At 66.2% G+C, this 57,671-nt stretch carries 40 protein-coding genes, 1 tRNA gene and 1 pseudogene (2 of these 42 cut by a window edge); 26 read left to right on the top strand and 16 right to left on the bottom strand.

Features of this window, described 5'->3' with window-relative positions; genetic code table 11:
• The 16 genes from PSm6_RS09355 to PSm6_RS09280 form a co-directional block, all read left to right on the top strand.
• Window positions 1-8,227: the 3' portion of an Ig-like domain-containing protein gene (locus PSm6_RS09355; protein ID WP_265170106.1), read on the top strand. Its footprint begins 34,664 nt before the window's first position; only the last 8,227 of its 42,891 coding nucleotides appear in the window; its start codon lies off the left edge, out of view; its stop codon occupies window positions 8,225-8,227.
• An 89-nt stretch (window positions 8,228-8,316) separates the two neighbouring features.
• On the top strand, window positions 8,317-9,195 hold the full coding sequence (locus PSm6_RS09350) for a peptidylprolyl isomerase (protein WP_081711565.1): 879 nt from the start codon (window positions 8,317-8,319) through the stop codon (window positions 9,193-9,195).
• Entirely contained in the window at window positions 9,182-10,051 is an 870-nt protein-coding gene (locus PSm6_RS09345) for a peptidyl-prolyl cis-trans isomerase (protein WP_043244646.1), read from the top strand. The genes PSm6_RS09350 and PSm6_RS09345 overlap by 14 nt, the downstream gene beginning before the upstream one ends.
• A gap of 147 nt (window positions 10,052-10,198) precedes the next feature.
• Window positions 10,199-17,581, top strand: a complete 7,383-nt coding sequence (locus PSm6_RS09340) for a hypothetical protein (RefSeq protein WP_265170103.1) — start codon at window positions 10,199-10,201, stop codon at window positions 17,579-17,581.
• A gap of 24 nt (window positions 17,582-17,605) precedes the next feature.
• On the top strand, window positions 17,606-23,806 hold the full coding sequence (locus PSm6_RS09335; protein WP_265170102.1) for a hypothetical protein: 6,201 nt from the start codon (window positions 17,606-17,608) through the stop codon (window positions 23,804-23,806).
• Window positions 23,796-25,148, top strand: coding sequence for a hypothetical protein (locus PSm6_RS09330; protein WP_265170101.1), 1,353 nt, complete (start codon window positions 23,796-23,798; stop codon window positions 25,146-25,148). The genes PSm6_RS09335 and PSm6_RS09330 overlap by 11 nt, the downstream gene beginning before the upstream one ends.
• A gap of 260 nt (window positions 25,149-25,408) precedes the next feature.
• Window positions 25,409-26,926, top strand: a complete 1,518-nt coding sequence (gene gspE, locus PSm6_RS09325) for a type II secretion system ATPase GspE (protein WP_265170100.1) — start codon at window positions 25,409-25,411, stop codon at window positions 26,924-26,926.
• On the top strand, window positions 26,927-28,141 hold the full coding sequence (xcpS, locus tag PSm6_RS09320) for a GspF family T2SS innner membrane protein variant XcpS (RefSeq protein ID WP_265170099.1): 1,215 nt from the start codon (window positions 26,927-26,929) through the stop codon (window positions 28,139-28,141).
• Between the two features lie 49 nt (window positions 28,142-28,190).
• Window positions 28,191-28,577 carry a type II secretion system major pseudopilin GspG gene (gene gspG / locus PSm6_RS09315; protein ID WP_021220442.1) on the top strand — a complete coding sequence of 129 codons (387 nt, stop codon included), beginning with the start codon at window positions 28,191-28,193 and terminating at the stop codon, window positions 28,575-28,577.
• The gene (gene gspH, locus PSm6_RS09310; RefSeq protein ID WP_286672681.1) at window positions 28,574-29,140 is read left to right on the top strand and encodes a type II secretion system minor pseudopilin GspH; all 567 of its coding nucleotides are present in this window, start codon (window positions 28,574-28,576) and stop codon (window positions 29,138-29,140) included. The genes gspG and gspH overlap by 4 nt, the downstream gene beginning before the upstream one ends.
• A 2-nt stretch (window positions 29,141-29,142) precedes the next feature.
• Window positions 29,143-29,532: a type II secretion system minor pseudopilin GspI gene (gspI, locus tag PSm6_RS09305; protein ID WP_169708432.1), complete on the top strand. Its 390-nt coding sequence runs from the start codon at window positions 29,143-29,145 to the stop codon at window positions 29,530-29,532.
• Window positions 29,529-30,257, top strand: a complete 729-nt coding sequence (gspJ, locus tag PSm6_RS09300) for a type II secretion system minor pseudopilin GspJ (RefSeq protein WP_265170097.1) — start codon at window positions 29,529-29,531, stop codon at window positions 30,255-30,257. The genes gspI and gspJ overlap by 4 nt, the downstream gene beginning before the upstream one ends.
• The gene (gene gspK, locus PSm6_RS09295) at window positions 30,254-31,231 is read left to right on the top strand and encodes a type II secretion system minor pseudopilin GspK (protein ID WP_265170096.1); all 978 of its coding nucleotides are present in this window, start codon (window positions 30,254-30,256) and stop codon (window positions 31,229-31,231) included. Before gspJ ends, gspK begins: the two co-directional genes overlap by 4 nt.
• A gap of 2 nt (window positions 31,232-31,233) precedes the next feature.
• A complete protein-coding gene (gene gspL, locus PSm6_RS09290) occupies window positions 31,234-32,340 on the top strand; it encodes a type II secretion system protein GspL (RefSeq protein ID WP_265170095.1) in 1,107 nt (368 codons plus the stop codon).
• Window positions 32,337-32,870, top strand: a complete 534-nt coding sequence (locus tag PSm6_RS09285; protein ID WP_021220448.1) for a type II secretion system protein M — start codon at window positions 32,337-32,339, stop codon at window positions 32,868-32,870. Before gspL ends, PSm6_RS09285 begins: the two co-directional genes overlap by 4 nt.
• Before the next feature lie 384 nt (window positions 32,871-33,254).
• Window positions 33,255-33,725 carry an ATP-binding protein gene (locus tag PSm6_RS09280; protein ID WP_265170516.1) on the top strand — a complete coding sequence of 157 codons (471 nt, stop codon included), beginning with the start codon at window positions 33,255-33,257 and terminating at the stop codon, window positions 33,723-33,725.
• Window positions 33,726-33,899: 174 nt separating this feature from the next.
• Here the strand turns inward: PSm6_RS09280 and PSm6_RS09275 are convergent, their stop codons facing one another.
• Together PSm6_RS09275 and PSm6_RS09270 are read right to left on the bottom strand one after the other, a co-directional pair.
• A complete protein-coding gene (locus PSm6_RS09275; RefSeq protein ID WP_265170093.1) occupies window positions 33,900-34,655 on the bottom strand; it encodes an SDR family NAD(P)-dependent oxidoreductase in 756 nt (251 codons plus the stop codon).
• A gap of 21 nt (window positions 34,656-34,676) precedes the next feature.
• Window positions 34,677-35,453 carry an SDR family NAD(P)-dependent oxidoreductase gene (locus tag PSm6_RS09270; RefSeq protein ID WP_265170092.1) on the bottom strand — a complete coding sequence of 259 codons (777 nt, stop codon included), beginning with the start codon at window positions 35,451-35,453 and terminating at the stop codon, window positions 34,677-34,679.
• 91 nt (window positions 35,454-35,544) lie between these two features.
• Between PSm6_RS09270 and PSm6_RS09265 the strand changes: the two genes are divergently transcribed.
• Window positions 35,545-36,435, top strand: a complete 891-nt coding sequence (locus PSm6_RS09265) for a LysR family transcriptional regulator (RefSeq protein WP_265170091.1) — start codon at window positions 35,545-35,547, stop codon at window positions 36,433-36,435.
• 100 nt (window positions 36,436-36,535) lie between these two features.
• On the opposite strand, the gene PSm6_RS09260 is transcribed toward PSm6_RS09265, so the two are convergent.
• Window positions 36,536-36,612: transfer RNA gene (locus tag PSm6_RS09260), tRNA-Arg, on the bottom strand.
• 320 nt (window positions 36,613-36,932) lie between these two features.
• Between PSm6_RS09260 and gabD the strand changes: the two genes are divergently transcribed.
• The 3 genes from gabD (at window position 36,933) to PSm6_RS09245 (ending at window position 41,267) form a co-directional block, all read left to right on the top strand.
• A complete protein-coding gene (gabD, locus tag PSm6_RS09255) occupies window positions 36,933-38,384 on the top strand; it encodes an NADP-dependent succinate-semialdehyde dehydrogenase (RefSeq protein WP_021220453.1) in 1,452 nt (483 codons plus the stop codon).
• A 177-nt stretch (window positions 38,385-38,561) separates the two neighbouring features.
• Window positions 38,562-39,842, top strand: a complete 1,281-nt coding sequence (gene gabT / locus PSm6_RS09250; RefSeq protein ID WP_263402489.1) for a 4-aminobutyrate--2-oxoglutarate transaminase — start codon at window positions 38,562-38,564, stop codon at window positions 39,840-39,842.
• 213 nt (window positions 39,843-40,055) lie between these two features.
• Window positions 40,056-41,267, top strand: a complete 1,212-nt coding sequence (locus tag PSm6_RS09245) for an HDOD domain-containing protein (protein WP_265170089.1) — start codon at window positions 40,056-40,058, stop codon at window positions 41,265-41,267.
• 3 nt (window positions 41,268-41,270) lie between these two features.
• On the opposite strand, the gene PSm6_RS09240 is transcribed toward PSm6_RS09245, so the two are convergent.
• Complete coding sequence (locus PSm6_RS09240; protein WP_263402487.1) at window positions 41,271-41,861, bottom strand: 2-hydroxychromene-2-carboxylate isomerase; 591 nt, start codon at window positions 41,859-41,861, stop codon at window positions 41,271-41,273.
• Between the two features lie 159 nt (window positions 41,862-42,020).
• Window positions 42,021-42,761: an SDR family oxidoreductase gene (locus tag PSm6_RS09235; protein WP_263402486.1), complete on the bottom strand. Its 741-nt coding sequence runs from the start codon at window positions 42,759-42,761 to the stop codon at window positions 42,021-42,023.
• A 90-nt stretch (window positions 42,762-42,851) separates the two neighbouring features.
• Between PSm6_RS09235 and PSm6_RS09230 the strand changes: the two genes are divergently transcribed.
• Both PSm6_RS09230 and PSm6_RS09225 read left to right on the top strand, forming a co-directional pair.
• A complete protein-coding gene (locus PSm6_RS09230) occupies window positions 42,852-43,418 on the top strand; it encodes a TetR/AcrR family transcriptional regulator (RefSeq protein ID WP_021220458.1) in 567 nt (188 codons plus the stop codon).
• Window positions 43,419-43,451: 33 nt separating this feature from the next.
• On the top strand, window positions 43,452-44,360 hold the full coding sequence (locus tag PSm6_RS09225) for an autotransporter outer membrane beta-barrel domain-containing protein (RefSeq protein ID WP_265170087.1): 909 nt from the start codon (window positions 43,452-43,454) through the stop codon (window positions 44,358-44,360).
• A gap of 9 nt (window positions 44,361-44,369) precedes the next feature.
• On the opposite strand, the gene PSm6_RS09220 is transcribed toward PSm6_RS09225, so the two are convergent.
• Entirely contained in the window at window positions 44,370-44,534 is a 165-nt protein-coding gene (locus PSm6_RS09220; RefSeq protein WP_021220460.1) for a rubredoxin, read from the bottom strand.
• Window positions 44,535-44,710: 176 nt separating this feature from the next.
• The gene (locus tag PSm6_RS09215) at window positions 44,711-45,778 is read right to left on the bottom strand and encodes a fatty acid desaturase (RefSeq protein WP_265170086.1); all 1,068 of its coding nucleotides are present in this window, start codon (window positions 45,776-45,778) and stop codon (window positions 44,711-44,713) included.
• 99 nt (window positions 45,779-45,877) lie between these two features.
• Between PSm6_RS09215 and PSm6_RS09210 the strand changes: the two genes are divergently transcribed.
• Entirely contained in the window at window positions 45,878-46,888 is a 1,011-nt protein-coding gene (locus PSm6_RS09210) for an AraC family transcriptional regulator (RefSeq protein WP_265170085.1), read from the top strand.
• A gap of 601 nt (window positions 46,889-47,489) precedes the next feature.
• Window positions 47,490-47,684: pseudogene (locus tag PSm6_RS30720) on the top strand (methyl-accepting chemotaxis protein); the annotation flags it as partial.
• Window positions 47,685-47,943: 259 nt separating this feature from the next.
• Here the strand turns inward: PSm6_RS30720 and PSm6_RS09200 are convergent.
• A complete protein-coding gene (locus PSm6_RS09200) occupies window positions 47,944-48,633 on the bottom strand; it encodes a Crp/Fnr family transcriptional regulator (protein WP_263402482.1) in 690 nt (229 codons plus the stop codon).
• Window positions 48,634-48,724: 91 nt separating this feature from the next.
• Between PSm6_RS09200 and PSm6_RS09195 the strand changes: the two genes are divergently transcribed.
• Window positions 48,725-49,249 (top strand): Mpo1 family 2-hydroxy fatty acid dioxygenase, encoded by a 525-nt coding sequence (locus tag PSm6_RS09195; protein ID WP_265170083.1) that lies wholly within the window; start codon window positions 48,725-48,727, stop codon window positions 49,247-49,249.
• A gap of 298 nt (window positions 49,250-49,547) precedes the next feature.
• Here the strand turns inward: PSm6_RS09195 and PSm6_RS09190 are convergent, their stop codons facing one another.
• Window positions 49,548-50,288, bottom strand: coding sequence for a hypothetical protein (locus PSm6_RS09190; protein WP_031287290.1), 741 nt, complete (start codon window positions 50,286-50,288; stop codon window positions 49,548-49,550).
• Window positions 50,289-50,429: 141 nt separating this feature from the next.
• Window positions 50,430-51,218: an MmyB family transcriptional regulator gene (locus tag PSm6_RS09185; protein ID WP_021218180.1), complete on the bottom strand. Its 789-nt coding sequence runs from the start codon at window positions 51,216-51,218 to the stop codon at window positions 50,430-50,432.
• 131 nt (window positions 51,219-51,349) lie between these two features.
• Here PSm6_RS09185 and PSm6_RS09180 point away from each other — a divergent pair, with 131 nt between their 5' ends.
• Entirely contained in the window at window positions 51,350-51,754 is a 405-nt protein-coding gene (locus PSm6_RS09180) for a hypothetical protein (RefSeq protein WP_265170082.1), read from the top strand.
• Between the two features lie 182 nt (window positions 51,755-51,936).
• On the opposite strand, the gene PSm6_RS09175 is transcribed toward PSm6_RS09180, so the two are convergent.
• The 6 genes from PSm6_RS09175 to dibA all read right to left on the bottom strand — a co-directional run.
• The gene (locus tag PSm6_RS09175; RefSeq protein ID WP_043245278.1) at window positions 51,937-52,926 is read right to left on the bottom strand and encodes a sulfate/molybdate ABC transporter ATP-binding protein; all 990 of its coding nucleotides are present in this window, start codon (window positions 52,924-52,926) and stop codon (window positions 51,937-51,939) included.
• 3 nt (window positions 52,927-52,929) lie between these two features.
• Complete coding sequence (cysW, locus tag PSm6_RS09170; RefSeq protein ID WP_021217927.1) at window positions 52,930-53,802, bottom strand: sulfate ABC transporter permease subunit CysW; 873 nt, start codon at window positions 53,800-53,802, stop codon at window positions 52,930-52,932.
• A 13-nt stretch (window positions 53,803-53,815) separates the two neighbouring features.
• The gene (gene cysT / locus PSm6_RS09165) at window positions 53,816-54,634 is read right to left on the bottom strand and encodes a sulfate ABC transporter permease subunit CysT (RefSeq protein ID WP_021217926.1); all 819 of its coding nucleotides are present in this window, start codon (window positions 54,632-54,634) and stop codon (window positions 53,816-53,818) included.
• A 157-nt stretch (window positions 54,635-54,791) separates the two neighbouring features.
• Complete coding sequence (locus tag PSm6_RS09160; protein ID WP_021217925.1) at window positions 54,792-55,802, bottom strand: sulfate ABC transporter substrate-binding protein; 1,011 nt, start codon at window positions 55,800-55,802, stop codon at window positions 54,792-54,794.
• A gap of 141 nt (window positions 55,803-55,943) precedes the next feature.
• The gene (oscA, locus tag PSm6_RS09155; protein WP_021217924.1) at window positions 55,944-56,126 is read right to left on the bottom strand and encodes a sulfur starvation response protein OscA; all 183 of its coding nucleotides are present in this window, start codon (window positions 56,124-56,126) and stop codon (window positions 55,944-55,946) included.
• A gap of 223 nt (window positions 56,127-56,349) precedes the next feature.
• Window positions 56,350-57,671 carry the 3' portion of a phosphodiesterase DibA gene (gene dibA, locus PSm6_RS09150; protein WP_265170081.1) on the bottom strand. Its footprint extends 619 nt past the window's final position, so only the last 1,322 of its 1,941 coding nucleotides appear in the window; its start codon lies off the right edge, out of view; it ends in the stop codon at window positions 56,350-56,352.

The following is a 57,671-nucleotide window of genomic DNA, read 5'->3' as shown; positions in this document are numbered from 1 at the left end:
CAGCGTGACCTTCTATGTCAACGGCGTGGCCGTGGCCACCTATGACCGCGCGCCCTACCAGCATGTGATCCGCGTGCCGGCCGTTGGCGCGCAGCTGGATATCGAAGCCAGCGCCCGCGACACCAACGGCAACGAAAGCCGCAGCGGCGTGCGCCGCCTGAGCCTGGTGGACGACGCCGGCACCCAGGTCACCGGCCGCGTGCTGGATGGCAACGGCCGCGCCGTGGAAGGCGCCCAGGTGACCCTGGTCGACGGCTACGAAGCCGCCCGCATCAAGCCGGTCTCCTACACCCTGGACCAGGGTACGGACTGCTGGCACTACTGCTACGGCGACGACTACGGTCGCCAACTGATCGACGGCCAACTGGGCGTGGCCGGCTATGCCGCTGACCTGGGCGCAGGCGGTGCCTACGAGTGGCTGGGCTGGAGCGACCGCACCCTGAACGTCGACTTCGACTTCGGCCGTGTGGTCAGCCTGACCAGCCTCAAGGTCGGCTCGACCCAGAACACCCTGTCGGACTACGTGCTGCCGTCCTTCGACGTGCTGCAGAAAGTGGGCAACGACTGGGTGCCGGTCGGCACCCTGAACACCGCCCCGAGCAATGCCAACAACCGCGATCGGATGTCCCTCGACGCCCATGCCCAACTGACTCTGTCCGGGCTGAACATCAACAGCCGCTACGTTCGTGTCAGCTTCCGCGCCAATGGTCCCTGGACCCTGGTGGACGAAGTGGCCTTCAGCAATGGCACCGGCCCGATGCCGTCCTCGGCCACCGTCACCAGCGATAGCCAGGGCCGCTTCACCCTGTCTGCCTCCACCCTGGCGCTGGAACCACGGGTCAAGGCCGAGGCACGCTTCGGCAACCAGCTGGTCTCCGCCACCAGCGAGGTGTTCGAGCTGGCCCGTGGCAGCAGTTCCGATATCGGTGACCTGGTGCTGGCCGCTCACGGCCGTACCGCGTTCGAGCCGATCGAAGAGCGCCATGTGGCTGCCGCCGAGGAAAGCACCTATTTCAATCGTGAGGTGAACAACAGCGTCCGTTGGGACTTCAACACCTATGGCGGTATCAACAACGGCACCTACGCCTCCAACTGGACCTTCAGCGGTGCCCAGTACCTCGTCGTCAATGGCAACAACTACAACAGCAACACCTATCGCACCCGCCTGGATGGCCGCGAGCTGATCTATCCGGCCAAGCAGCTCGGCAATGTCATGGTCAGCCGCAAGGTTTATGTGCCGGCGAACCAGAACTACGCCCGCTTCATCAACGTGCTGGAGAACCCCAGCGACCAGCCGGTGACCGTGCCCTTCTATGTGTACGGCAACTTCTACGCGACCCGCCCCGTGGTACAGACCTCGTCCGGTGACGCCGGCTTCGACCCGGAAGACAGCTACCTGCTGACCGACGACGTGGCCCCAGACAGTGGCCTGTACGCTGCCGGCGTGGTCATCGGAGGCACGGATGCGCCCCTGCGCCCGGTTTCCACCTGGCTCAGCGGCAACCAGTACCGTGCCAACTACCAGGTCACCCTGGCGCCGCGCAGCCGTCAGGTGCTGGTGCAGTACCTGGTGCAGGATGCCAGCCGCGAACGTGCGCGCAGCACCCTGGAGCAACTGGCCAATAGCGATGTCCAGGAACCGAACCTGACCCTTGAAGAGCAGCGCGGCATCGTCAACTGGACCACCCAGGCGGACAGCGATGGCGACGGCCTGGCCGATGCCCTCGAATACCTGCTGGGCCTCGACCCGCTCAAGGCCGACAGCGACGGTGACGGCCTGCGTGACGGCTTCGAGCAGCGCTATGGTTTCGCGGCCAAGCTCGCCAACGGCGAAGCGGTCGAAGACACCGACGGCGACGGCCTGAACAACCTGCAGGAGCAGGATGCCGGCAGCCACCCGCGCGTGGCCGATACCGATGGCGACGGGCTCACCGACGGTGCCGAGGTGCTGGTGCATCATTCCAGCCCGCTGACCCGCGACACCGACCTGGATCGCGTCCTCGATGCCGATGAAGTCGCGCGTGGCACCCGTCCGGACCTGGCCGACACCGATGGCGATGGCCTCAGCGACTACGCCGAGCTCTTCAACCACGGTACCGATCCGCTCAAGGCGGACAGCGACGACGACGGCCTGCCCGACAAGTACGAGGTGGACAACAACCTGCTCAACGTCGGCGCCCAGGACGACACCGACGGCGACGGCCTGAGCAACCTGGCCGAATTCCAGGCCGGCACCTCGCCGCGCAACGTCGACACCGATGGCGACGAGCTGCTGGACGGCTGGGAAGTGCTGGGCACGCCGCCGAGCGACCCGCTCAAGGCCGACGGCGACAACGGTGGCCGCCGCGACATCAACGAACGCTTCGTCGATGGCACCGATCCCAAGGTGGCCGCCGACGACCGCGCGAACATCAATGGCTATCGCACCGCCAAGGACGAGAACAACCGCGACTGGAACTTCTATTACAGTGGCGATCTGCGCTCCACCACCGGCGGCGCGGTGGACCCGAACTACTGGGCCAACCAGCTGTTCGTCAACGGCAACCAGTACGGCTACTCCTACAACCATGCCACCAGCAGCGCCAACGGCCGCGAGTACCACTACGAAGGGCGCCGCCTGGGCAACCTAGTGGTCAGCCGCCGCGTGCTGGTGCCCAGCGTGGGTGGTGCCTATGCCCGCTACCTGGAGATCCTCGACAACCCGAGCGGTACCGAGCAGGTGGTCACCCTGCGCCTGCAGTCCTACTACGGTGCCAACGACGCCCAGACCGCCATCGTCACCAGCAGTGGCGACGACCAGCTGACCATCGCCGACGACTACCTGGCGCTGCGCGACTCCGCCACGCCGACCCGTCCGGTGCTGCTGCAGGTGCTGGGCGGCAACGCCAACCGTCGCCAGGGCACCAGCCTGGTCAGCCGCAACGGCCGTCAATGGCTGGCGGAGTACCAGGTGCGCATCCCGGCGGGCGAACGCCGCGTGGTCATGCACTTCTCCACCCTGGAAGGCTCGGCCGATGCCGCCATGCAGACCGGCGCTCGCCTGCGCAGCCTCAAGGGCCTGGGCCTGGACAACCTCGACCCGACCCTGGCCGGCAAGGTGGTGAACTTCTTCGCCTTCTACGACCAGGACGAAGACGGTCTGAGCGACGCCGACGAAGCGCGCCTGGGCACCGACCCGGCCAACCCGGACAGCGACCACGACGGCATCCCGGACGGCAAGGACAGCGAGCCGCTGGTGCCTGACGCCACCGCGCCCAACGTCACCTTCCAGCCCCTGGAGCCGGCCCGTCGCTACGGCGGCCAGCCGCTGGACGTGACCGCGCTGATCAGCGACAACGGCCTGGTGGCCAAGGTCGAGCTGCTGCAGGACGGCCTGCTGCGCGAAACCCGCACCAGCGGCGGCACCCAGACCTTCACCGTGATCCTGCCGAACCAGGACAGCACCCTGCTGCAGGTCCGTGCCACCGACAGCAACGGCAACGTGCGCACTGCGGACCTGACCGTGGCCGTCGCCACCGTGCCCGAGCTGCAGGTTTCCGGTCGCGTGCAGGACGTGCTGGGCAAAGGCATCGCCGGCGCCCTGGTACGGGTGAAAGGCATCGAGACCACCACCGACGCCCAGGGCCATTACCAGCTCCAGGTGCTGACCACCGACACGGCGCTGAAGGTCCAGGCCACCGCGCTGTTCGGCAAGCAACCCATGTTTGCCCAGGTGCTGGCACAGGTGCCGGTGGACTCGGAAGACGTTCGCGTCGAACCGCTGGTGCTCAAGGCCCTGCCTCGCCAGGTCCGTGACCCCATCACCGACGCGGAGCTGAGCTACGAGGGCAACGTCGGGTTCGCCTACAACCTCAACAACGGCTACCGCTGGGATATCCAGGGCAACGGGACGATCAACGACGGCACCAGCGACGCCTATGACGGCGGCCAGTACCTGACGGTGAACGAGCAGGGCTTCCCCTCCATCAGCACGGGCCTGCTGCGCCTGGCCGGCCGCGAAGTGACGCTGCCTGCGCAGGCCATGGGCAACGGCGTACTCAAGGTCAGCCGCAGCATCTACGTACCGGAGAGCGGCAGCTACGCGCGCTTCATCGAGCGCATCGAGAACACCGGCGACCAGGAACTGACCATCCCGGTGCGGATCAACGGCAACCTCGGCTCCGATGGCTCCACCTACACCATCGCTACGTCCAGCGGCGACCAGGCCTTCACCACGGCCGACAACTGGCTGCTGACCGACGACGGCAGCAATGGCGGTGGCGACCCGGCCGTGGGCCTGCTGTTCAGCAGCGCCAGTGCCAAGGTGCGCCCGACCTTCGTGATGCGCAGTGGCGACGATTACTCGGTGACGTACAACCTGACGCTCAAGCCCCATAGCCGCCAGGTGCTGATGCACTACGCCGTGCAGAACTACAGCCGTACCGAAGCCGAGCGTGTGCTGCGTGAACTGGCGTCGGCCACCTTCGAAGACGTCGGCGTGACCCAGGAAGAGGTCCAGGACCTGGTCAACCTCAGCGACCTGGTGGACTCCGACAACGACGGCCTGCCGGACGCCGACGAGATTCCGCTGGGCCTCGACCCGGAAAACCCGGACGTCGATGGCGACGGCATCCCCGATGGCCGCGACCCCGAGCCGAGCGTGCCCGACACCCAGGCGCCCAGCGTGAGCATCGCCCACAGCGAAGGCCCGTTCTACCCGGGCGACCCGATCACCCTGACCTTCGACGTGCAGGACGCCGGCATCGTCGGCGAGGTCGAACTGCTCATGGACGGCGAGCAGCAGGCCGTGTTCAACGGCGTCGGCCAGCACCAGCAGCAGCTGACCCTGCCGGGCGAGGGCACCGTGCGCTTCGAGGTCCGCGCCACCGACAGCAACCACAACGTTGGTCGCCAGACCCTGGAGCTTGACGTGGTGGCAGTGCCGCCGAGCAGCATCGCCGGTCGCGTGGTCAACGAACTGGGCGTGCCCCTGGCGGATGTCCAGGTCAGCCTCAGTCGCAACCAGGATCAGGGCGGCGAAGTCCCGGCGTTCATGGCGCGCCTGCTGGGCGACTCCAGCACCGTGACCACGGGTGCCGATGGTCGCTTCCTCTTCGAGGACCTGAACCGCCGCGAGAATGCGCAGTGGCTGATCAAGCTCGACAAGGACGTGCTGGGTTACCCGGTGCACGCCGAACAGGCCGTGCAGCTGAACATCGACGGGTCCTACGACGCCGGTGATGTGATGCTGGGTGGCGAGGACAACTATGTCGAGCCCCTGAGCGGCGACCTCGGCCAGCGTTACGACGACCCCAACACCCAGCTCGACCTGCAGTTGCCCGCTGACTTCGCCTTCGCCGACAAGGCGCTGACGATCCGTGTGCATGACCAGCAGGTGGAGATCGGCGGCAGCAACGGCATCCAGGACATTCCGCTGCAGCGCCTGGTGGAGAACGACCAGGGCAGCCAGGCCTTCCACCTGGCCACGCTGCCGGACCGCCTGGTCCTCACCTGGACCGACTGGGGTCGCGAGGGCGTGAGCAGCGACGAACTGGTAGACGTGCAGACCGTGATCCACCGTGACGGCCGCATCGAAAACCGTTACTACAAGCTGCCGCTCAACGGCTGGCATTGCGGCCTGCAGACCCGTACCCGCTTCGCCCATGGCGAGTGGTACGGCGCCGTGGATTCGCAGAACCTGCCGAGTGTGAATGGCCGTCTGGTCTACCCGGACTACGCCATCCAGCAGAGCGGCTACTGCAACTTCGACCTGCATGGCTACACCGTCACCTACGTGCCCACGGCCGAAGGCAACTACCGGATGGACGTCGACCGCCTGCCGGGCCACGCGGACACCGACGGCGATGGCCTCTCGGACATCCGCGAGACCCTGCTCGGCACTCGCCTGGACGTGATCGACAGCGACAGCGACGGCTTGGACGATTACTTCGAGCTGAACTACGGCCCGGCGCCGCTGGAAGCCAACCCGGAAGCGGCCGGCGAAGACTGGGACGATGATGGCCTGAGCAACCTGGAAGAGCAGGAGCACGGTACCAACCCCTACAGCTCCGACACCGACGGTGAGGGCCTGTCGGATGCCGACGAGGTGCGCCTGCACCACACCGACCCGACCCGCCAGGATACCGACGGTGACTGGCTGAACGACCGCGAAGAAGTGGAGAACAACGCCGACCCGCTGAAGGCGGACACCGACGGCGATGGACTCAACGACTACCAGGAAGTGCGCCAGTACGGCACCCGCCCGGACAAGCGCGACAGCGACGATGACGGCATGGAGGACCCCTTCGAGGTCGAGTACGGCATGGACGGCACCAGCCCGGATGGCGACGAGGACGGCGACGGCCTGAGCAATATCGAGGAATTCCGCCAGGGCACTCACCCGCGCCTGCTGGACGGCGACGGTGACGGCCTGCCCGACAAGCTGGAGCTGGAGCTGGGCCTGTCGCCGAACAAATTCGACAGCGATGGCGGCGGCCGTGGCGACGGTGACGAGCTGTTCGCGGACGGCACCGACCCCGAGAACCGTGCCGACGACCGCCTCCCGCTGGGCCAAGGCGATTCCCCCTCCATGCAGATGGAGGCCGGCCTGAGCCTGTTCGTCGAGCAGAATGGCCGCGTGCGCATCCAGCGTACTGATGGGTCCGGCAACCTCGGCGTGGAATATGCCCTGGAGCTCGAAGGCCTCGGCAACTCGCAGGCAGGGGTGGCGGCGCGTGTGCAGGCCGCACCGCTGCAGCCCCAGCTCTATAGCCGCATGGGCGACGAGCCGATCTGGCGCTCGCCGCTGAAGGCGGTGGACGCAGGCCTGCTGGTCAGCCGCGAGTACTACGCGCCGGCTACCGGCCGCAGCTTCCTGCGGGTGCTGGACCGCTACTACAACGTCAGCGGCCAGGCCCGGACCATCGCTCCGATCCTCAGTTCTCGCCCGCACTACTGGGGGCCGGGCAACCTGCAGCAGACTTCCAGCGGCGACGACCAGCTCACCGCCGATGACAGCTGGCTGAGCCTGCGCAAGCGGACTTATGGAGAGCAGGGCAACATGCCGGGCCCGATTTCCACCGTGCATGTCTTCGCGGACCCGGCAGGGCGCGCCTCGCTCAACAGCGACGAGCTGTACAGCGATGCCTACTACAGCTGGCGCATCGGTTATCGCTTCGAGATACCTGCCAACGAGCACCGCGTGGTGATGTCGTTCCTGGCCGTTGAAAACGCCGAAGCCGGCGCCCAGGACATGGCCAGTGTGCTTCAGGGATTGAGCGAGAACGCGCTCAAGGGCATCTCTGCCGCCGATCGTGAGCGTCTCGTCAACTTCACACCGTGCCGCGACGACGACCTGGACCTGCTGTGCAACGCCGCCGAAGCCCAGCACGGCTCCAGCGACAGCAACCCGGACAGCGATGGCGACGGTTTCAACGATGCCCTGGAAGTGCAGGTGGGCAGCGACCCGAGCGACCCCGCGTCCCTGCCGGAATTCGAGGTCTTCGGGCTGGAAGATGCCGACGGCATGGAAACCAGCCGCGTGCTGAAACAGTCCGGCTTCACCGGGCCGATGACGACGGCCGGTGATCTCAATGGCTGGTATGTCAGCCTGGACGTGGATAACAACGGCGACCTCTGGACGGCGACCTCAGGCTCTTCGGAAGGCTTCGGCTACGAGGCGTATGAGCTGCCTTCCCTGGGGCGGCTCGACGACAGCGCCTGGGCCAGTCCCAGCGGGCAGCTGCTGGACGATGCCCGGGGCAACCTGGCCTATATGCTCATGTCCGAGAACATCGATGACCAGGATTTCCTCACGCTGAGCCAGCTCCGTCGCACCTCCTGGGGCCAGAACGAGGTGCAGGTCCTCTCCCAGCACGAGGCGGACCTCCGTTGCGGCGCCGGCCTAGCTCAATGGCAGGGCGAGCCCCTGTTGCTGAACGGCTGCTCACTGAGCCGCCTGAGTGCGAACAATGGTTGGGTGACCCTGGCCGAGCTTACCTTCGGCGATGGCTTCGGCAGCGCCCCGAAAGTGCTCTCCATGGACGACATGCCCCAGGCCGGTGGCGCCATGCTGCTGGTGGAGGATGAAGTGGACGGTAATGTGCGTCGCAGCCTCGGCTTCGTCGACCTGAAGACCGGGCAGGTGAAACGCCTGGGCGAGGTACCGATCGGCGTGAAGGCGATCTCGGTGAAGTTCCGAGGCTTCCAGAACCAGCCGAAATGGCCAATTGATATCGTTCCTAGCTGATTTGTGAGTCGAGTCACACCCCTGTTTGTGGCCGACCTGTATATCGCACCCGCGATAAAAGGAATTTGACCTTATTAAGGTGGTGATCCATGAAGCAGTTCCCACGCCTCGCCTTGGCGTCCTCGATCCTGGCCCTGCTCCTGGCGGGCTGTGATTCCTCCAGCGATTCCATCGCCGAGGTGAACGGCAAGCCGGTCACCCAGGCGCAGTTCGACGCCTTCCTCAAGTTCAAGCGGGTTCCGGCGCAGAACGCCGAATGGGTCAGCCGCGAGCTGGACGAGTACCTGGAGCGCGAAGGCCTGGCCGGCCAGATCGAAGCCCAGGGCCTGCTCCCCGCCGAGCAGGTGGAGACCGAGGTGGCCGAGTTCCGCAAGCAGATGCTGATCAGCCGCTACTTCGAGGAGTTCCTGCGCGAGCGGGTGACCGACGAAGCGGTGCGCAACTTCTACGCCACCAACCCCGACCAGTTCCAGGCGCGCAAGGTGCACGTCGCCCATATCCTCCTGCGCACCAACCCCGGCATGAGCGAGAACGAGCGCCAGGCCCTGCTGAGCAAGGCCCAGGAAGTGCAGTCGCGGATCAACGCCGGCGAGGACTTCACCGCGCTGGCCGCCACCTTCTCCGAGGACCAGCTGTCCGCCAAGCAGGGCGGTGACCTTGGCTGGCTGCAGGAAGGCGCCATCGACCCGGCGTTCAGCGGCAAGGTATTCGCCATGAAGCCGGGCGAGCTGTCCGAGCCCGTGGTCACTCCCTTCGGCTTCCACGTGATCAAGGTGATCGAAGGGCCGCAGGTGGTGAAGCAGCCGTTCGAAGCGGTCAGTGGCGACATCCGCTATCGACTGCGCCAGGAGGCCAAGCAGGCCGAACTGGAGCGCCTGGCCAAGGCGGCGAAGATCGACCGCAAGACGCCCCCGGCCCCTGCCGAGGGCACTGCCGCCAAGGAAGGCGAAGACCGTGCCGCGGGTTGAGTGGACGCTGGGTTGCCTGCTGGCGGCGCTGCTGCTGGCCGGCTGCCGTGACGACGACGGTGCCGAGGCCCTGGCGCAGGTACCGATCGAGCCGTCGGCGACCCTGGTCACGGTGGACGAAAGCCCCATCACCCGGGCCCAGCTGGAGCTGACCGTCGAGCGCACCCTGGGCGAGTCGGCACCGCTGTTCGCCAACGACGAAGTGGAACGCAAGATCCTCGACAGCCTGGTGGCCAGCCGCGCCATGGCCCTGCTCGCCGAGCGCGAACTGGATGCCGGCGAGCGCGCCCAGCTGGACCTCAAGGCCCAGGCCTACCGCGAAGAACTGCTGGTGCGCCACTACCTGGAGCAGCACGCCACGCCGGAGCCGGTGACCAGCGAGCAGGTGGCCGACTACTACCAGCGCCACCCCGAGGAATTCGGCGGCGGCGTGGAAAAGAGCTTCGAAATCATCACCAGCGACCAGGAGCTGGATGAAACCCAGCGCGCCGAACTCATCGCACTGCTCAGCGGTGCCGAGGTGCAGGGCAACGACTGGCAGAAGCGGGTGGCCGCCTGGCGCGCCGCCGGCAAGCCGCTGGAATACCGCAGCAACCGCATCAAGCCCGAACTGCTGGAGCAGCCCCTGCGCAGCCTGGTGGAACCCACCCAGGCGGGCAGCATCGCGCCGCTCTACGTGGACGGCCAGATGCTGCTGGTGCGGGTGACCGCCGAGGAGCGCCTGCCGGCCAGGCCGCTGTCGGAAGTGAGTGGCGAGATACGCGAGAAACTGGCGCCGCAGGCCCTCAAACAGGCGGTGAAAAGCCTGAGTGAAGAGGCGACGCGCCAGGTGAAGGTGCAATACAGCTCGCGCTAGATGAGCCGATTGCGAAGAGCCGGCCGATAGGTGCCGGCATAGGGAAACGGCAGGGCAGCCTGTACAACAGTGGACGGACGAACTATGGGGATGCTGGGGGGGCAGGGCAAGCGGTGCCAGCTGCTGGCGGGGCTGGCATGGCTCCTTTTGACCAGTGGCGGCCTGGCGCAGGCGGCCGAGTCCTGTCGCGCCCTGTTCACCGGTGGCCTGCAGACCCATGGCGCCGGCGGCGTCGTCTTCCAGTGGGGCGGCACGCTGCAAGGCAACCCTAGCCAACTGATCGACACCCCCCGCGTACAGAACCCCTGGGGCGCCCCCAGCTGCGGCAGCCGCGACTGCCAGGCCAGCGGCCTGGAGGCCGCCGGCTTCGCCGGCCTGACCCTGCCCGCCATCAAGGGCGAGCATGACCTCAACCTGGGCTATCTCGGCGTGGGCGAAGCGGGCGGCGGCGAACTCAACCGCTACCGCACCGTCAACGTCGACGCCGGCGGCACCCTGACCTTCAACGCCCGCCACCAGGCCTACTACATCCAGCGCCTGAGCATCGGCTATGGCGCCAAGGTCACCCTGGCCCCCGGGCGCTACTGGATCGGCCAGCTGGACATGGCCTCCAACAGCCAGCTGCTGGTCACCGGCGGCAACGCCCGGGTCATGCTCGGCTCATCGCTGAACCTGCCCTACCAGGCCAGCGTCAACGGCGAGGGCAGCGCCGAAGCGTTGCAGCTCTTCGTTCGCGGCAACCTGAGCCTGGAGTCGTCCGCCACCGTCGGCGCCCTGGCCTATGTGGAAGGGGATTACCGCGGGGCCTTCGCCTCGCGCCTGCGCGGCGGACTCAACGCCCGCAACGCCGTGGTGGACACCGCCGCGCGCATCGAAACGCGCATGGACGCCATCGCCACCCTGGGCTGGAACACCCAATGCAGCGAGCGCCGCGACCTGGATGGCGACGGTGTGCTCGACCTGTTCGATGAGGATACCGACGGCGACGGCTACGACGACGAAGCCGAGCGCCTGGCGGGCAGCGACCCGCGCAATGGCCAGAGCGTGCCCCAGGTGACGCCGCCCACCACGCAGCCGAGCCAGTGCACCGCGGCCTTCGCCAAGGGCCTGCAAAGCCATACCGCTGGCGGCCGCATCAGCTTCGGGCTCAACGCCCAGCTGCGTGATGGCGTTTCCGCCTACCTGCCGGCGAGCCGGGTCGACAGCAGCTTCGCCTCCCTGGCCCGCAGCTGCGGCACCCAGGATTGCCAGCCCAGCTACACGCCTGCCCCCGTGCCGCAACTGCCGGCCTTCCTCAAGACCGGCTCCAGCTTCAACCAGGACCTGGGCTACGGCGCCACGCAGGTGATGGACGGCAGCCGCACCGAGTGGCGCCGGCTGAATGTCGCCGGCATGGCCACGGCACGCTTCACCAAGCCGGGCGCGTATCGCCTGCGGGAGCTGGAAGTGGGCTACCGCGGCACCCTGGAACTGTCCGCCGGTGACTACTGGATCGAGAAACTCACCCTGGCCAGCGAGGCACGCATCGTTCCGCGCGGTGCCGGCACGGTGCGGCTGCACGTGGCACAGAACCTCGAACTGCCCTGGCAGGCCCGTCTCAACGCCGAGGCCTCCGGCCAGGCCCGTGACCCCTCGCAACTGGTGGTGCTGGCCGAAGGCAACGTCGCGCTGGGCTCCAATACCACGGTGGCCGGCTTCGTCTACGCCCGTGGCAACCTGACCCAGCAGTACGCCTCCCAGCTCACCGGTGGCGCCGTGGCAGCGAACCTGAGTCTGGAAACCCAGGCCCAGGCGCGCCAGGACCTGGCCGCGCTGGGCAAGGTCGACTTCGGCCTGCTCTGCGACCTGGATGGCGACGGCATTGGTGACAACCTCGACCCGGACCGCGACGGCGACGGCATCTCCAACGATTACGAGATCCAGCTCGGCTACAACCCGGACGACAAGAACAGCACCCCGCCGGACATGGACAAGGACGGCATCCCGGACGCCCTGGACGACGACCGCGATGGCGACGGCGTGCCCAATGCCCAGGACGCCTTCCCGGACGATCCCAAGGAAAGCAGCGACCTCGACGGCGACCAGATCGGCGACAACGCCGACACCGACCGCGATGGCGATGGTGTGTCCAACGACATCGAAATCCAGCTGGGCTTCGACCCCAACGACAAGAACAGCACACCGCCGGACCTGGACAAGGACGGCATCCCGGATGCGCTGGACGACGACCGCGACGGCGACGGCGTGCCCAACGCCCAGGACGCCTTCCCGGACGATCCCAAGGAGAGCAGCGACCTCGACGGCGACAAGATCGGCGATAACGCCGACCTGGATCGCGATGGCGACGGCATCTCCAACGACTACGAAACCCAACTGGGCTTCGACCCCAACGACAAGAACAGCACCCCGCCGGATATGGACCGCGACGGCATCCCCGACGCGCTGGACTACGACCGCGATGGCGACGGTGTCGAGAACGACAAGGACGCCTTCCCGGACGACCCCACGGAAAGCAGCGACCTCGATGGCGACAAGATCGGCGACAACGCCGATACCGACCGAGACGGTGACGGTGTTGCCAACGACATCGAAATCCAGCTCGGCTTCGACCCCAACGACAAGAACAGCACGCCGCCGGACCTGGACAAGGACGGCATTCCGGATGCGCTGGACGACGACCGTGACGGTGACGGTGTGCCCAACGCCCAGGACGCTTTCCCGGATGATCCCACCGAGAGCAGCGACCTCGACGGCGACAAGATCGGCGACAACGCCGATACCGACCGCGACGGCGACGGCATCTCCAACGACTACGAAACCCAGCTGGGCTTCGACCCGAACGACAAGACCAGCACCCCGCCGGACCTGGACAAGGACGGCATCCCGGATGCACTGGACGACGACCGCGATGGCGACGGCGTGCCCAATGCCCAGGACGTGTTCCCGGATGACCCGGCTGAGAGCAGCGACCTCGACGGCGACAAGATCGGTGACAACGCCGATACCGACCGCGATGGCGACGGCATCTCCAACGACTACGAAACCCAGCTGGGCTTCGATCCCAATGACAAGACCAGCACGCCGCCGGACCTGGACAAGGACGGCATCCCGGATGCGCTGGACGATGACCGCGACGGCGACGGCGTACCCAATGCCCAGGACGCCTTCCCGGATGACCCGGCTGAAAGCAGCGACCTCGACGGCGACAAGATCGGTGACAACGCCGACACCGACCGCGATGGCGACGGCATTTCCAACGACTACGAAACCCAGTTGGGCTTCGACCCCAACGACAAGACCAGCACCCCGCCGGACCTGGACAAGGACGGCATCCCGGATGCGCTGGACGACGACCGCGACGGCGATGGTGTGCCCAACGCCCAGGACGTGTTCCCGGACGACCCCACCGAGAGCAGCGACCTCGACGGCGACAAGATCGGTGACAACGCCGACACCGACCGCGACGGTGATGGCATCTCCAACGACTACGAAACCCAACTGGGCTTCGACCCCAATGACAAGACCAGCACGCCACCGGATATGGACAAGGACGGCATTCCGGACGCCCTGGACAACGACCGTGATGGCGATGGTGTTCTGAACCCTGACGACGCCTTCCCGGACGATCCCACCGAGAGCAGTGACCTCGACGGCGACAAGATCGGCGATAACGCCGACACCGACCGCGATGGCGACGGCATTGCCAACGACTACGAAACCCAGCTGGGCTTCGACCCGAACGACAAGAACAGCACCCCGCCGGACCTGGACAAGGACGGCATCCCGGATGCGCTGGACGATGACCGCGACGGCGACGGTGTGCCCAACGCCCAGGACGCTTTCCCGGATGATCCCACCGAGAGCAGCGACCTCGACGGCGACAAGATCGGCGACAACACCGACCCGGATCGCGACGGCGACGGTATTGCCAACGACATCGAGATCCAGCTGGGCTTCGACCCCAACGACAAGACCAGCACCCCGCCGGACCTGGATAAGGACGGCATCCCGGATGCGCTGGACGATGACCGCGACGGCGACGGCGTGCCCAACGCCCAGGACGCCTTCCCGGACGATCCCAAGGAGAGCAGCGACCTCGACGGCGACAAGATCGGCGATAACGCCGACCTGGATCGCGATGGCGACGGCATCTCCAACGACTACGAAACGCAGTTGGGCTTCGACCCCAACGACAAGACCAGCACGCCGCCGGACCTGGACAAGGACGGCATCCCGGATGCGCTGGACGACGACCGCGACGGCGACGGCGTGCCCAACGCCCAGGATGTCTTCCCGGACGACCCCACCGAGAGCAGCGACCTCGACGGCGACAAGATCGGCGACAACGCCGACCTGGATCGCGATGGCGACGGCATCTCCAACGACTACGAAACCCAGCTGGGCTTCGACCCGAACGACAAGACCAGCACGCCGCCGGACCTGGACAAGGACGGCATCCCGGATGCGCTGGACGACGATCGTGATGGCGACGGCGTGCCCAACGCCCAGGACGCGTTCCCGGATGACCCGGCTGAAAGCAGCGACCTCGACGGTGACAAGATCGGCGACAACGCCGACACCGACCGCGATGGCGACGGCATCTCCAACGACTACGAAACCCAGCTGGGCTTCGACCCGAACGACAAGACCAGCACGCCGCCGGACCTGGACAAGGACGGCATTCCGGATGCGCTGGACGATGACCGCGACGGCGACGGCGTGCCCAATGCCCAGGACGCCTTCCCGGATGACCCCACCGAGAGCAGCGACCTCGACGGCGACAAGATCGGCGACAACTCGGACCCGGACCGCGACGGCGATGGCGTCAGCAACGACGACGAAGTGGCTGCCGGCACCAACCCGAACGACCCCACCAGCTTCCCGGATCGCCAGCCGCCGGTCGTGGCCATCGAGGGCCCTGAGGTCATCAGCGTCAACGAAGACAGCGTCACCCTGCGCGGCAGCGCCAATGACAGCGCTTCCGGCATGGCGCGCCTGGAGTTCACCTCCGACCGCTTCCCCGGCACCCGCTTCGCCGTGACCCTGCAAGGCAGCCAGTGGACCGCCAGCGTACCGGTGCTGGAAGGCACCAACCGGCTGACCCTGACCGCCTTCGACAAGGCCGGTAACCAGGCGAGCCTGGCGCGCACGGTGGAGCGTCAGCCGCTGGCCAGCGACATCGCCCTGACGGTGGACTACCCGCTGCCGGGCGCCACGGTGAAGGACGCCAACCTGGTGGTGCGCGGCCAACTGCGCAGCGACAAGGCCGCCCAGCGCATGGAGGTATTGGTCAACGGCGTGCCGGCCAGCCTGTCGGCCACTGGCCAGGTCACGCTGTTCGGCTTCCAATCCACGCCCATCACCCTGCAGTCGGGCTCCAACACCCTGACCATCCAGGCCTGGGTGGACCAACGCAGCATCCAGCGCAGCCTGGTGGTGACCTACCAGCCGCCCCAGGCCAGCTTCAAGCCGCCGCGCTTCGACAACCTCTCGCCCGCCAATGGCAGCCTGCTGCCGGGCAACGGCTTCATGCTCGGTGGCCAGGTATTCGCCGAGGCCGGCCTGGAGCGCATCAGCGTCGGTGGCCGCAACCTGGCCCTGCGCGAGCCGGGCGCCCAGCTGCATGACCTGAAAGAGGCACTGAACGTACCGGTGGGGCAGAGCAGCTACTCCGTCGAACTGCTGGCCCGCGACCGCAGCGGCCAGGAGACCCGCCAGACCCTCAGCTGGAAGCTGGACCAGGTGCCGCCACAGATCACCCTCGACCAGCCCCTGGTGGAGCTGCCGGCGAAGAACCGCGTCAGCGAGCAGCCCTATCCCCTCAAGGGCACCCTGCGCGAAACCAACCTGTCGAGCTTCCAGATCAACGGCACCGACGTGACCCTGGAGCCCGGCGCCCAGGCCGGCGAGTTCCGCTTCGCCAGCCGCATCGCGTTGCCCATCGGCCAGCCGGTGAGCGTGACCCTGGACGCCCGCGACCAGGCCGGCAACCAGCTGCGCCACGAGTACAGCCTGGAGCTCTCGGCCCAGGCGGCCATCAGCTGGGTCATCCCCACCGAGGGCACCGAACTGCTCAACCTGGGCGAACCGGTCTCCTTGCAGGTGGCGGCGCGCATCGAGGACCTCAGTGGCCTGCTGGCGCCTCGGGCCATGCTGCTGGCGGCCAATGGCGACCTGATCGCCGATGCCCCGCTGACCGGCGACACCACGCTGAAGAGCACCACGCTGCAGATCCCGCCGCAGAGCGGCCAGTACCAGTTGCTGGCGGTTCTCCAGGGCGCGAATGGCCAGGTGGTGGCGCAGAGCGCGCGGAGCATCACCCTGGTCACCCCGCAACAGGTGCCGGTGGCCCTGGAGCGCGTCGAGCCGGCGAACAATGCCCGTTTCGTCGAGCCCAACGGCTTCATCAGCCTCTACTTCAACCAGGCCATCGACCTCGCCAAGCTGGAACTCGATGTCCACCAGACTGCCCACGGCATGTCCTACGTCGACCTCGACGGCCTGGGCACCAGTGCGCTCAAGGCCCAGGGCTACCAACTGGTGCGGGTGGACTTCGACCATCAGAACGTGGTCGGCGCCCTCTCCGAGCTGCCGGGCAGCCAGGTGATCGCCTTCTACCCGGAGAAGGACCTGGCCTATGACGCCGAGGTGTCGGTGGAGGTGCGCTACGACGGCCAGGAGCTGGAACGCCTGCGCTACCGCACCCGCGCACTGCCGACCTTCATCTCCGGCGTGGTGCTGGATCAGCTGCAGGAGCCGGTGGCCAACATCGAAGTGCGCCTGGAAGAGCTGAACCGCAGCGTGCGCACCAACCGTGACGGCGCCTTCAACTTCGGCTTCGGCGACACTGCCGAGCAGACCATCCCCGGTGGCCAGTACCGGCTGCTGCTCAACCCGGGTTCGGGCAACCGCGGGTACGGCGCCGACAGCCGCGCTGTCACCGTCCAGGGCGGCCAGCGCAACGACTTCGGCCAGATGCAGCTGGCGCAGCTCAACACCACGCTGCCCTACGTGCCGGTGAAGGGCGGCAGCCAGCTGAGCCTGCTGGAAGGCGAGCTCAAGCTCGACCTCAGTGGCGCGCGCCTGCAGTTCCCCGATGGCCGCCAGGAGGGTGACCTGCATGTGCAGATGTTGCAGTTCAGCGAGCTGCCGTACCCGGTCGAACCGCTGGCGATGCCCTACTGGATGTATGCGCTGCAACCCGCCGGGGTCAGCGTCCAGGGCTCCATCGGCGTCGACCTCGCCGCCCTGCGCCTGGGCAACACCCTCGACTACCTGCCGCCGGACGGCTCCTACGTGGTGATGGTGGGCCTGGATCGCCAGGCCGCGAGCATCGTTCCGGTGGGCGTCGGCCTGATCGGCAACGGCCGCATCCGCAGCCAGGGTGTGCTGGCCCAGGACAACCTCGACCTCTTCGGCTTCGCCCTGGCCGGCCTCGAAGCGCAACCCGCGCTCAAGGCCTATGCCAACGGCGAGCTCAACCTGCGCCAGCTGCAGGCCGAACTCTATCGCTTGAATAAAGGCCGCTGAGGCGGCCAAGGGAATCTCTGACAGATGGATATGTTGGTCATGCCTTCCGTATCGAAACGCCGCAGTCGCGCATGGCCGGGCCTGGCCCTGGGTGCACTGCTGGCCGGCTGGACCGCCACGGCCCAGGCGTTCTTCGGCTTTGGGCTGATCCCCGGTATCTACATCCCGCAGACCTACTACAAGTTCGGCGCCGTCTACACCCGTGCCGTTGTGCTCAGCCCCAACGGCAAGCCCATCTGGGTGGAGTACGGCAGCGACGGCAAGGAAGCCCGTGAGATAGGCGAGGCCACCGGGCCGCTGGAGCAGGCCCAGGTGATGTCTGGCGATATCTATCGCGCCTACCTGCAGCGCCTCAAGGACGCTCGCGAACGTTATCCACAGAGCGAAGTGATGACGGCCGCCACCTACCGGGGCACGGCCTTCAAGACGGTGGACGGCAAGACCATCGACAAGCCCAGCCTGAGCCCCAGCAGCCTGACCGTGCTGGTGCGTGGCGAGAAAGAGCGGTTCAGCACCAAGGGCGATGAACTGCTGCTGCTGCAGATGCCCATCGACAGCAATGTCACCCCGTCCTCCAGCAGCAAGGCGCTGCTGCTGTCCAAGGAAGGGCAGATCCTCCATCAGGGCACCAACAGCATCGGCTTCCGCGCGGGCTTCTTCGGCAAGGACGGCAAGGTCGACGACAAGAACACCCGCGACCGCGACGCGAAGATCTACGGCCCGCTACCGGGTGTGGGCGTCACCCTGGGCAGCCATGTCACCGGCGGCTATGCCCTGACGGATGACGACGGCAAGTACAAGATGAACTACTTCCTGCCGCCTTGCCCCGGCTTCTTCTTCGAGTACACCACCCCGTCATACCTGGAGCTCTACTACAAGCGCTTCAACCCTCGGGGCAGCTCCAACATGCCCTACTACATGACCCGGCCGGACTACGACTCCTGCAATGGTCTGGGTCTTTGGAGCATGGAGGCGGCAGCGATTGTCGCCACTATCGCAACGCCGATGAAGCAGGCTGCGGATTTCCCCATCGACCTGATGGTGCTGGACGGTTCGGCGCAGTTCGGTGGTGGTGTGAAGCTCGGCGACAAGACCGCCCACAGTGACAAGACCGGGAAGCGCGACAATTATCTCCAGCAGAGTTACGACTTCGACGGTGATGAAAAGCCGGACCAGGTCGTACCGGGCAAGAAGGTCGTCAAGCAGGTAGATGGCAAGCCGAAAGAGGTCTTCGTAAAGACGACGCTCGAAGAGGCCGAACTGCAGGGAATTTATCTTTCCAGCAGTGCGAGCGCGGGGGCGTCTGATGGTGAGACACCGCCGCCAGATTTCACGAGGCTGATCGATATAGCACCCGATTTCGAGGATCGCGGGCTGCTGGAAAGCATCAGCAAGGACGACCTGAAGGACACGGACATCTATGTGTTCCGCGAATCCAACGGTCAGCTCGTGGCCGAGCGACGCGGGCTGCACGAAGACGAGCTGTACAAGAACTACTCCGGCGTCGACGAGAAGTCCGGCAGCTTCCGCTACACCATCCAGTTGCGCGGCTCGAAGGAAAACTACTACGCCATCGCTGGCCGCACCGGCGAGGCGGCCTTTAGCAAGTGGCAGAGCGCCGGCGGCTTCAAGGAAGAGTTCCAGAAGCGCGCGGCCAACCACCTCAAGGCCGGCGAGACGGTGCGCATCATCGCCATCAACCGACCCACCGGGTACATCGGCAGCGTCAAGGTCAAGCTCGAGTCCGCCGTGGCCAGCGGTAACCTGTTGAACTTCGCCGATCAGCGCATCGAACTGGCACCGCCGAACCTCAAGGTCTGGGCCGAGCGCAAGAACAAGATCGAAAAGGGCATGACCAAGGGCGAGCTGAAGAAGCAGCTCATTGGTAATGAAGGTGCGGGGCTCGGCACTGATATCAGCATTGCGATCTATACCGATTGGCAGGATGCCGATGGTGGAGCCCTGCCGGAGGAATTGGCGGACTATGGCTTCACCGGGCGGCTGGCGAAAATCGTCGCGGCCAATCAATTGGCACCGGAAGGCGCCAACAGCCTCTCGCAGTTCAAGATCAAGCCGGGCCAGCAAGTGCAGGTGATCCAGCTGCCGGAGAAAATATTGGCCAAGCAGCACCTGTATCTGCAGGTGACCGGCCAGCCGGAAAACCGCAACCCGGACTTTTCCTCCAATGGCTCGGGCAGCGGTGTGTTGAAGTACCGCCCGACCCACTATGTGCCGGTCAGGGTGCCGCTCAACGATGAAGAGGCCAGCGAGCTGTCGCGCCAGGCCTATCGCAAGGCGGTCAAGTCGTTTCCCCAGCAGACTTTCAAGAAGCCGGAGCCCAGGTACGAATGGAAGTACCGGCCCGAGATGCAGTTCAGCCTGTATGACCTGACGGTCGATCAGATCAAGCGCAAGGAACTGGCCAGCGATGCCGGTACCAAGATCGATCTGAACCAGGCCGCCATCACCGCTTCCGACAGGGTCATCGACTTCCTCTACTCGCTGCTGCAAAGCCAGTTCGCCCAGCTCGACCCCTTCGACATGAAGGGGGAGCGGGAGATGGTACTGGCGATGGGCGGGTCGGAAGTGAAGGTCAAGTACGGGCCGAGCAAGACCATTCAGTTCACCGACCTCAATCACCTGTCGGCGCTGCAGCCGGAAGACTTCATGAGCATCCGCCTGTATGCCAACAATGATGTGAGCAACATCTTGTGGGAGTGGGCGTTCGATAACATCGTGCTGTTGCCGGTGCCCATGGCTGGTGGAGAAACGATCAAGGTCTCCGCCGATGATTCGGCGTTGGTTTCCCAGGGCTTGAGTGCCGTGGTGTTACGCCCCAACGAGGACAAGAACACCCATCGCTATTCATTGAGCTGGTCGGTCAGCGGCAACGGGCAGTTGGAAAAGGCCTCGGACACCAACATGACGGGCACCTTCGCCAATGCCCTGAAACTGACCACAAAGGCTGGCAATCGCGCCACGGTGACGGCGAAGTTCAGCGAGCCCTATGTCATCGACCCGAAAACCGCCACTTTCGAGATCGTACCCGGCAAGCCCCATACCGTGACGGCGAACGCCCAGGGTCGCACGGCCATTTCGGGGGCGGGAAAGATCACCCTCGATATTCTCGCCAAGGACAAGTTCGGCAATACCGTCGCCGACGGTACGTTGGTGGAAATCCTGGGCGAGGACATCGCGGTTAGCGGCGATACCGCGACGGTCAACGGCAAGGTCCAGTTGGTCCTCAAGGGCGACAAGGAAGCGGGCGAGAAAAACTACTCCATCAAGATCGGCGATGTGGTGGAGGAACGCACGCTGACCGTGGATGACATCAAGCTGGTGGTCGACGCCCCGGATGAAATTCCCCGTGGCGGCAATGTTCCGGTCACCATTCGTGCCGAGTCCGACACACCCGACCTTTCCGGCGTGCAGATTCAGGTCACCGCCCTGAGGGGGGCCGTCACCAATGGCACGCTGACCCTGGGCAGTGACAACAGCGTGCGCACCAGCCTGGATGCCGGCAATTTTGTCGGCGAGGGCAAGCTGATTGCCCGCATCAACGACAAGCTGTTCCCCATGTCGCTCAAGGTCGATGCGCTGAGTAATGATCTGGAGGTTTCCAATCCGCTGCTGATTTCCTCCCGCTTCGGTTCATCAACTGACGGTCAGCGCGCTGAAACCGAGATTGTGCTCAAGGGTGACGTGGGCGAAGAGGTCGAGATCGACCTGCGCGATTACCTGTCACCGAACCTGCTACCTGCTGCGTTCTGGGGGCTGTATGGGCCTTCGGCCGATGGCCGCTTCCTGGACGATGAGTTCCAGCGAGAGATCAAGTTGCACAACGCCACACCCCAGGGTCAGGGGGTGCGACGCGAGGACCGCTTCATCCAGATAACCACGGATGACGGCTATGCCGGCGTGCCCTACGACCAGGCGCTGGCGCGTACCGATGATGTGGGGGCGACCCTGTCGTTCCGTCCCGATGAAGGGGCCTTCGGCAAGAACCTGCTCGATTACGCGGCCAGTGGCCTGAAGGCGGTACTGACGGGCGACGGCCGGGTAAAGGTGACCGCGCAGACCCAGGATGCCGATATCGAGCTGATCAGCCAGCCAGTGAGCAAGGAACAGTGGCACCGCATGGGCGTCCATGTGGTGGCGCAGAAACTGATTCTGCAGGTGGATGACCAAACGTTCACGGCCTCACTGAGCGGCCCTCTGCAGAAAGCGTCCGGTCAGTACGCCGCGGTCGTGGGCAAGGGCTTCAAGGGTGCGATCAACCGCTTTGGCTTGTTCGACTGGACCCAGGCACCTGTTGTGACCATTGTCGGCGGCGGTGGCGAACAAGGTTCCACCCGGGTCGGCAGCGATGGCAAAGCGAGATTCCGCATCAGCTCCAACCTGAGCAACCTGCTGGCACTGCGAGAGAACCCCAACCAGGGCCTGCTCGTCACCATCAGCCGCATCCTGGTCGCCCAGGCGGTGGCCGATGGCGAAGACGCCTGCGCGTTGGTGCCGACCACAGGCGCTATCAACGCCGCCGAGGCGTTGCTGAATTTCGTGGTCAAGTGCGAGTTGCAGAAGAAGGTTCGCCAGGCTGAAATCAAGGTCAAGACCGCGAACGGCGTGTGGCAGACCACCGTCGCCTATGCCGAGTTGGGGCTGATCACCAGCCTGCAAAACCAGATCAACGCCTTGGGCAATACCGCCATCTACCTGGCCAAGTGCCTGGATGGGGTGGTAACCGGCTCCACCGATAACGCGGTCTCCACCATCTGTGACTTCGTCGCCAGTCTGTTTCTGGTGGGTGATATCCGCGACTTCGTTATCCACAGCTATTACTACTACACCGACAACACGGAGAAATTCGACTACCCGACCTATGTATTCGCCGGGCTGGGGATCGTTAGCACCCTGGCTGAGTTCACCGGTGCGGGTGTTGCGGTCGATGCGGCCCTGGCGGGTGGCAAGACCGCTTCCAAGGTCCTCAAAGGCAGCGCTGTGATCAGCACCCTGGTCACCTACCTGGACAAGAAGGTGTTGAACGGTGTCTCGGGACAGAAAGTCGAGGCGCTGAAGAAGGTCATTCCGATGCTGCAGATTGTGGCGTTGGTGGCCTTCGAAGGACCGGCGCTGAAAGAGTTCATCTTCAGCGCGATCAAGACGGCCAAAGACTTCGAAATATGGACGGTCTACGCCTATTGGATGACGGAAGAGGGCGGGCTGTTTGTACAGCGAGGTGCTCTCGAAACGGGTGTGGAATCGCTGGTTGGCTTTGTCGTCGGACCGGCGCATGCGGCGGTGGCCGGAAAGGCCAGCGACCTGCTGGCTGTATTGACGAGGGTGCAAGACAACGCGAAGAAGGTCGGTACGGATAAAAACGCGGGTGCCGTGTTCACCAAGGTCATCGCGGAGCTGCAAGCGGCGAAAGGGACCCCCTTGGCTGACTTGGCAGGTAAGTCGGATGAGCTGGTTGCACTGATGGCCATCTATTCGCGAGGTTCAGAGAATGCCTTGGCGGCCTTCCGCCACACGCCTTGCGGTCCTTCGTTGTGCTTTAACGGTCGGACCATGGCAGAGTTCGTGAAGGACATTGGTGAGATAGAGAAACACCTCTTCACCACCAAGAGCCCGGCCACGGACATGAACAAGGTCTTTGAGCAACTGGGCGCTACGGCGACGCGTAAAGATGGCGTTGAAGTGGATCGGATATTCGTTGCCCGGGGCGGCGCAGGTACGTTGCAGGTGATCAAACGTCTTATCGATAAAAACAAGGATATGAAGGTTCTGGGCTTCGAGACGCCTAAGAAAACAGTAGGTGGCACTCGCCACTACGATGCACATGTAAAAGTTGGCGAGAATGAGTTCTTTGTCGAGTCGAAATACTGGACTCAGAATAAGGGTGAAACCCATATCGAAAATGCCATGAACGTCCTCAAAAAGGAAAATGATGAAGATGGCCCTCCGGGGCAGCTGCTCAAAGACCTATTGGGGTATATGACGGGCGAAGGTGCTGGCAAGAACGTTCGCTGGGAATTTGTTGAAGGGACGTCGACGGGCATTGACCGAACTAAGCTCATAAATACTGCCATCAAGGCGATGGAGAAAGAGGGTAGTAACATCCAAGCTTATATAGCCAAAATGACAAACAAGAAGTACACCGAGGTAGCGGATGAGGCAAAAGCGGCTTTGGCGGTCATATTAGGAGGGGTAAAGGTTGGTAGTTAATATCGTTGGAAACGCTGTTCTCCGGTCTGTTCCCGAAGGGCTTTCCATAAACACCGAAGAGTCCGGTGCATTTGTCTCCGCCACAGAGGCTAAGCTTATTCCGCCTGCGGCAACTTATTTGCGCTTCTCCACCTCGACAGTCGAGGTGCTCAATTCGTACAAGGAGGATGGCTGCACCGTCATCGCCTCTGGCAATGAGTGGCATACCCGCGACCTGTTCATCGGTGGAGATGAGACGTATTGCGTGCTCAGGTCCGTGGACGCGGAGGGTAATAAGTTTTACGGCGTCTATGACTGGAGCGGCAGTGAGTTAGGTCGCTTGCCGTTCATCGTGGGCGACAAGTACTTCGCTAGCACCTGGGTGGCTCTGTCGCAAGAAAAAACCTCGCAGTTCTTTACGCTACAGGGTGAGAAGCTCGGCCATTTGCAGGCCATCACCGTATCGGTTGGTCGACAGCAGCCGATTTTCTTTACCGAGTGCTTTGCCCTGTTCAAGCATGCCCCAGGGTCTGACTACCAGATCTACGATGTCAGCAAGCAGCAACTGACCTCCACCATCCGCGTCAGTGAAGCTGTGTGTGGTGTCGTGCAGTCCGCTTCCGGCCTTACCTACTTGGTAGATGCGCAGGGGATTAAGCAACTGGACTATGACGGCGAATCGGCAACGCTTGAGCCTCGGCACATTTTTGATACTCCTCTGGATATCGATCAGGCCAAGGTCCGCCTCTGGTGTGACGAGCAGCACCTGTATGTGGCCGTCAACCGCGATGGCGAGAGTCAGGTGCTGATTTCAGTGGAGCTGAAAGATATACCCGAAGTCCAAGTGCTGAGTTGGTCCGCTCCTTGGGTCATCAATTTCCATGGCGGCTTCGTTGGCGGTTACAACTACGTCACCCTCAGGCGCGATGTCCTGCTCTCGGACAACGCGGTTCTGCTTTGGAAAACCGGCCAGCCACTCTCTCCTGAACTGCTTGACTTCGATCTGAGCCCAGTCGTCGAAGTGAGCCAGGCAGCCTCCAGTGTCAAGGGCAAGCACGGTTACAGGCTGAGGATCGAAGATACGTCCTGCAACCGCGCTATACGTTCGGCTGCCTATGAGCTTGGAAGAGTCATCGGTGAGTCCTGCAGTGGGGCTTATAACCAGTCGGAAGCAATTCTGGATCGAAAATTTGATGGCCAATTTCATATCGAAGTAACCACGTCGATTGCTCCGAATGAATTCGAGCAGGCTTTCCTGCCGGCCTATATCCAGTACTTCCGCAAATTCGGCGGGCTATCCCCAGCAGGAAGCAAGGCATCGCTCGCTGATCCGATCATCACCTGGAACACTCCCGCTTCGTAACGCTACGCCCACTCACAAGGTTGCTTCGCCCTGCGGGCGAGCAACCTTGTTACGCAGCACAAACCTTCGGTGTATTGCTGCCCGGTAATTCCGACCAAACGGCCGTATTCCCTGCGCACTCCCGCACCAAATCGCCCCTCCACCTGTGATTTAATTGCACCGTGCCATCGCTCCCCGTCCGGGTTGCGGTGGTGCTCAAGGCTTTAGCAGGCCGGGACCCCGCCTGCTGTCCGTCGGCCTCCAACGCAATGGATTCTGCGATGCCCAGCGCCAGCCCTCTCGATCCCGTCGACTCCCCAGCCGAGGCCGTCAGCCTGCGTCGGTTGCCGTTCGCCTATGCCAAGCGCCACGGCGTGCTGGTCCAGCTCGGGGTGGATGGGGCGCGGCTGGTGTATCGGCCGGGCACGGCCCTGGCGGCGGTGGGGGAGGCGTTGCGTTTCGTCGGGCGGCCCCTGGCGTTTCAGGAGTTGGACGCGGCGACATTCGATGCCGCGCTGAGCCTCGCCTATCAACACGACTCCTCGGCCGCCATGCAGATGGTGGAGGGCCTGGGCGATGAGCTCGACCTCGCCAGCCTGGCCGAACGGGTGCCGGAGACCGAGGACCTGATGGAGCAGGAGGACGATGCGCCGATCATCCGCCTGATCAACGCCATCCTCGGCGAGGCCATCAAGGAGAATGCCTCCGACATCCATGTCGAGACCTTCGAGAAGCGCCTCGTGGTGCGCTTCCGCATCGACGGCATCCTCCGCGAGATGGTGCAGCCCCGGCGTGAGCTGGCGGCGCTGCTGGTGTCGCGGATCAAGGTCATGGCCAAGCTGGATATCGCCGAAAAGCGCGTGCCCCAGGACGGCCGTATTTCCCTGCGTGTGGCCGGGCGTGAAGTGGATATCCGCGTCTCCACGCTGCCGTCGGCCAACGGCGAGCGCGTGGTACTGCGTCTGCTGGACAAGCAGGCCGGCCGCCTGACCTTGCAGCACCTGGGCATGAGTGCCCGCGACCGCGCGCAGATGGAAGAGACCGTGCGCAAGCCCCACGGCATTCTGCTGGTCACCGGGCCCACCGGCTCGGGCAAGACCACCACCCTCTACGCCAGCCTGGTGACGCTGAACAATGGCACCCGCAACATCCTCACGGTGGAAGACCCCATCGAGTACAACCTCGAAGGCATCGGCCAGACCCAGGTCAACGCCAAGGTCGACATGACCTTCGCCCGCGGCCTGCGTGCCATCCTCCGCCAGGACCCGGACGTGGTGATGGTGGGTGAGATCCGCGACCGCGAGACCGCCGAGATCGCCGTGCAGGCGTCGCTCACCGGTCACCTGGTGCTTTCCACCCTGCACACCAACAGCGCCATCGGCGCCATCACCCGCCTGGTGGACATGGGCGTCGAGCCCTTCCTGCTGTCGTCCTCCTTGCTCGGCGTGCTCGCCCAGCGCCTGGTGCGCGTGCTCTGTTCCCACTGCAAGGAGCCCTACCAGGCGGACGCCGCCGAGTGCGACGTGCTGGGGCTCGACCCGGCGCAGCCGCCGACGCTTCACCGCGCGCGGGGCTGCGCCGAATGCAACCAGTCCGGCTACCGCAGCCGCACCGGCATCTACGAACTGGTGGTCTTCGACGACCACATGCGCACCCTGGTGCACAACGGCGCCTCCGAGCAGGAGATGACCCGTCACGCCCGCACCAGCGGCCCCAGCATCCGCGATGACGGCCGGCGCAAGATCCTCGAAGGCGTGACCACGGTGGAAGAAGTGCTGCGCGTGACCCGGGAAGAATAAATGGCTGCCTTCGAATACATCGCCCTGGACAGCCGGGGCCAGCAGAAGAAGGGCGTGATGGAGGGCGACAGCGCCCGCCAGGTGCGCCAGCTGCTGCGCGACCGCCAGCTCGCCCCGCTGGACGTGAAGCCCACCCGCACCCGCCAGGAGTCGGTGGGCAGCCGCTGGAGTTTCCAGCGTGGGCTCTCGGCCATGGAGCTGGCCCTGCTCACCCGGCAGATGGCCACCCTGGTGCAGGCCGCCATGCCCATCGAGGAGGCGCTCGGCGCCGTCGCCGCGCAAAGCGAGAGCGGCCGGGTCAAGGCCATGATGCTGGCGGTGCGCTCCAAGGTGCTGGAAGGCCACAGCCTGGCCGGTGCTCTCAAGGAGTTCCCCAGTGCCTTCCCCGACCTGTACCGCGCCACAGTCGCGGCGGGGGAGCACGCCGGCCACCTCGGCCCGGTGCTGGAGCAGTTGGCCGACTACACCGAGCAACGCCAGCAATCGCGGCAGAAGGTCCAGCTCGCGCTGCTCTACCCGGTGATCCTGATGTGCGCCTCCCTCGGCATCGTCGGCTTCCTGCTGGGCTACGTGGTGCCCGACGTGGTCAAGGTCTTCGTCAACACCGGGCAGGAGCTGCCAGCCCTGACCCGTGGCCTGATTGCCACCAGCGAGGTGGTCAAGCACTGGGGCTGGCTGATCCTGCTGCTGGCGGTGGCCGGCATCAGCGCGCTCAAGGCGTCGCTGCGCAGGGACGCTGCGCGCCTGCGCTTCCACATCATCCTGCTGCGCATCCCGCTGGTGGGGCGCCTGGTGCGCGCCACCGACACCGCCCGCTTCGCTTCCACCCTGGCGATTCTCGCCCGCAGCGGCGTACCCCTGGTGGAGGCGCTGGGCATCGCCGCCCAGGTGGTGGCCAACCGAGCCATCCGCGCCAAGGTGGAAGTGGCGGCGCAGAAGGTGCGCGAAGGCAGCAGCCTGACCCGCGCCCTGGAGCAGAGCGGCGAGTTCCCCGCGATGATGCTGCACATGATCGCCAGCGGCGAAAAGTCCGGGGAACTGGACCAGATGATGGCCCGCACCGCGCGCAACCAGGAGAACGACCTGGCCGCCCGCATCGCCATGCTAGTGGGGCTGTTCGAGCCCTTCATGCTGGTGTTCATGGGCGCGGTGGTGCTGGTCATCGTCCTCGCCATCCTCCTGCCCATCCTTTCCCTCAACCAGCTCGTGGGGTAATCGCGTGAAATCAGGCCGTACGCAAGCAGGCTTCACCCTGATCGAAATCATGGTGGTGGTGGTCATCCTCGGCATCCTCGCCGCCCTGGTGGTGCCCCAGGTGATGAACCGCCCGGACCAGGCCAAGGTCACGGTCGCCAAGGGCGACATCAAGGCCATCGGTGCCGCGCTGGACATGTACAAGCTCGACAACTTCGCCTACCCCAGCACCCAGCAGGGCCTGGAGGCGCTGGTGAAGAAGCCCAGCGGCAACCCGCAGCCGAAGAACTGGAACAAGGACGGCTACCTCAAGCGCCTGCCGGTCGATGCCTGGGGCAACCCCTACCAGTACCTGGCCCCCGGCACCAAGGGCGCCTACGACCTGTACTCCTTCGGCGCCGATGGCAAGGAAGGCGGTACTGACGCCGATGCCGACATCGGTAACTGGGAAAACTGATGGAGCGCGGGCGCGGCTTCACCCTGATCGAGCTGCTGGTGGTCCTGGTGATCATCGGCTGCCTGGTCAGCGTGGCCGTGCTCGCCAACGGCAATGCCAGCAGCGGTCGCGAGCTGCGCGACGAGGCCGAGCGCCTGGCCGCGACCATTGCCATCCTCGCCGACGAAGCGGTGCTGGACGGCCGCGAGTACGGCCTGCTGGTGACGGCCGAAAGCTACCGGGTGCTGGCCTACGACAACGCCTCCGGCACCTGGGCCGATGACGCCACCCGCCCGGAACGCCGCCCGGCCGCCTGGATGCGCCTGAGCCTGGAGCTGGAAGGGGAGGCCCTCAAGCTGCCCGAGCCCAAGGTGAAGGAAGAAAGCCGCCCCGGCCTGGCCAAGGACGAGCCGGACAAGGACAAACGCAAGGAAAAGCCCGTGCCCCAGGTGCTGATCCTCTCCAGCGGCGAGCTCACGCCCTTCAGCCTGCGCCTGGAAGAACGCCGGGCCGATGGCAACGCCTACGCCCTGGCCAGCGATGGCTACCAGTTGCCCAGCGCCGAGCAGGCCAAGGAGCGATGAGCATGCGCCGTGCCCGTGGCTTCACCTTGCTGGAGGTGCTGGTGGCCCTGGCCATCTTCGCCACGGTCGCCGCCTCGGTGCTGACTGCCGCCAGCCGCAGCCTGATCGTCGCCGGGCAACTGGAAGACAAGACCCTGGCCGGCTGGATCGCCGACAACCGCGTCACCGAACTGCAGATCAAGCAGCCCACCCCGGCGGAAGGCCGCGAGGACAAGGTGCTGGAGTACGGCGGCCGCCAGTGGGAAACCCACAGCGAGATCGAAGCCACCAGCGACAAGGGCCTGCGCCGCGTCACCGTCTGGGTGGCGCCCAAGCCCGAGCGCGGCGCCAGCGCGCCGATCAAGGAGCGCTCGGTGTTCAGCCTCACCGGCTTCCTGGCGGTGCGTGGATGAGCCGGCAGCGCGGCTTCACCCTGCTGGAAGTGATGATCGCCATCGGCATCTTCGCCCTGCTCGGCCTCGGCACCTACCGCATGCTGGAAACGGTGATGAAGGCCGACGAGGTGACCCGCGAGCATGAGAAATCCCTGCGCGAACTGGGCCGTGCCTTCGCCTCCATCGACCGTGACCTGGGCCAGGCACTGCCGCGCGTGGTGCGCGACGCCTACGGCGACGAACGCGGTGCCCTGGTGGGTGAGCTGGGTGCCACCGACGGCACCGCCGCCCTCGAATTCAGCCGCGCCGGCTGGCGCAACCCGCTGGGCAGCACCCGCTCCCAGTTGCAGCGGGTACGCTGGCGCCTGGCCGGCTCGACCCTGGAGCGCGTGTACTGGTCCGTGCTCGACCAGGCGGTGGACAGCCCGCCCCGGGTGCAGAAGGTGCTCGAAGGCGTCAGCTCGGTGGAACTGCGCTACCTCGACGACAAGGGCCAGTGGCAGGAGCAGTGGCCGCCGAGCCTGGGCGACTCCGACCCGGCCAAGGCCCGTGGGCGCCTGCCGGTGGCGGTCGAGCTCAAGCTGGAGCACCGCCACTACGGCGGGCTGACCCGGCTCTACCGGCTGCCGGAGATGGGCGTCGAAGAACAGCCCAGCGAAGGCGGCACCACGCCCGACGACGACAAGAAGCCAACCCCCGAGCCCGAACCCAAGCCCGACGCTGGCAAGGAGAAGGGCGCATGACCCGCCAGCGGGGCGTCGCCCTGGTCACCGTGCTGCTGGTGGTCTCCATCGTCACCGTCATCTGCGCGGGGCTCATCCTCCGCCAGCAGCTGTCGATCCGTGGCGCCGCCAACCGCATCGCCATCCAGCAGGCCTGGCACTACGCCCTGGGCGGCGAGGCCCTGGGCCAGTCGGTGCTGCTGCGCGACCTGAAGAAACCGGGCAGCGACCCGCGTGCACCCATCGACCACCCCCTGGAGGACTGGGCCCGCCCGCTGCCGGTATTCCCCATCGACCAGGGCGAGATCGGCGTGCACATCGAAGACCTGGCCGGGCGCTTCAACCTCAACAGCCTGGTGCAGGGCGACAAGGTGGACAAGCTCTCCGTCGAGCGCTTCAACCGCCTGCTGCTGCGCCTGAAGATCGAGAAGCCCTACGCCGACCGACTGGTGGACTGGCTGGACAAGGACCAGGAACCCAGCGGCGAATACGGCGCCGAAGACAACCAGTACCTGCTGGCCCAACCCCCTTACCGCACCGCCGGCCGCGAGCTGCAGGACGTCTCCGAACTGCGCCTGTTGCTGGACATGAGCGAGGAGGATTTCCGCGTGCTCGCACCCTGGGTCTCCACGCTGCCGGCCAAGGTGCCGCTCAACGTCAACACCGCCAGCCCCCTGGTGCTCTCCTGCCTCGCCGACAACCTCGACCCGGGCGCCGCCCAATCGCTGGTCAGCGGGCGCGGGCGTGAAGGCTACCCGGACATCCGCGCCTTCCTCGACCAACCGGCCATGGCCGGCACCGGCGTGCGCGCAGCGGGGCTGGGGGTGGGCAGCGCCTATTTCCAGGTGCGCAGCGAAGTGCGCCTGGGGGAGCGCAAGGTGGTATTGCTCAGCACCCTGCAACGCGACCCGAAGGGCGTGGTCCGCGTGCTCAAGCGTGATCTCGGGCAGCCGGGCTACCTGGCCCAGGCGCCCCTCGAACCACAGGAAGAATGACCATGGATTGCCTATTCATCCCGCCCGTCGGCGGGGCGGTCCTCGGCCCCGCCTGCCAGGTGCACTGGCAGGAAGCGACCGGTGAGGGCCGCAGCCTGCCGCTGGCCGAATGCGCCGCGCTGCTCCAGGGGCGGCCGGTGGCACTGGTGCTGCCCATGGAAATGGCCAGTGCCTTCGTGGTGGGCCTGCCGACGCAGAAGGCGCGGCTGATGCACCAGGCGCTGCCCTATGCGGTGGAGGAAATGCTCGCCGAGGACGTCGAGCTGTTCCACCTGGCCCTGGGCGCTCAGTTGGCCGATGGCCGCTACCCGGTGCTGGTGCTGCGCCGCGCTCAATTGACCGGGTGGCTGGAAGAGCTGGAAGACTTCGGCATCAAGGTTGCCGCCATCCATGTGGACGCCGACCTGCTGCCCCGTGATGGCGAGCAGTTGCTGGTGATCGGCGAGCGGGCGCTGCTGGGCGGTGCCTGCGACACCCGCGTGGCCTTCCCCCTGGCCCACTGGCCATCCCTCGGCGCCCTGTGCGCCCCCGAGACCCAGCCACGGGAAGAGGCCGAGCCCTACCGCCTGCTGGCTGCCGGCCGTGCAGGCGCCATCGACCTGGCCCAGGGCGAGTTCGCCCCGCGTACCGAAAGCCGCGCCTGGGCGGCCTGGCGCCCCCTCGCGGCCCTCGCTGGCGTCAGCGTGGTGCTGTTCCTGGCCTTCAACCTGGTGCAGGCCTGGCTGCTGGAGCGCAGTGGCGATGCCTATGTCGAATCCAGCCACGCCCTCTATCGCCAGCTGTTCCCCGAGGACAAACGCATCGTCAACCTCAAGGCCCAGTTCGCCGAGCACCTCAGCCAGGGCACCCGCGCGCAGGGGGGCTTCATCAGCCTGCTGGACCAGGCCTCCAGCGCCATAGCCGAAGCCCAGGCGGCGCTGACGGTGACCAACGTCGACTACAGCCAGACCCGTGGCGACCTGGCGTTGCAGGTCCGTGCCAAGGATTTCGCCGACCTGGAGAAGCTGCGCAAGCGCCTGGTCAAGGCCGGCCTCAGCGTGCAGCTGGGTTCGGCCAGCCGTGAAGAAGGGGGCGTGACCGCCCGCGTGGTACTGGGAGGTGGCGCATGAACGCCCTGACGGACATCCGCACGCGCCTGCGCGAAGGGCTGGAGCAATCCCCCCTGTGGCAGCGCTGGCAGCACCTGCCGCCGCGTGATCGCCTGGCCCTGCAGCTGCTGGGCGGTTTCCTCGCCCTGGCGCTGTTCTACCTGGCGGTCTGGTCGCCGGTGGCCGCCCGTGTCGAGCGTGCCCGCGCCTACCAGCAACAGCAGCAGGCGCTGTTCACCTACATCCAGGCCAACGCCGGCCAGGCCCGCCGCCAGGCTGCCAGCGCCCAGGTGGAGCTGGCCCCCGAGCAACTCCAGGGCCTGGTCACCAGCACCGCGCAGAAGCAGGGGCTGACCCTGGAGCGCTTCGACAACGAAGGCAACGGCGGCCTGCTGGTCACCCTGACCCAGGCCTCGTTCGAATCGATGCTGAAGTGGCTGGCCGAGCTGGATAAACGCGGCGTGACCCTCACCGAAGCCAGCCTCGACAAGGTGGCCACCGGCAAGGTCGACGCGCGGCTCACGCTGATGGTGGCGGGGCAGGGTGGTTGAGGGTAGTGGTTGTCATGCACAGCGGCTCGGTTACGGCCGCCTGAACCTGTCGTCATCGTTAGCTCGCTGCGAATCCCTTCGCCCCATTGTCTTTCCAGGAGCGCGCCGCGAAGGGCCATCCCTGGCCCATCGCGGCTCTCGCGACATCCATGTCGCTCAACCCCTTACACGATGATTCGCTCGGCTTCCTGGGAGGGGGCTTTTGGCGGCTGCTCCAACTTTCTTCGTCCAACGAATCACCACGCGGTGCGCACTGACTTTCGTAGGATGGGTAGAGCGGAGCGAAACCCATGCGGCGGAGGTGGCACGTACCCTTAGGCACCTGGAAAGGGACGTGCTTGAGCTCTTGCATTAAAACCACAACAGCTAACGCAGACAGATCCTCTGGAAATAACCAATCCCGGCGTGCCGCTGGTCGATCCGCAGCGCTTTCTCGACAGCCCGCCGCGCAGCCGCAACGAGGGGCTGGCCTCCTTCATGCGCCGTATCGGCATATGCGAGGAGCGTGGCAGTGGCATCGACAAGGTGGTGGCGCAGACCGAGTTGTACCAGTTGCCGGCTCCGATTTTCGAGCAGACAGAGGAGCACACCCGCGTGGTGCTCTTCGCCCATCAGGACTACCGCAACATGGGCCAAGAAGATCGTATTCGTGCCTGTTACCAGCACTGCTGCTTGAAGTATGTGAACCGCGAGCCGATGAACAACACCTCGCTACGCTTGCGCTTCCAGATCGACGAGGGCAATAGCGCCATGGTCAGTCGTGTCATCAAGCAGACCATCGAGGCCGGGCTGATCCGCCTCTATGATCCTGCAGCCAACCGCAGGACATATCGCTATGTACCTTGGTGGGCCTGAGTTCATTTGACGGTCATTTGACTGGGCGGGCGTTATCCCGCCTTCCAAGACATAGCCTCAGCCTATTTTGGGGCTTGGCACTGCGTTATTCATTTGGCGGTCATTTGACTGAGCGCGTTAGCGCAGTCGATGTGTAAAAGAACCCTGCCCCATCCCTAGCCGAGGTCATGCCATTCAGTTCCCCGCCGACACCCCACAGTCGATCGCCATATCGGCCCCGGTGATCGAGGCGGCGGCCGGCTGGCAGAGGAAGTAGGCCAGCTCGGCCACTTCGGACGGTTGTATGAAGCGCGCGTCGGCGCCTTGCGGGTACTTGGCCAGCAGTTCGCGGTAGTAGCCCTGTGGGTCGCCGTTGCCGTAGCGCTGCGCCTGGAACTTCAGCATCGGCGTCTCGATGTCGCCCGGGGAGACCGCATTGCAGCGCACGCCATCGGGCGCGAGGTCCAGCGCCAGGGTCTTGGTCAGCAGCGTGACGCCGCCCTTGCTCGCGCAGTAGGCGGCCGCGTTGCGGTTGCCCTGGCGGCCGGCGTCGCTGGAGATGTTGACGATGCTGCCCCGGCTCTGGCGCAGCGCCGGGATGGCCGCCGCGCACATGAAGAAGGTGCCCTTCAGGTTGACGTCCAGGACCAGGTCGAAATCCTCTTCCGAGCAGGCTTCGACCGGCCCTTCGCGCCACACCCCGGCGGCATTGATGAGGGCGTCCAGCCTGCCACCGGCCGCCAGCGCCGCCGCGACGATTTCCTGGCAGGCCCCCGGTCGGCGGATGTCCCTGGCCAGGTGGCCGGCCAGGGGCTGGGTGGCGGCCAGCTCGGCCAGCGAGGGCGTGTCCTGGTCGGTGGCGAATACCTGCCAGCCGCCCTGGAGGAAGCGTTCGACGAGTGCGCGGCCAACGCCGCCCGCGGCGCCGGTGACGAGAACGAGAGGGGTCATGGGGAATCTCCGTTGTCGGGCTCAGGGCGCCTTGTTTTCGATCAGGCAGTTGCCGCCGTCGACCACCAGCACTTCGCCGGTGATGTAGCTGGCCTCGGGCGAGGCGAGGAAGGCCACGGCCGCGGCGATCTCCTCGGGGCGGCCGGCCCGGCCGATGGGGACGAACTGCGCCGCGTGCTGCTCTTCGGGCGTGCTCGAACCGGTGGTGATCCAGCCCGGGGCTACCGAGTTGACGGTGATGCCCTCCCGGGCGACCTCCAGCGCCAGCCCCATGTTCATCCCCAGCATCCCGGCCTTGGCCGCGCTGTAGGCGGCCTCGCCCGGGTTGCTGCCCCGGGTTCCGGTGGTGGAGCTGATGTTGACGATGCGGCCGTAGCGACGGGAGCGCATGCCCGGCAGCACGCCCCGGGTCAGCAGGAAGGCGGTGGTGAGGTTTCGCGCAAGCGACAGGTTCCACATCTCCAGGCTCATGTCCGCCACCTCGGCGAAGGGTTCCGGGCTGCCCTGCATCGCCATGCCGGCGTTGTTCACCAGGATGTCGATACGCCCCCACTGCGCCTGCGCCCAGGTGAGCAGCGCGTGCACGGCGGCTTCGTCGGTGAGGTCCGCGGCCTGGCCGTGCGCGTCGAAGCCCTCCGCGCGCAACTCGGCCACCCGGTCGGCGATGCGCGCGCTGCTGGCGGTGACGATCAGCTTCGCGCCGGCACGCCCCAGGCGGCGTGCGATGGCCATGCCGATCCCCGATTCGCTGCCGGCGCCGCTGACCAGGGCCACCTGGCCCATCATTGCTGGTTCCATGATTCTTTCCTCCGGGGCTGTATTGCGCTGGAGGCTAGAAGTGTTTTGCTGATAGAAAAAGACAACCGTTATCAGCAGAACTGACAACACCATGGCCTTTAGCAGCGAATCCCTGAAAGTCTTCCTCGCCGTGCTGGATGCCGGCTCGTTCTCGGCGGCCGCCAGGGCCCTGGGGCGCGTGCCGTCGGCGGTGAACATGGCGATTTCCCAGCTGGAGGCCGAGCTGGACCTGGAGCTGTTCGACCGCTCCTCCCGCCGCGCGCTGCCGACGGCTGCGGCCCGGGCCCTGGAGCCCCAGGCGCGGCAGGCGGCGGGCCAGCTCAACCTGCTGGACGCGCACGCCCTGCAGCTGCATGCCGGGCTCGAGCCGCGCCTGGTGCTGGCCATGGCGCCGGAGCTGCAGAGCGGCGCCTGGAGCCAGCCGCTGTCGACGCTGGCGCGTGAGTTCCCGACGCTGGAGATCGAAGTCCGCTCCGCTGCCCAGGCCGATGCCACGCGCATGCTGCATGAAGGCAGCGTGCAGCTGGCCCTGGTGTTCGAACGCCCGGGGATCGATGAGCGCGAGGCCTTCGTCGAGGCGGGAAGCCAGTTGCTGGCGGCCGTCGCGGCGCCCGGTTACAGCCAGGCGGCGCTGAGCGAATCCCGCCTGGCCGAGCTCCGGCAGATCGTCGTCGCGCTTGGCGACCCCAAGGCGTCGGATCCGCAGATCGTGCTGTCCCACAGGGTCTGGCTGACCGACAGCTACCTGGCCACGCTGGGCCTGGTGCAGGCGGGCATCGGCTGGGCCTACCTGCCCCAGCCGCTGGTGCAGCCGCTGATCGCATCCGGTGCGCTGGAGCACGTCGCCTTTGCCGACATGGCCAACCAGATGCGGTTGTGGGTTGATGTCGTCTGGCTGAAGAACCGCCCGCTCGGGCTGGCGGCCAGGCGCTACCTCGAACTGCTGCGCGAGCAGACCCGCACCGAACCGGGCCGCGCGTGAGCGCCGCGATGCGCGCGCCGAACGGCGGAAACGAAAAAGCCCGCGCGAGGCGGGCTTTCCGGGGTGCCGCGACCGTCATGGGACGGTCGGGACATCGATCTGGCGCATCCGGCGGGATTCGAACCCACGACCCCTGCCTTCGGAGGGCAGTACTCTATCCAGCTGAGCTACGGATGCTTGAAGAGGCGCGCAATGATACCTGCAAGGGCTGCCAGCGTCCACGCTGGCACGAATGTTCGTGATTTCGAACGAAAATGACGCTCGTGCTCGATTCTGCACAGCAAAACCCGCAAATATTTCCAGTTTTCGTCTGTTTTATCGAACAGGCTATTGCCCTTTACCCCCTCTGGCCCTAGGATTCGTTTGAGATTTCAAACGCCCCTTGCAAACGCCAAGTCAGGCCGTTCCAATCGAATCCCCCTCCTGGCCAATCCCGTGTTGGCCGAACAAAAACAACGTGCCCCCGGCTCCTTGTAACCGGTGTGAAGGAGACAGCGATGCAATTGAAAGATGCCACCCTGTTCCGCCAGAAAGCCTACATCGACGGCGCCTGGCTGGACGCTGACAGCGGCCAGACCATCAAGGTCAACAACCCGGCCACTGGGGAGATTCTCGGTACCGTGCCGAAGATGGGCGCCGCCGAGACCCGCCGTGCCATCGAGGCGGCCGACAAGGCCCTGCCGGCCTGGCGTGCGCTGACCGCCAAGGAACGCGCCAACAAGCTGCGCCGCTGGTACGAACTGATGATCGAGAACCAGGACGACCTCGGTCGCCTGATGACCCTCGAACAAGGCAAGCCGCTGGCCGAGGCCAAGGGCGAGATCGCCTACGCCGCTTCCTTCATCGAATGGTTCGCCGAAGAAGCCAAGCGCATCTATGGCGACGTCATTCCCGGCCACCAGCCGGACAAGCGCCTGATCGTCATCAAGCAGCCCATCGGCGTTACCGCGGCCATCACCCCGTGGAACTTCCCCGCTGCGATGATCACCCGCAAGGCCGGCCCGGCCCTGGCCGCCGGCTGCACCATGGTGCTCAAGCCTGCCTCGCAGACCCCGTATTCCGCCCTGGCCCTGGCCGAACTGGCCGAGCGCGCCGGCATCCCGAAAGGCGTGTTCAGCGTGGTGACCGGCAGCGCCGGCGAAGTGGGCAGCGAGCTGACCAGCAACCCCATCGTGCGCAAGCTGTCCTTCACCGGCTCCACCGAGATCGGCCGCCAGCTGATGGCCGAATGCGCCCAGGACATCAAGAAGGTGTCCCTGGAGCTGGGCGGCAACGCACCCTTCATCGTCTTCGATGACGCCGACCTGGACGCCGCCGTCGACGGCGCGCTGATCTCCAAGTACCGCAACAACGGCCAGACCTGCGTCTGCGCCAATCGCCTATACGTGCAGGACGGTGTGTACGACGCCTTCGTCGAGAAGCTGAAAGTGGCCGTGGCCAAGCTGAAGATCGGCAACGGCCTGGAAGACGGCATCACCACCGGCCCGCTGATCGACGAGAAGGCTGTTGCCAAGGTCCAGGAGCACATCCAGGACGCGGTCAGCAAAGGCGCCAAGGTCGTTTCTGGCGGCAAGCCCCACGCCCTGGGCGGCACCTTCTTCGAGCCGACCATCCTGGTCGACGTACCGAAGACCGCCGCCGTGGCCAAGGAAGAAACCTTCGGCCCGCTGGCCCCGCTGTTCCGTTTCAAGGACGAGGCCGAAGTCATCGCCATGTCCAACGACACCGAGTTCGGCCTGGCCTCCTACTTCTACGCCCGTGACCTGGGCCGCGTGTTCCGCGTGGCCGAGGCCCTGGAGTACGGCATGGTGGGTATCAACACCGGCCTGATCTCCAACGAAGTGGCGCCCTTCGGCGGCATCAAGGCCTCGGGCCTGGGTCGCGAAGGCTCGAAATACGGCATCGAGGACTACCTGGAGATCAAGTATCTCTGCCTCGGCGGTATCTGAATCTGATGTAAAGACGGGGCAAGGCGCGAAAGAGCGCGCGGCGCCCCAGCGGTACCACATGAACCACGTCGAGCCTCCGACAGGCCTGCGCAGTCGATCATCGAATGCTGCGCTGCAACCTGCCGGGGGCATTCATCCTTGAAGCTGCGCCGCCCGATGAGCGGCCGTGAGGAAACCATGAGCAAGACCAACGAATCCATCCTGCAACGCCGTGCCGCCGCTGTTCCCCGTGGCGTGGGCCAGATCCACCCGGTCGTCGCCGAGCGCGCCGAGAACGCCACCGTCTGGGACGTGGAAGGCCGCGAGTACATCGACTTCGCCGGCGGCATCGCCGTGCTGAACACCGGCCACCTGCACCCGAAAGTGGTCGCCGCCGTTCAGGAGCAGCTGACCAAGCTGTCCCACACCTGCTTCCAGGTGCTGGCCTACGAGCCCTACATCGAGCTCTGCGAAGAAATCGCCAAGCGCGTACCGGGTGACTTCGCCAAGAAGACCCTGCTGGTCACCTCCGGCTCCGAAGCCGTCGAGAACGCCGTGAAGATCGCCCGTGCCGCCACCGGCCGCGCCGGCGTGATCGCCTTCACCGGCGCCTACCACGGCCGCACCATGATGACTCTGTCGCTGACCGGCAAGGTGGTCCCGTACTCCGCCGGCATGGGCCTGATGCCCGGTGGCGTGTTCCGTGCCCTGGCTCCGTGCGAGCTGCACGGCGTGAGCGAAGACGACTCCATCGCCAGCATCGAGCGCATCTTCAAGAACGACGCCCAGCCCCAGGACATCGCCGCGATCATCATCGAGCCGGTGCAGGGTGAAGGCGGCTTCTACGTCAACTCCAAGCCCTTCATGCAGCGCCTGCGCGCCCTGTGCGACCAGCACGGCATCCTGCTGATCGCTGACGAAGTGCAGACCGGCGCTGGCCGTACCGGCACCTTCTTCGCCACCGAGCAGTTGGGCGTGATCCCGGACCTGACCACCTTCGCCAAATCCGTTGGCGGCGGCTTCCCCATCTCCGGCGTCAGCGGCAAGGCCGAGATCATGGACGCCATCGCTCCCGGCGGCCTGGGCGGCACCTATGCCGGCAGCCCGATCGCCTGCGCCGCGGCCCTGGCCGTGCTCAAGGTCTTCGACGAAGAGAAACTGCTGGAGCGCAGCCAGGCCGTGGGCGAACGCCTGAAGGCCGGCCTGCGTGACATCGCTGCCAAGCACAAGGTCATCGGCGACGTCCGCGGCCTGGGCTCCATGGTCGCCATCGAGCTGTTCGAAGGCGGCGACGAGAGCAAGCCGGCCGCCGAGCTGGTCGGCAAGATCGTTGCCAAGGCGCGCGACAAGGGCCTGATCCTGCTGTCCTGCGGCACCTACTACAACGTCATCCGCTTCCTGATGCCGGTCACCATCCCTGATGCACAGCTCGACAAGGGCCTGGCCATTGTCGCCGAGTGCTTCGACGAACTCGCCTGAGGCTCACCAGCCAGGCGTATTTGAGACCCGCTTCGGCGGGTCTTTTTTTGCCTTGCGTCAAGCCGTTCCTATCCAAGTGGTCAATACCCCCAAAAGGCCACTATCCAGCCCCCGGGGCGCGGTTTAGACTGCGCGCTGCCGATTTCTGCCAACTCCATCGCATTCCCGAATCCCAGGCGCCGCGCCTGGTTCGCACCGCCCCTCGAGGTCCTCATGTCCGCCCACGCCAAGGTTCCGGAAATCCTGATTGCCGAGGGCGACCCCTGGACGGCGGACCTGCTCGCGCAGCTGGTGCTGGATGTGCGCGGCGATGCCAACGTGGTGCGCGTGCCCGATACCCAGGCGGCCCTGGCCCGCTGCAAGCGGCGCCTGCCCGACCTGGTGATCGCCGACGGCGAGTTGCAGGGCGGCGGCGGCCTGGAACTGCTGCGCCAGCTCAGGCGCCACCCGCGTACGCCGGTGCTGCCCTTCATCCTCATCAGCGAGAAGGTCGACGCCAGCAGCGTGCGCGCGGCACTGCCCCTGGCGCCCACCGCCTACCTGGGCAAGCCCTTCAATGCCGAAGGCCTGCGCCAGCGCCTCGGCAGCCTGCTGCCGGGGGCGGACAAGGCCCACAGCGCGGTCGCTTCACTGCTGGTCAGCACCCTCAAGGAATACCTCGACAGCGTGCGTGAGGAAGGGCAGGGCGCACCCTTGCTCAGCGATGTGCGCGACGCCGTCAGCCAGTGCCTGCAGGCCAGCGATGTCGACCTGCGCGACCTCGACGACGTCTTCTCCCGCGACCCGCAGATCACCGCCAAGCTGATCGCTGCCGCCAACAGCGCCGCCCATCACCTCGGCGTGCCTTGCCAGACCCTCGGCCAGGCCCTGCACCGCCTGGGCGTCACCCGGGTGCTCAACCTGGTGCTGGGCATGGCCCTGGAGCGCAACGCCCACCTGCATGACCCGCGCCTGGCGGAGCTGGCCGAGGCGGCGTGGAAGTCGTCCCAGCGCAGCGCCGAGCTGGGCTACTGGATGGCCAGCGAACTCGATCTCGATGCCGAGCTCTGCTACACCGCCGGCCTGCTGCACAACATGGGTGAACTGGCCCTGCTGCGCAGCCTGCAGGACTGGCAGGACGCCGGTGGCGGGCTGAGCGATGACGAACTGCTGGAAACCCTGCGCAAGCGCGCCGCCAGCTTCGGCTCCGCGCTGCGCATCCGCTGGCGCCTGCCCTTCGGCCTGCGCGAGCTGGTGGCGGCCTTCTACGGCCTGGGTACCGGGGTCTTTTCCCGTGAGGCGCTGGCGATGAACCTCTGCGCCAGCCTGCTGCGCCTGCCCGTGGGGCAGGACGTGGGCGAGCTGCTGGAAGAGCGCGCCGCACGCCTGCTGCGCCTCGACCCCGACCTGCTGCGGCGCCTGCCGGCGCGACTGCTGCAGGCCTGAGGCTCAGCCCAGGGCTTCTTCGATGAAGTCCAGGCGGTCCTGGCCGAAGAACATATCGCTGCCGACGAAGCAGGTCGGCGCCCCGAACACGCCACGTTTAACCGCCTCCTCGGTGGCCGCCTTCAGCGCGTCCTTCACCGCCGGGTCACCCACCAGCGCCAGCAGCGCCTGGGGATCGAAGCCGGCTTCCACCAGGGTCGCCCCGAGGATCGCCGGGTCGCCCAGGTTGCGCCGCTCCTGCCACATCGCTTTGAACATCGCCTCCAGGTAGGCCTCGAAGCGTTCCGGCTGGTGCAGCTGCACACCGATGGCACCGCGCATCAGCGTCAGCGTATTGATGGGGAAATGCGGGTTGAACACCAGCGGCACGCCATAGCGCTTCGCGTGGCGGTCCAGGTCGATCATCGAGTAGCGGCCCTTCACCGGCACCGCATTGGGCGAGGCATTGCCCGTGGCCTGGAACACCCCGCCCAGCAGCATCGGCCGGTACACCAGGGTCGCGCCCTTGCGGGCACAGAGGGCAGGTAGCTGGGTCCAGGCCAGGTAACTGGCCGGGCTGCCCAGATCGAAGAAGAATTCGACGTTCTTGCTCATGGTTTTTCTCGTTCTTGTCAGCGAATTCGTGAGACCGCGCGAGCGACGTTCAGGCTAGGCGGCGAGCCCGGGAGAAAGCGGAGTTGGCTTCTGCCAATGAGCATTTCGCACGGGATCGCCAACAACGCCTGGGCGCCGCGCAGCCGGTCGGCTGCACACCTACCAGCGTTCCATCCAGGGGCGTAGGTCGAGTTCAAACGTCCAGGCGTCCCGCGGCTGGCTATGCAGGAACCAGTAGTTCTCGGCGATGTGCTCCGGATCGAGGATGCCGTCCTGCTCCTTGCGGGCGTAGATGTCGGGGAAGGTGTCGCGGATGAAGTCGGTGTCGATGGCGCCGTCCACCACCACGTGGGCGACGTGGATGTTCCGTGGCCCCAGCTCGCGCGCCATGCTCTGCGCCAGGGCGCGGATGCCGTGCTTGGCGCCGGCGAAGGCGGCGAAGTTGGCCGCGCCGCGCAGGCCCGCCGTGGCGCCAGTGAAGAGGATGGTGCCGCGCCCACGGGTGACCATGCGCCGCGCCACCGCCTGGCCGGTGAGGAAGCCGGAGAAGCAGGCCATCTCCCAGATCTTGAAGTATTTGCGCGCGGTCTCGTCGAGGATGCTGCAGGGCACGTTGGCGCCGATGTTGAAGACGAAGGCTTCGATGGGGCCGATCTCGCTCTCGATCTGCTCCACCAGCGCGGTCACGTCCTCTTCCTTGCGCGCGTCGGAGGCGAAGCCGTGGGCCTGGCCGCCTTCGGCGCGGATGCTGTCCACCAACGGTTGCAGTTTGTCTGCGCTGCGCCGGGTCACGCAGGCGATATAGCCCTCGCGGGCGAAACGCCGGGCAATGGCGCCGCCGGTGGCATCACCGGCGCCGATCACGAGCACCACCTTGTTGTTGTTCGATTCGGTATTCATGGCAGTCACCTTTAACTAAACGGTCGTTAGCTGAACGGACGTTATGCTACAGTCCAACCCGCGTCAAGCAGTGCGTTTATGGAGGTCGACATGCGCTATTCCCCCACTCACAAGGAAGAAACCCGGCAGAAACTGCTGGAGAGCAGCGGCTCGATCGCCAAGGCTGGCGGCTTCTCCAGCACCGGCGTAGATGCCCTGATGAAGGCCATCGGCCTCACCGGTGGCGCCTTCTACAGCCACTTCCCGTCGAAGGACGACCTGTTCACCGCCATCGTCGAGCGCGAGCTGTCGCGCAGCCTGATCGGCCAGGTCGCCCAGGGCGAAGGCTTCGACCAGGCACGTCTGCAGCGTTGCCTCGAGCACTACCTGAGCATGGCCCATGTTCACAACGCCGAAGGCGGCTGCGCGATTCCCGCCCTGGGCGCGGAGATTGCCCGCGCCGACCTGCCGGTGCGCGAGACCGCCGAGCACTGGATGCTGCAACTGCAGCAGGCCTGGGCCGAGATACTCGAAGACGGCGAGCTGGCCTGGGCGGTGATCTCCCAGTGCGTCGGCGCCCTGGTGATCGCGCGCATGCTCGCCAGCGAATCGCGCCAGGAAGAGGTGCTCAGTGCCGGTCGCACCTTGTTGATGCAAGCGCTGGAGCGGCGCGGCTAGAGTTATCCACAGCCGCCCATCCCCGGAGAACCCATGCGCGCGTCCCTGTTCACCTGCCTGCTGTTGGCCCCTTCGGTATTCGCCGGCGACCTGCACCAGGCCACCCGCGCCACGCTGCTGGAGGACGCGCGCTTCACCCGTGAGGCGGTGCTCGACCGCATCCAGCAGCTGCGTTTCTCCTTCCGCGAGGGCGAGCCCGAAGACGGGCAGCAGCCTTACTGGGCGCGCACCTACGCCAGCCATGGCTCGGCCGATGGGCCGGGTGCCGCGCCGAGCCGCGAGCGGACTGTCGCCGGCCTCACCCTGGGCAGTGAACGCTGGGTGGGCGACTGGGTGCTGGGCGCCACGGCCGGGCTGTCCCGCACGGAACTGGAGGCCGGCAGCGACGATGCGCGCCTCGACGGCTACCAGCTCGGCGCCTACCTCGGCACCAAGTTCTACAACCAGATCGGCTTCAAGACCGGCCTGCTGCTGGACAGCCACCGGGTGGACGGCCACGCGCCCGCCGCCGATGCCCGGGGCGGGCAGCTGTTCGGCGAACTGAGCTATTCGCTGGATTACCGCGATTTCAGCCTCGAAGGCTTCAGCGAACTCGCCTGGCTGCGCCAGGACAGTGAGCGCCAGGCTGATGTGGGGTCACAACGGGACGAGCTGCTGCAGGCCACCTTCGGCCTGCGCGGCACCACCGCCTGGACCCTCGGCCCCGACCAGCGCCTGGTGGCGCGGGTGATCCCGGCCTGGCGGCGCAACAGCGGTGATCGCCGGCTCGGGGATGAAGACGGCGCCGGCGAGGCGCAGCTCGCCCGCGACGTCATCCACCTCGGCCTGATGCTCGACTGGCAGCTGGACCAGGCCCTGAGCCTGGGCCTGGCCTACGAGGGCGACTGGGCCACCGAGTCGCGGGACAACGGCCTGGCCCTGCGCATGAGCCTGAAGTACTGAGGCCGCGCCTCAGATTTCCTGCATCTCGAAATCCATCTTGCCCACGCCACAGTCGGGGCAGATCCAGTCCTCGGGCACATCGGCCCAGGGGGTGCCGGCGGCGATGCCCTCGTCGGGCCAGCCCTTGGCTTCGTCGTAGATCAGGCCACAGACCACACAGATCCAGGTTTTCATGCCGGTACCTCTTGTTCTTCACGGTTGAGCGGATTTTCCGCGGCGCAACGCCCGCTGGGCCGTGGGGGCCTCGGGGCGCTGTCGTGGGCGGAATGGCGGCGATAGTAGGCGCAGAAGGGCCGCGAGGCGGCCCATCTTAGGTTTGGGGCGTGGGGTTCGGGGACGCGCGGCAGGCGTCAGGCGGTCTGTGCGCGCTCGGCCACCGGTTGCGGCTGCGCCTGCCAGCGGTTGGCGCGGGCGAAAGTGCCGATATCGTTGAAGCGCACGCCCATCTCGCGCATCACCTTGTGCGCCACCGGGGCGGTCATCTGGCGGATGTAGAAGGGCTCCTTGACCACGAAGTGGTGGATCGCATGGGTGCTGCCGAAGTTGAAGCAGAACGCCTGCAGCGGCCACAGCCACCAGGGGTTGAGCACCTGGGTCTGCTGGATCACATTGCCCAGCTCCACGTCGCCGTAGTAGTGCATGTTGGAGCTGACGAAGTGCAGGCAGAAGGTGCGCAGCACGTTGGGGCCCACCAGCACCACCACCGCGATGTCCACGCCCTGCATCACCGCCAGGGTGGTCTCCGACCAGGCCACCGGCGCACCCAGCAGCGCGCTCACGCCATTGATGGCGTGGAAGCCGAGGAAGACGTACCAGGCGCCCCAGTTCATCAGCGCCAGCGGCGCATAGACCTTCAGCGTGCGCACCAGGATGAACTTCTTGTGCGCCCAGCTCTTGGCCCGGAGCATGCGGATCAGCGAGGACATCACGTTGTCGCCCACCATCAGCAGCCGCGCGAGGCCCCAGGGCTCGCCGTTGGTGATGGCGCGCTCCTCCATGTCGGTCTCGGTGCCGGAGACCTTGTGGTGGTTCAGGTGCAGGTGGCGGCGCACCCAGGGGTTGATGGTGCTCGGCCGCGCCAGCCACACCAGCGCCATCATCAGGTTGTGCGCCACCCGCTGCTTGCGGAAGTACATGCTGTGGATAAGGTCGTGCTCCAGCTCGTGGGTCAGCGACGCGAGGAAGGCATTGACCAGCAGGCACGCCCACCAGGCGATCGCACCATTCAGGTAGAGCGCCGCCGAGCCGACCATGCCGGCGAGGGTGAAGGCGAGGATGCTGGCGCCGAGCAGGTCCTGGCGGTTGAGGATCGGGTAGCGCTGGCGCAGCTCCACGCCATGGGCCATCACCACTTCACGAATATGGGCTGATCGCTGTTGATCATTCAGCTTTGCGGGGCTTGCGGTCGTCGGGGACATGCTTACATCCTCTTGTTCGTCGTGTGCCCACTCTGCCGAGGCGGTGCGCGCCACGCCTGACCTTGAACGCCAACCTGTTGACCGGATACGCCAACCTGCATGAGCGACGAGCCCTCCACCCTCGCCAGCTGGACCCGAGCCCTGCGCAAGCAGCTGGACGCGCTCGGCCTCGACAGCGACGGCCTCTGCCGCCAGGCCGGCCTCGACCCGGCGTTGATGGACGACCCCAACGCGCGCTACCCGCTCTCCGCCACCACGCGCCTGTGGCAGTTGGCGGTCACGGCCAGCGGCGACCCGGCGCTGGGCCTGAAGATTTCCGGCTACCTCAGCCCCACCACCTTCCACGCCCTGGGCTACGCGCTGGTGGCCAGCGCCAGCCTGCGGGAGATCTTCGAGCGCATCGAGCGCTACCACCAGGTGGTCAGCGATGCCCTGGCCCTGCAGCTGACCCTGCACGGCGAACGCTATGAGTTCCGCCTGCGCGTGCCCGAGGAGGGCCCCGCACCGGCCCCCGAGGCCGTAGACGCCTTCGCCGCCATCTACGTGCGCACCTGCCGCAACCGCCTGGGCCGCGACTACGCGCCCCTGGCCGTGCACCTGCGCCGCCCGCAGCCGGCCGATCCCGCGCCCTGGCACCAGGTGTTCCGCTGCCCGCTGCACTTCGACGCCCCGGAAGACCTGATCGAATTCGCCCGCGCGGATTTCGAACGCCGCCTGGAAGACGCCAACCCCGAGCTGGCCGAGCACAACGAAACGGTGCTCAAGCGCACCCTGGAGCAGCTGCAGGTGCCCACCTGGGCGCGCAAGGTGCGCGCCTGCCTGGAGGCCCAGCTGCCCAATGGCGAACCCTCGGCCGAGCGCATCGCCCAGTCCCTGCACCTGAGCCTGCGCAGCCTGCAGCGGCACCTGGCGGAGGAGGGCAGCAGCTACGAGCAACTGCTCAGCGACACCCGCCAGGCCCTGGCGCTGGTGCACATGCGCGACCCACGCTGCTCCATCAGCGAAATTGCCTACCTGCTCGGTTTCGCCGACACCAGCAGCTTCAGCCGTGCCTTCAAGCGCTGGACCGGCCAGGCACCGAGTCAGTACCGCGAAAGCTTGGTGCGCTAGAACTGGCCAGTCGCCAGCCGAGCCGCCAGAATTGCCCCATTACAAGAACCACCCCGAGAAGCCCATGCGTCCTGCCTACGCCCGCCATCCCTATGCCGTCGCGTTCCACACCCTGGGCCTGGCCCTGCTGATGCTGGTCTATACGCGCTGGCAGGTGCCGCTCGCCTGGAGCATCCCGGCCTACCTGGTGCTGGCGCTGTGGCCCTGGCTGGGGCCCTGGAAGGTGCCGGAAGAACCCCGCGACGAACCCCTGGAGGACCAGGCCCCGCGCCTGGCGGAGCTGGCGGTGCAGGCTGATCGCAACGCTGCCGAGCGTTTGCGTCTGCAAGGCATTGCCGCCCAACTCGACACCCTGCTGCGCCAGCGCCTGGACGAGGGCGCCATCTGGCTTCAGCGCCATGACGCCGGTGTAGTCCCGCCCGACCTCGATCGCCTCGAACAGCTCGCCGCACAGTTGCAGCAGGCCGGTGCCGAAGGCTGCGCCGACCTGGACAAGGCGCGCCAGGCCTTCGCCGCGCTGCTCGCCGAGAGCGGTACCGGCCGCGAGCGCGTGCAGGCCCTGGCCGAGCGCAGCGGCGAGATCCAGAAGGTCGCCCAGAGCATCCAGTCCATCGCCAGCCAGACCAACCTGCTGGCCCTCAACGCCGCCATCGAAGCCGCCCGCGCCGGTGATGCCGGGCGCGGTTTCGCCGTGGTCGCCGACGAGGTGCGCAACCTCGCCGCGCGCACCGCCGGTGCCACCGAAGAGGTTGGGCGCATGGCCGAAGACATCCAGCAGCAGACCGCCGCCGCCGTGGCCCACCTGGCCGGGCAGGACGCTGGGCTGGCCGCAGGCGTGGCCGCGCTGGAGCCCCTTGGCGGGCTGATGGCCGGGCTGGACGAGCAGGGCGCGCAGCTGCACGACGCGCTGGCGCCCTTGCCGGATCACTGGGCGCTGCAGCACGAAAGCCAGCAGGCCTGGCGGCAAGAGATGGTGCGCCTGGAAGCGCAGCTGGAAGAGGCGGTGACGGTGGGCCGTCAGCTCGCCGAGGCCCTGCGCGGGCCGGCCTGAACCGCTACAGCCGCGCGGCCTTGCGCAGGCCGGTGAGGTCGAGGATCTCGATCTCGCCATAGTTCAGGTGCACCACGCCCTGGGCTTCCAGCTCCTTGAGAATCTGGTTGGTGGTCTGCCGCGACACCGCCAGCATCAGCGCCAGCTGCTCCTGGGCCAGGTGGATGACCCGGCGCTGGCCGCTGGTCTCGCCGTAGCCCTCGGCGATCATCAACAGCCGTCGTGCCAGGCGTTGCGGCGCCGGCAGCAGGCTCATCTCCTCCAGCGCGATAAAGGCCAGGCGCAGCTTCTGGCTCATCAACAGGGCGAACTCGCGCCACCAGGCCGGCTCCGCCTCCAGCATCTTCTGTAAGGCCGGCTGGGGCACGTTGAGCAGCTGCGTCGGGCCTTCGGCGAAGGCGTCGTGGGTGCGCGGCTGGCCATCGAACAGGCAGATCTCGCCGAACCAGTGCGGCGGCTCCACCAGGATCAGCAGCGCCTCCTTGCCGTTCTCTGCGCTCACCCCCACGCGCACCGCACCCTCGATCACCGCATACAGCCCGCAGGGCGGGTCGCCCCGGCGGAACAGGCATTCACCGGGGGCCAGGCTCAGCGGGCGCGCTTGCTCCACCAGCGCATCCTGCAGGGGCGCGGGCAGGCCGGCGAACCAGTGGCCGGTGAGCAATTGGGTACGGCAGTCGGAAAGTTCGGGCATCGGGTGATGGGCTTTGTCGGCTAGCTGACAGAGGATAGGTCAGTACAGGCGCCATTATCGGCGCAACTGCCTGCAACCTGAGGACATAACAATGAAAACCCTCGTCGATCATCTTTCCCAGTACGCCGAATACCACCGTGACCGGCGCAATATCTTCAGCCACTTCATCGGCATCCCGCTGATCGTGGTCGCCGTGGCCGTGCTGCTGTCGCGCCCGGGCCTGGTCGTCGCCGGCCTGTGGATATCTCCTGCGGCCCTGGTGGCGCTGGCGTCCGCCGTCTTCTACTTCCGCCTCGACCTGCGCTTCGGCCTGGTGATGACCGCGCTGCTCTGGCTCAGCCTCTGGGTCGGCACCGCGCTGGCGGTGCAATCCACCGCCCTGTGGCTCAGCACCGGCCTCGGCCTGTTCGTGGTGGGCTGGGTGATCCAGTTCGTCGGCCACTACTACGAAGGCCGCAAGCCCGCCTTCGTCGACGACCTCATGGGCCTGGTGGTCGGCCCGCTGTTCGTGGTCGCCGAACTGGCCTTCATGCTCGGCATGCGCAAGGAAGTGGAACAGGCCATCGAACACCGCGCCGGCCCGACCTGCATCCGCGAGAAGAAAGCCACCGCCTGAAGTAATGCGCGGCTGGGCCGCCTCCCCCTGTGAGAGCGGCTTCAGCCGCGAAATGCTCATCGCCGGCTCTCGGCTCCGGGTGGCTGGAAACCCCATCGCGAATGAATTCGCTCACGAGAGAGGGGTGAGGCTTCGGTGTATGGGGCGAGTCCGCCTGGTGGATAAAAGAGCGTTATCCACCCTACCGAGCGGGGTAGCCCGTGCGGGCACGATTGTAGGGTGGACCCCGCTTCACCGGTCCACCGCGCGGTGTTGGGCCTGGCTCCGCCCTGTGGATAACCCTCGCTACCCCCTTTTCTCAGCCACCCTTGGTCAGCAACTGCGCACTCATCGAGCGTGCGTGGCGGTCGACCATCATGGGTGCATAGGGCCGGCCGGAGGCGCTGACCAGGGTGTTGCTCTGGCTGTTCATGTCGCTGAGGGCGGTCTTGAGGAAGCTCCAGCGGGTCTTCAGCTTGCCCACCGCCGGGTCGTTCTTGTCCATCGGCTGCAGTTGCGCATCGATGGCCGGCAGCAGGGTGCGTTCGTCCTGGCCGATGTAGGTGTCGTTGCTTTCCCGGGCGATCTCGAAGGTGCCGATGTAGGCGCGGCTGAGGTATTGCACCGCCAGGTACTCCACCTTGGCGGGCAGCTCGCCATTGGCGGTGTTGCCGGGAGTGGAGCGGGCGGCGATGAGCAGTTCACGCAGGGATTTGGCCAGTTCCTGGGGGAAGCGCCAGGGCACGTCATCCTCGTTGTGGCCGTAGGAAACACCTTGCTGCAACTGGGTAACAAGGGCGCGGTACTTCTGCCGGAACCCGTCGCTGGGCTGCGGCACGCTCTGGAACGCGGCTTCCAGCGCCTTGATGTCGGCGTCGAAGCGGGTCTTGTGGGTTTCCTGGAAACCTTCGCCGCGATACAGCAGCAGGCTGCTGGTGGCGCGGCAGGCGTGAATCTGTACCTGGTCGATGGGCGCGAGCTCGGCGGCGAGGGCCATCCCGGCCCCGACCAGGCTGAGCAGCAATCCGATAAAAGCGCGTGCTAGAGCGTCTGAAAGCATCCCGGCGTGCTCCTTTTGTTGTTGTTGTGAGCAGACAAAGCGATGAGGTGTGTGGGCACCAATCGGTGCGCGCCCAGCCTACTGCGCCGGGGGCTGGAGGGTATTACCCGAAAGAGTGATTTATGACCGCCGGGCGACAAATCATCCCATCCGGAGGATCTGCCGCAGCCGCTCGGCGCTTTCCGGGTCGGCGGGGAACAGGGTCTCCAGGGCCAGCTCGGACAGGGTCACGTCCACCGGGGTGCCGAACACCGTGATGGTGCTGATGAAGCTGATCACCCCCAGGGGCGTATCCAGCTGCAGGGGCACCAGCACGCCGTCGGCGGGCAGGGGGTCGGTCGCGGGCGGTGCCGGGTAGGCGGCGAGCTCGTCGTACAGGGCCTGCAGCTCTGCATCGCCGCTCACCTCGATGTCGTGCAGCAGCCGCTCCAGCAGGTGGGCGCGCCACTGGCCGAAGTTGACGATGCGCGGTGCCAGGCCTTCCGGGTGCAGGGTCAGGCGCAGCACGTTGAGCGGCGGGGCGAGCAGGGCAGGGGATGCGCCGGCGATCAGCGCCATCACCGCGCCGTTGGCCGCCAGCAGGTTCCACTGGCGGTCGATGGCCAGCGCCGGGTTCGGCTCGTGGGCCTTGAGCAGCTGCTCGATGGCCTGGCGCGCGCCGGCCAGGGCCGGGTCGTCCAGGGTGCGCTGGGGGAACAGCGGCGCATAGCCGGCGGCGGCCAGCAGGCGGTTGCGTTCGCGCAGGGGAATGTCCAGCTGCTCGGCCAGGTGCAGGAGCATCTCGCGGCTGGGCTGGGCGCGCCCGGTTTCGACGAAGCTCAGGTGGCGCGTGGAAATCTCCGCGTCGCAAGCGAGGTCGAGCTGGCTGAGTCGGCGCCGCTGGCGCCATTGGCGCAACAGGGCGCCGACGGGATGGGTGGGTGCGTTCATGGCAGCGACGATAGTCGAGCGGGGGAATCCCGGCCATTACCTGGCAGGTAATCGACGCGCTTCCCCGATCGGCGAATCCTGCGACCCAGGCACCGGCAACCGCCGGGCCGCCCCCACCGAGGAGATTCGCCATGACCACCGTGCAACCGTCCCCCCTGCTGCGCCGCGTCCTGCAACTCGATGCCCTGGTCAGCGGTGCCGCCGGCCTGCTGATGACCCTGGGCGCCGGCCCGCTGTCGTCCCTGCTGGCGCTGCCCGCCGCGCTGCTCACCGGCGCCGGCCTGTCGATGCTGCCCTGGTGCGCCGTGCTGCTGTGGCTGGCCCGCCGCGACACCCTGGACCGCCGCGCAGTGTGGGCGGTGATCGCGGTCAACGCCGTCTGGGTGGTGGACAGCCTCCTGCTGCTGGTCAGCGGCTGGGTGCAGCCGACCCTGCTGGGCCAGGCCTTCGTGATCGCCCAGGCGCTGGCGGTGGTGCTGTTCGCCGAACTGCAGTTCTTCGGACTCAAGCGCTCGGCCGAGCCGGCCTGTGGATAACTCGGGCATCCTGCTTTTTCGCGAATGAATTCGCCCACGAAAGGGCGGAGTCCCACCTGACCCCGCTTGGTGGACCGGTGAAGCGTGGTCCACCCTACGGACTCGGCCCAACCTACATTTCTGCGTTTCGCGCCCATGAAAAAGCCCCTCGAGTGAGGGGCTTTGTCGTTGCGTCGCGGCGATCAGCCGTGGGCGACGGGCTGCCAGGCCTTGGGCTTGAAGTACAGGGTTTCGCCACGGGCGAGGCCGACCAGGCTGTCGTGGTCCTTGACCACTTCGGCTTCGATCAGCTCGTCCTGGCCGTCCACCTTCAGGGTCACCCGGGTGATGGCGCCGAGGGGGCGGATGTCGCGCACTTCGGCGGCCTGGTGTTCTTCCTCGGCCTCCTTGGACAGCGAGACTTCGTGGGGGCGGAACAGCACATGGCGGTCATCGCCCAGCTGCAGGCGGTTGGAGTCGCCGAGGAAGTGGTAGACGAAGGGGCTCGCCGGCTTCTCGTAGACCTCGCCCGGGGAGCCGATCTGCTCGATCACGCCCTTGTTCATGACCACGATGCGGTCGGCCACTTCCATGGCTTCTTCCTGGTCGTGGGTGACGAACACGGAGGTCAGGTTGATCTCCTCATGCAGGCGCGCCAGCCAACGGCGCAGCTCCTTGCGCACCTTGGCGTCGAGGGCGCCGAAGGGTTCGTCCAGCAGCAGGATCTTCGGCTTCACCGCCAGGGCGCGGGCCAGGGCGATGCGCTGGCGCTGGCCGCCGGAGAGCTGCTCCGGGTAGCGGTCGGAGAGCCAGTCCAGCTGCACCATGTTGAGCAGCTCGTGGACCTTCTCGGCGATCTCCGGCTCGCTGGGGCGTTCGCCCTTGGGCTTCATGCGCAGGCCGAAGGCGACGTTGTCGAACACGCTCATGTGGCGGAACAGGGCGTAGTGCTGGAACACGAAGCCGACGTTGCGATCGCGCACGTCGTGCTGGGAGACGTCCTCGCCGTGGAACACGATGTTGCCGGCGTCCGGGGTCTCCAGGCCGGCGATGATGCGCAGCAGGGTGGTCTTGCCGCAGCCGGACGGGCCGAGCAGGGCCACCAGCTCGCCGCTGTGAATATCCAGGTTGATGTCGTTGAGCGCCTTGAAGGCGTTGAAGTTCTTGCTGACGTTACGGATTTCGATGCTCATGACTCACTCCTCATCAGCGCTGGATTTAAGACGGGACAAACGGGCCTCGCTCCACTGCTTGAGCAGCAGGATGACCAGCGCGAGGATCAGCAGCAGGCTGGCGACGCTGAAGGCAGCGACGTGGTTGTACTCGTTGTAGAGAATCTCGACGTGCAGCGGCAGGGTGTTGGTGACGCCGCGGATGTGGCCGGAAACCACCGACACCGCGCCGAACTCGCCCATGGCGCGCGCGGTGCACAGCACCACGCCGTAGATCAGGCCCCATTTGATGTTGGGCAGGGTCACGTGCCAGAACATCTGCCAGCCGTTGGCACCGAGCAGGCGCGCGGCCTCTTCTTCCTGGGTGCCCTGTTCCTGCATCAGCGGGATCAGCTCACGGGCGACGAAGGGCACGGTGACGAAGACGGTGGCCAGGACGATGCCGGGCAGGGCGAAGACGATCTGGATATCACGGTCCGACAGCCACTCGCCGAAGTAGCCCTGGGCGCCGAACAGCAGCACGTAGATCAGGCCGGCGATCACCGGCGAGACCGAGAAGGGCAGGTCGATCAGGGTGACCAGGATGCTCTTGCCGCGGAACTCGAACTTGCTCACGCACCAGGCGGCGGCGACGCCGAACACCAGGTTCAGTGGCACCGAGATGGCCACGGCTATCACCGTCAGCTTCAGCGCGGCGAGGGCATCGGGCTCGAAGATGGCGGTGAAGAAGGTGCCGAAGCCCTGCTTCAGCGCTTCGCTGAGCACGATGTACAGCGGCAGCAGCAGGAAGATGCCGAACACTAGCCAGGCGCCGGCGATCAGCGCGCGCCGGCCCCACAGGTTGCCACGGCGGGCTGCGTTGGCGGAGGTGGCGGCGGTCAGGGTTGCACTACTCATGACGTGGGCCTCCTCAAGGGGTTTCGATGCGGCGCTGCAGCAGGTTGATCAGCAGCAGCAGGATGAAGGAGACCACCAGCATCAGCACGCCGATGGCGGTGGCGCCGGTGTAGTCGTACTGGTCGAGCTTGACCATGATCAGCAGCGGCAGGATCTCGGTCTTCATCGGCATGTTGCCGGCGATGAAGATCACCGAGCCGTACTCGCCCACGCCGCGGGCGAAGGCCAGGGCGAAGCCGGTCAGCCAGGCGGGCAGCAGCGCTGGCAGGAGGATGTGGCGGAACACCTGCAGCGGCTTGGCGCCCAGGCAGGCGGCGGCCTCCTCCACCTCGCGGGGGATGTCGGCCAGCACCGGCTGCACCGTGCGCACCACGAAGGGCAGGGTGACGAAGGTCAGCGCCAGGGTGATGCCCAACGGGGTGTAGGCGATCTTGAAGCCCAGGTCGGTGGCGAACTGGCCCACCAGGCCGGCCGGCGCGTACAGCGCGGTGAGCGCGATGCCGGCCACGGCGGTGGGCAGGGCGAAGGGCAGGTCGATCATCGCGTCGATGATCTTGCGGCCGGGGAAGTCGTAGCGCACCAGGACCCACGCCAGCAGCGTGCCGATCAGGCCGTTGAGCACGGCGGCGGCGAGCGCGGTGCCGAAGCTGAGCTTGAGTGCGGCAAGTACGCGGGGTGCGCTGATGATGTTCCAGAACTGCACCCAGGTGAGGTCGAAGGTCTTGAGGAACATGGCGCCCAGGGGAATCAGCACCAACAGGCTGAGATACACCAGGGTGTACCCCAGAGTCAGCCCGAAGCCGGGTATGACCGGGGAGATACGTCGAGACATCATCTGTCCTTTTTCTGCGTTGGAACGCTCAAGCCCGCCACCGGAATATCACCGGCCCGGGCACGGCAAAGGGAAGCTCGCGCTTCCCCTTGTCCGGGCGGGGCCTGCGCCCCACCCATTTTCTTGCAGCTTGCAGCTTGCAGCTTGCAGCTTCGGCTTATTGCGCCTGGTAGATCTGGTCGAAGATGCCGCCGTCGTTGAAGAACTTCGGTTGCGCTTCCTTCCAGCCGTTGAAGTCCTTGTCGACGGTCACCAGGTCCAGTTTCGGGAACTGCTTGGCGAACTCGGCGGCGACCTTCTCGTCACGGGGGCGGTAGAAGTTCTTCGCGGCGATGCGCTGGCCTTCCTCGCTGTACAGGTACTGCAGGTAGGCTTCGGCGACCTTGCGGGTGCCCTTCTTGTCGACGTTCTTGTCGACCACCGAAACCGGCGGCTCGGCGAGGATCGACAGGCTCGGCGCAACGATTTCGAAGTTCTCGCCGCCCTGTTCCTTGAGTGCCAGGAAGGCCTCATTTTCCCAGGCCAGCAGCACGTCGCCAATGTTGTTGTTGACGAAGGTGATGGTCGAACCGCGGGCGCCAGTGTCGAGAACCGGAACCTGCTTGTACAGCGCCTGTACGTATTCCTGTGCCTTGGCGTCGCTGCCGTACTGCTTCTTGGCCCAGGCCCAGGCGGCCAGGAAGTTCCAGCGGGCGCCGCCGGAGGTCTTCGGGTTCGGGGTGATGACTTCCACGCCGGCCTTGGTCAGGTCGCCCCAGTCCTTGATGCCCTTGGGGTTGCCCTTGCGCACCAGGAACACGATGGTCGAGGTGTAGGGGGTGCTGTTCTGCGGCAGGCGGGTCTGCCAGTTTTCGGGGATCAGCTTGCCGAGTTTCTGCAGCTCGTCGATGTCGCCGGCCAGGGCCAGGGTCACCACGTCGGCCTTGAGGCCGTCGATCACCGCGCGCGCCTGCTTGCCGGAACCGCCGTGGGATTGCTGGACCTTGAGGTCTTCACCGCCCTGGGCCTTCCAGTGCTTGGCGAAGGCGGCGTTGTACTCCTGGTACAGCTCGCGGGTCGGGTCGTAGGAGACGTTGAGCAGTTCGGTGGCGGCGGCGACCGGGCCGGCGACCAGGGTGGTGAGCAGGGCGCTGGCCAGGGTGGCCAGGGCGAAGCGGCGAATCGACATGGATGAAGCTCCTGAATTCTGAGTTTTTATGCTGTTGGCTAGGTTGTCTTTCAGGCGCGGCGGGCGTTCACGGCGCACGTCGCGGTCGACTCGGTTCGCGTATCGGGTTGACCCCTCCGGCGACTCGGTCGGGTGTTCGGGTCAGCTGTTCTTGCCGGCGGGCGGTTGCAGACGGAATTTTTCCTTGCGCTCGATCTGCACCACCTGGCCGTTGTGCACGGTGATCTCGACGGCACCGAAACGCAGGCCGTGCAGGGCACTCTGGATTTCACGCAGGATGCTGGCTTCGTCCTGGCCTTCGAGGCTGCGGAGTGTTGCGCTCATGGTCATGCTCCTTGGATGGGATGCCCGCGTCGGTGAACAGGGGGTTCGCGTGGCTTGGGCGCATCATAATCAGGGCATGAATATTCTTAAAAATACTGTTTAAGAATTTTTATATAACCAATGGTTAGATTGAGCCGGATCGCTCGGCGCCCTGCTGGCCAGAGGTCCGCCCGCTCCGGGCGGAGTGACGCGCGGCGGGCGTTGGCCCACCGGAGAGAAGGGGTCAGAGCAGGCTGATCTGTTGCGGGGTGGCGCCGCCCGAGGGGGAAAGCTGCCAGGCTTCCTCGAGCTGTTGGGCCGGCTGCGGGCGGCTGAACAGGTAGCCCTGGCCATGGTCGCAACCCAGGCCACGGAGGAAGTCGGCCTGGCGCTGGTGCTCGATGCCTTCGGCCAGCACCTCCAGGCCCAGGCTGTGGCCCAGCGCGGTAACGGCCTTGGCGATGGCGATGTCGTCGTGGTCGTCGGGCAGGTTCTGCACGAAGCTCTGGTCGATCTTCAGCTTGTGCACCGGCAGGCGCTTGAGGCGCTGCAGGGACGAATAGCCGGTGCCGAAATCGTCGATGGCCAGGCGCACGCCGAGCTTGCACAGGCGGTCGAGCAGCTCCAGGGCGGTGTCCGGGTCCTCCATCACCGCGCTCTCGGTGATCTCCAGCTCCAGGCGCCCCGGCTCCAGGCCGGTGTCGGCGAGCACGCGGGCGACGCGGGTGTCCAGTTCGCCACGGCTGAACAGCCGGCAGGACACGTTCACCGCGATGAACGACAGCTGCAGGCCGCGCTCGGTCCAGTCGCGCATCTGCCGGCAGGCACGCTCCAGAACCCAGGCGTCGATGGCGCCGATCAGGCCGCTTTCCTCGGCCACCGGCAGGAACTCCGCCGGCGGCACCAGGCCGCGCTGCGGGTGCTGCCAGCGCACCAGGGTCTCGACGCCGATCAGGCGGCCATCGGCCAGGTCGTGGATGGGCTGGAACACCAGGCGCAGCTCGTCTTGCTCCAGGCCCTGCCGCAGCGCGGTGACCAGCTCGACGCGCTGGCGCGCCTGCTCGGTCAGCTCCTGGCTATAGAAGGCAAAGGTCTCGCGGCCCACGCTCTTGGCCTTGAACAGTGCCGAGTCGGCGTTGCGCAGCACCTGCTCGACGTTCTCGGCATCCCCCGGGAACAGGCTGATGCCCAGGCTGGCGCTGATGAACAGGTTCTGCTCGGCCAGGTGGAAGGGCGCGGCCAGGCATTGCTGGATGCGCCCGGCGAGGTCCGCCGCCTGTTCCGGGCCGGAGCCCTCGCAGAGCAGGCCGAACTCGTCGCCGCCCAGGCGCGCCAGGGTCATGCCGCCGGTCATCAGGGTGGCCAGGCGCTCGCCCACCGCCTTGAGCAGCAGGTCGCCGTGGTTGTGGCCGAGGCTTTCGTTGATGTGCTTGAAGTGGTCGAGGTCCAGCAGGATCACCGTGCCCTCGCTGCCTTCCCGGCGGGCGCGCTCCAGGGCGTGCTCGACGCGCTCGGTGAATAGCAGGCGGTTGGGCAGGTTGGTCAGCGGGTCGTGGTGGGCCAGGT

The sequence above is a fragment of the Pseudomonas solani genome (assembly GCF_026072635.1).
Lineage (GTDB): Bacteria > Pseudomonadota > Gammaproteobacteria > Pseudomonadales > Pseudomonadaceae > Metapseudomonas > Metapseudomonas solani.
The sequence above is the reverse complement of the archived record's forward strand: the minus strand, read 5'-3'. Positions and strand labels throughout refer to the sequence as shown.

What these genes read in the sequence shown, in the direction of transcription:
- PSm6_RS09350 (WP_081711565.1), top strand. Translation starts at nt 8,317, where the DNA reads ATGAAGCAGTTCCCACGCCTCGCCTTGGCGTCCTCGATCCTGGCCCTG.
- PSm6_RS09335 (WP_265170102.1), top strand. Translation starts at nt 17,606, where the DNA reads ATGGATATGTTGGTCATGCCTTCCGTATCGAAACGCCGCAGTCGCGCA.
- gspE (WP_265170100.1), top strand. Translation starts at nt 25,409, where the DNA reads ATGCCCAGCGCCAGCCCTCTCGATCCCGTCGACTCCCCAGCCGAGGCC.
- xcpS (WP_265170099.1), top strand. Translation starts at nt 26,927, where the DNA reads ATGGCTGCCTTCGAATACATCGCCCTGGACAGCCGGGGCCAGCAGAAG.
- gspG (WP_021220442.1), top strand. Translation starts at nt 28,191, where the DNA reads ATGGTGGTGGTGGTCATCCTCGGCATCCTCGCCGCCCTGGTGGTGCCC.
- gspI (WP_169708432.1), top strand. Translation starts at nt 29,143, where the DNA reads ATGCGCCGTGCCCGTGGCTTCACCTTGCTGGAGGTGCTGGTGGCCCTG.
- gspJ (WP_265170097.1), top strand. Translation starts at nt 29,529, where the DNA reads ATGAGCCGGCAGCGCGGCTTCACCCTGCTGGAAGTGATGATCGCCATC.
- gspK (WP_265170096.1), top strand. Translation starts at nt 30,254, where the DNA reads ATGACCCGCCAGCGGGGCGTCGCCCTGGTCACCGTGCTGCTGGTGGTC.
- gspL (WP_265170095.1), top strand. Translation starts at nt 31,234, where the DNA reads ATGGATTGCCTATTCATCCCGCCCGTCGGCGGGGCGGTCCTCGGCCCC.
- PSm6_RS09285 (WP_021220448.1), top strand. Translation starts at nt 32,337, where the DNA reads ATGAACGCCCTGACGGACATCCGCACGCGCCTGCGCGAAGGGCTGGAG.
- PSm6_RS09275 (WP_265170093.1), bottom strand. Translation starts at nt 34,655, where the DNA reads ATGACCCCTCTCGTTCTCGTCACCGGCGCCGCGGGCGGCGTTGGCCGC.
- PSm6_RS09270 (WP_265170092.1), bottom strand. Translation starts at nt 35,453, where the DNA reads ATGGAACCAGCAATGATGGGCCAGGTGGCCCTGGTCAGCGGCGCCGGC.
- PSm6_RS09265 (WP_265170091.1), top strand. Translation starts at nt 35,545, where the DNA reads ATGGCCTTTAGCAGCGAATCCCTGAAAGTCTTCCTCGCCGTGCTGGAT.
- gabD (WP_021220453.1), top strand. Translation starts at nt 36,933, where the DNA reads ATGCAATTGAAAGATGCCACCCTGTTCCGCCAGAAAGCCTACATCGAC.
- gabT (WP_263402489.1), top strand. Translation starts at nt 38,562, where the DNA reads ATGAGCAAGACCAACGAATCCATCCTGCAACGCCGTGCCGCCGCTGTT.
- PSm6_RS09245 (WP_265170089.1), top strand. Translation starts at nt 40,056, where the DNA reads ATGTCCGCCCACGCCAAGGTTCCGGAAATCCTGATTGCCGAGGGCGAC.
- PSm6_RS09240 (WP_263402487.1), bottom strand. Translation starts at nt 41,861, where the DNA reads ATGAGCAAGAACGTCGAATTCTTCTTCGATCTGGGCAGCCCGGCCAGT.
- PSm6_RS09235 (WP_263402486.1), bottom strand. Translation starts at nt 42,761, where the DNA reads ATGAATACCGAATCGAACAACAACAAGGTGGTGCTCGTGATCGGCGCC.
- PSm6_RS09230 (WP_021220458.1), top strand. Translation starts at nt 42,852, where the DNA reads ATGCGCTATTCCCCCACTCACAAGGAAGAAACCCGGCAGAAACTGCTG.
- PSm6_RS09225 (WP_265170087.1), top strand. Translation starts at nt 43,452, where the DNA reads ATGCGCGCGTCCCTGTTCACCTGCCTGCTGTTGGCCCCTTCGGTATTC.
- PSm6_RS09220 (WP_021220460.1), bottom strand. Translation starts at nt 44,534, where the DNA reads ATGAAAACCTGGATCTGTGTGGTCTGTGGCCTGATCTACGACGAAGCC.
- PSm6_RS09215 (WP_265170086.1), bottom strand. Translation starts at nt 45,778, where the DNA reads ATGTCCCCGACGACCGCAAGCCCCGCAAAGCTGAATGATCAACAGCGA.
- PSm6_RS09210 (WP_265170085.1), top strand. Translation starts at nt 45,878, where the DNA reads ATGAGCGACGAGCCCTCCACCCTCGCCAGCTGGACCCGAGCCCTGCGC.
- PSm6_RS09200 (WP_263402482.1), bottom strand. Translation starts at nt 48,633, where the DNA reads ATGCCCGAACTTTCCGACTGCCGTACCCAATTGCTCACCGGCCACTGG.
- PSm6_RS09195 (WP_265170083.1), top strand. Translation starts at nt 48,725, where the DNA reads ATGAAAACCCTCGTCGATCATCTTTCCCAGTACGCCGAATACCACCGT.
- PSm6_RS09190 (WP_031287290.1), bottom strand. Translation starts at nt 50,288, where the DNA reads ATGCTTTCAGACGCTCTAGCACGCGCTTTTATCGGATTGCTGCTCAGC.
- PSm6_RS09185 (WP_021218180.1), bottom strand. Translation starts at nt 51,218, where the DNA reads ATGAACGCACCCACCCATCCCGTCGGCGCCCTGTTGCGCCAATGGCGC.
- PSm6_RS09180 (WP_265170082.1), top strand. Translation starts at nt 51,350, where the DNA reads ATGACCACCGTGCAACCGTCCCCCCTGCTGCGCCGCGTCCTGCAACTC.
- PSm6_RS09175 (WP_043245278.1), bottom strand. Translation starts at nt 52,926, where the DNA reads ATGAGCATCGAAATCCGTAACGTCAGCAAGAACTTCAACGCCTTCAAG.
- cysW (WP_021217927.1), bottom strand. Translation starts at nt 53,802, where the DNA reads ATGAGTAGTGCAACCCTGACCGCCGCCACCTCCGCCAACGCAGCCCGC.
- cysT (WP_021217926.1), bottom strand. Translation starts at nt 54,634, where the DNA reads ATGTCTCGACGTATCTCCCCGGTCATACCCGGCTTCGGGCTGACTCTG.
- PSm6_RS09160 (WP_021217925.1), bottom strand. Translation starts at nt 55,802, where the DNA reads ATGTCGATTCGCCGCTTCGCCCTGGCCACCCTGGCCAGCGCCCTGCTC.
- oscA (WP_021217924.1), bottom strand. Translation starts at nt 56,126, where the DNA reads ATGAGCGCAACACTCCGCAGCCTCGAAGGCCAGGACGAAGCCAGCATC.